43 protein-coding genes, 3 riboswitches and 1 other annotated feature are annotated in these 44477 nt (G+C 40.4%); of the genes, 37 read left to right on the top strand and 6 right to left on the bottom strand.

Annotated elements, in window-relative coordinates:
* Window positions 1-317 precede the first annotated feature (317 nt).
* Entirely contained in the window at window positions 318-851 is a 534-nt protein-coding gene (locus BUQ87_RS06960; RefSeq protein ID WP_242943799.1) for a 4Fe-4S binding protein, read from the top strand.
* 82 nt (window positions 852-933) lie between these two features.
* Here BUQ87_RS06960 and BUQ87_RS06955 read toward each other — a convergent pair whose 3' ends face one another.
* From BUQ87_RS06955 to BUQ87_RS06945, 3 genes are read right to left on the bottom strand one after another with little or no spacing between them, the layout of a single operon-like run.
* Window positions 934-1749 (bottom strand): lipoate--protein ligase family protein, encoded by an 816-nt coding sequence (locus BUQ87_RS06955; RefSeq protein WP_038263922.1) that lies wholly within the window; start codon window positions 1747-1749, stop codon window positions 934-936.
* A 52-nt stretch (window positions 1750-1801) separates the two neighbouring features.
* Window positions 1802-2758 (bottom strand): LipS2 family lipoyl synthase, encoded by a 957-nt coding sequence (locus tag BUQ87_RS06950; RefSeq protein ID WP_038263919.1) that lies wholly within the window; start codon window positions 2756-2758, stop codon window positions 1802-1804.
* A complete protein-coding gene (locus BUQ87_RS06945) occupies window positions 2755-3630 on the bottom strand; it encodes a LipS1 family lipoyl synthase (protein ID WP_038263917.1) in 876 nt (291 codons plus the stop codon). The genes BUQ87_RS06950 and BUQ87_RS06945 overlap by 4 nt, the downstream gene beginning before the upstream one ends.
* Before the next feature lie 139 nt (window positions 3631-3769).
* Window positions 3770-3878, bottom strand: a riboswitch (glycine riboswitch).
* A gap of 402 nt (window positions 3879-4280) precedes the next feature.
* Between BUQ87_RS06945 and BUQ87_RS06940 the strand changes: the two genes are divergently transcribed.
* From BUQ87_RS06940 to BUQ87_RS06930, 3 genes are all read left to right on the top strand, one after another.
* A complete protein-coding gene (locus BUQ87_RS06940) occupies window positions 4281-5513 on the top strand; it encodes a 6-phosphofructokinase (RefSeq protein WP_038263915.1) in 1233 nt (410 codons plus the stop codon).
* A 457-nt stretch (window positions 5514-5970) separates the two neighbouring features.
* Window positions 5971-7788, top strand: coding sequence for a methyl-accepting chemotaxis protein (locus tag BUQ87_RS06935; RefSeq protein ID WP_330391279.1), 1818 nt, complete (start codon window positions 5971-5973; stop codon window positions 7786-7788).
* Between the two features lie 42 nt (window positions 7789-7830).
* Window positions 7831-10083 carry an EAL domain-containing protein gene (locus tag BUQ87_RS06930; RefSeq protein ID WP_052636053.1) on the top strand — a complete coding sequence of 751 codons (2253 nt, stop codon included), beginning with the start codon at window positions 7831-7833 and terminating at the stop codon, window positions 10081-10083.
* Window positions 10084-10124: 41 nt separating this feature from the next.
* Here the strand turns inward: BUQ87_RS06930 and BUQ87_RS06925 are convergent, their stop codons facing one another.
* Window positions 10125-10643 (bottom strand): endolytic transglycosylase MltG, encoded by a 519-nt coding sequence (locus BUQ87_RS06925; RefSeq protein ID WP_052636052.1) that lies wholly within the window; start codon window positions 10641-10643, stop codon window positions 10125-10127.
* Window positions 10644-10794: 151 nt separating this feature from the next.
* Between BUQ87_RS06925 and BUQ87_RS06920 the strand changes: the two genes are divergently transcribed.
* The 26 genes from BUQ87_RS06920 to BUQ87_RS15660 all read left to right on the top strand — a co-directional run bounded on the left by BUQ87_RS06920 (window position 10795) and on the right by BUQ87_RS15660 (window position 36550).
* Complete coding sequence (locus BUQ87_RS06920) at window positions 10795-11622, top strand: hypothetical protein (RefSeq protein WP_038263910.1); 828 nt, start codon at window positions 10795-10797, stop codon at window positions 11620-11622.
* Window positions 11615-12142 carry a signal peptidase I gene (gene lepB, locus BUQ87_RS06915; RefSeq protein ID WP_038264561.1) on the top strand — a complete coding sequence of 176 codons (528 nt, stop codon included), beginning with the start codon at window positions 11615-11617 and terminating at the stop codon, window positions 12140-12142. Before BUQ87_RS06920 ends, lepB begins: the two co-directional genes overlap by 8 nt.
* 9 nt (window positions 12143-12151) lie before the next feature.
* The gene (locus tag BUQ87_RS06910; RefSeq protein WP_038263908.1) at window positions 12152-12901 is read left to right on the top strand and encodes a sugar phosphate isomerase/epimerase family protein; all 750 of its coding nucleotides are present in this window, start codon (window positions 12152-12154) and stop codon (window positions 12899-12901) included.
* A 161-nt stretch (window positions 12902-13062) separates the two neighbouring features.
* Complete coding sequence (locus tag BUQ87_RS06905; protein WP_038263905.1) at window positions 13063-14724, top strand: nucleoside kinase; 1662 nt, start codon at window positions 13063-13065, stop codon at window positions 14722-14724.
* Between the two features lie 158 nt (window positions 14725-14882).
* Window positions 14883-15476: an ArsR/SmtB family transcription factor gene (locus BUQ87_RS06900; protein ID WP_038263903.1), complete on the top strand. Its 594-nt coding sequence runs from the start codon at window positions 14883-14885 to the stop codon at window positions 15474-15476.
* Window positions 15477-15611: 135 nt separating this feature from the next.
* Entirely contained in the window at window positions 15612-16445 is an 834-nt protein-coding gene (locus BUQ87_RS06895) for a deoxyribonuclease IV (RefSeq protein WP_038263901.1), read from the top strand.
* 64 nt (window positions 16446-16509) lie between these two features.
* Window positions 16510-16615, top strand: a riboswitch (TPP riboswitch).
* Between the two features lie 57 nt (window positions 16616-16672).
* Window positions 16673-16963 (top strand): thiamine-binding protein, encoded by a 291-nt coding sequence (locus BUQ87_RS06890; RefSeq protein ID WP_038263899.1) that lies wholly within the window; start codon window positions 16673-16675, stop codon window positions 16961-16963.
* Window positions 16935-17690, top strand: coding sequence for an ABC transporter permease (locus tag BUQ87_RS06885; RefSeq protein WP_038263896.1), 756 nt, complete (start codon window positions 16935-16937; stop codon window positions 17688-17690). Before BUQ87_RS06890 ends, BUQ87_RS06885 begins: the two co-directional genes overlap by 29 nt.
* 16 nt (window positions 17691-17706) lie before the next feature.
* Window positions 17707-18717, top strand: coding sequence for an ABC transporter substrate-binding protein (locus BUQ87_RS06880; RefSeq protein WP_038263894.1), 1011 nt, complete (start codon window positions 17707-17709; stop codon window positions 18715-18717).
* A 2-nt stretch (window positions 18718-18719) separates the two neighbouring features.
* Window positions 18720-19472 (top strand): ABC transporter ATP-binding protein, encoded by a 753-nt coding sequence (locus tag BUQ87_RS06875; protein ID WP_330391278.1) that lies wholly within the window; start codon window positions 18720-18722, stop codon window positions 19470-19472.
* A gap of 64 nt (window positions 19473-19536) precedes the next feature.
* Window positions 19537-20289, top strand: coding sequence for a TatD family hydrolase (locus BUQ87_RS06870; RefSeq protein ID WP_038263892.1), 753 nt, complete (start codon window positions 19537-19539; stop codon window positions 20287-20289).
* A 64-nt stretch (window positions 20290-20353) separates the two neighbouring features.
* Window positions 20354-20938: a TetR/AcrR family transcriptional regulator gene (locus tag BUQ87_RS06865; protein ID WP_038263889.1), complete on the top strand. Its 585-nt coding sequence runs from the start codon at window positions 20354-20356 to the stop codon at window positions 20936-20938.
* Window positions 20939-21220: a DUF503 domain-containing protein gene (locus BUQ87_RS06860; RefSeq protein ID WP_038263887.1), complete on the top strand. Its 282-nt coding sequence runs from the start codon at window positions 20939-20941 to the stop codon at window positions 21218-21220.
* 5 nt (window positions 21221-21225) lie between these two features.
* On the top strand, window positions 21226-21861 hold the full coding sequence (nth, locus tag BUQ87_RS06855) for an endonuclease III (protein ID WP_074210062.1): 636 nt from the start codon (window positions 21226-21228) through the stop codon (window positions 21859-21861).
* Window positions 21861-23237 carry a VanW family protein gene (locus BUQ87_RS06850; RefSeq protein ID WP_038263881.1) on the top strand — a complete coding sequence of 459 codons (1377 nt, stop codon included), beginning with the start codon at window positions 21861-21863 and terminating at the stop codon, window positions 23235-23237. Before nth ends, BUQ87_RS06850 begins: the two co-directional genes overlap by 1 nt.
* A 35-nt stretch (window positions 23238-23272) precedes the next feature.
* Complete coding sequence (locus BUQ87_RS06845) at window positions 23273-23986, top strand: DUF2225 domain-containing protein (protein ID WP_052636051.1); 714 nt, start codon at window positions 23273-23275, stop codon at window positions 23984-23986.
* A gap of 52 nt (window positions 23987-24038) precedes the next feature.
* A complete protein-coding gene (gene trmL / locus BUQ87_RS06840; protein WP_038263879.1) occupies window positions 24039-24509 on the top strand; it encodes a tRNA (uridine(34)/cytosine(34)/5-carboxymethylaminomethyluridine(34)-2'-O)-methyltransferase TrmL in 471 nt (156 codons plus the stop codon).
* Window positions 24510-24522: 13 nt separating this feature from the next.
* The gene (locus BUQ87_RS06835) at window positions 24523-25362 is read left to right on the top strand and encodes a DegV family protein (RefSeq protein ID WP_038263876.1); all 840 of its coding nucleotides are present in this window, start codon (window positions 24523-24525) and stop codon (window positions 25360-25362) included.
* A 246-nt stretch (window positions 25363-25608) separates the two neighbouring features.
* Window positions 25609-25715: riboswitch (glycine riboswitch) on the top strand.
* A gap of 326 nt (window positions 25716-26041) precedes the next feature.
* Window positions 26042-27328 (top strand): glycine/sarcosine/betaine reductase component B subunit, encoded by a 1287-nt coding sequence (locus BUQ87_RS06830; protein ID WP_038263873.1) that lies wholly within the window; start codon window positions 26042-26044, stop codon window positions 27326-27328.
* Between the two features lie 45 nt (window positions 27329-27373).
* Window positions 27374-27850 carry a glycine/sarcosine/betaine reductase complex selenoprotein A gene (gene grdA, locus BUQ87_RS06820; RefSeq protein ID WP_077216508.1) on the top strand — a complete coding sequence of 159 codons (477 nt, stop codon included), beginning with the start codon at window positions 27374-27376 and terminating at the stop codon, window positions 27848-27850.
* 21 nt (window positions 27851-27871) lie between these two features.
* Window positions 27872-29182: a glycine reductase complex selenoprotein B gene (gene grdB, locus BUQ87_RS06815; protein WP_081823012.1), complete on the top strand. Its 1311-nt coding sequence runs from the start codon at window positions 27872-27874 to the stop codon at window positions 29180-29182.
* A gap of 102 nt (window positions 29183-29284) precedes the next feature.
* Window positions 29285-30031, top strand: a complete 747-nt coding sequence (locus tag BUQ87_RS06805) for a DUF6873 family GME fold protein (RefSeq protein WP_330391289.1) — start codon at window positions 29285-29287, stop codon at window positions 30029-30031.
* A gap of 218 nt (window positions 30032-30249) precedes the next feature.
* The gene (locus BUQ87_RS06800; protein WP_038263861.1) at window positions 30250-31971 is read left to right on the top strand and encodes a [Fe-Fe] hydrogenase large subunit C-terminal domain-containing protein; all 1722 of its coding nucleotides are present in this window, start codon (window positions 30250-30252) and stop codon (window positions 31969-31971) included.
* A 15-nt stretch (window positions 31972-31986) separates the two neighbouring features.
* Window positions 31987-33180 (top strand): SpoIIE family protein phosphatase, encoded by a 1194-nt coding sequence (locus BUQ87_RS06795; RefSeq protein WP_038263858.1) that lies wholly within the window; start codon window positions 31987-31989, stop codon window positions 33178-33180.
* Between the two features lie 79 nt (window positions 33181-33259).
* Window positions 33260-36121, top strand: coding sequence for a type I restriction endonuclease (locus tag BUQ87_RS06790; protein ID WP_143182425.1), 2862 nt, complete (start codon window positions 33260-33262; stop codon window positions 36119-36121).
* 300 nt (window positions 36122-36421) lie between these two features.
* Window positions 36422-36550, top strand: coding sequence for a hypothetical protein (locus BUQ87_RS15660; RefSeq protein ID WP_278309040.1), 129 nt, complete (start codon window positions 36422-36424; stop codon window positions 36548-36550).
* Between the two features lie 57 nt (window positions 36551-36607).
* Here BUQ87_RS15660 and BUQ87_RS06780 read toward each other — a convergent pair whose 3' ends face one another.
* The gene (locus tag BUQ87_RS06780; protein ID WP_052636049.1) at window positions 36608-37321 is read right to left on the bottom strand and encodes a RelA/SpoT domain-containing protein; all 714 of its coding nucleotides are present in this window, start codon (window positions 37319-37321) and stop codon (window positions 36608-36610) included.
* Between the two features lie 194 nt (window positions 37322-37515).
* Window positions 37516-37749, top strand: a binding site (T-box leader).
* Between the two features lie 73 nt (window positions 37750-37822).
* On the opposite strand from BUQ87_RS06780, the gene thrS reads away from it, so the two are divergent.
* From thrS to BUQ87_RS06745, 7 genes are all read left to right on the top strand, one after another.
* Window positions 37823-39742, top strand: coding sequence for a threonine--tRNA ligase (thrS, locus tag BUQ87_RS06775; protein WP_038263854.1), 1920 nt, complete (start codon window positions 37823-37825; stop codon window positions 39740-39742).
* Window positions 39743-39988: 246 nt separating this feature from the next.
* Window positions 39989-40507, top strand: coding sequence for a translation initiation factor IF-3 (gene infC, locus BUQ87_RS06770; protein WP_242943797.1), 519 nt, complete (start codon window positions 39989-39991; stop codon window positions 40505-40507).
* Window positions 40508-40532: 25 nt separating this feature from the next.
* Window positions 40533-40730 (top strand): 50S ribosomal protein L35, encoded by a 198-nt coding sequence (gene rpmI / locus BUQ87_RS06765; RefSeq protein WP_038263846.1) that lies wholly within the window; start codon window positions 40533-40535, stop codon window positions 40728-40730.
* A gap of 30 nt (window positions 40731-40760) precedes the next feature.
* Complete coding sequence (gene rplT / locus BUQ87_RS06760) at window positions 40761-41120, top strand: 50S ribosomal protein L20 (protein ID WP_038263845.1); 360 nt, start codon at window positions 40761-40763, stop codon at window positions 41118-41120.
* Window positions 41121-41292: 172 nt separating this feature from the next.
* On the top strand, window positions 41293-42639 hold the full coding sequence (locus BUQ87_RS06755) for a TrkH family potassium uptake protein (RefSeq protein WP_038263843.1): 1347 nt from the start codon (window positions 41293-41295) through the stop codon (window positions 42637-42639).
* 16 nt (window positions 42640-42655) lie between these two features.
* Window positions 42656-43309, top strand: coding sequence for a potassium channel family protein (locus tag BUQ87_RS06750; protein ID WP_038263840.1), 654 nt, complete (start codon window positions 42656-42658; stop codon window positions 43307-43309).
* 10 nt (window positions 43310-43319) lie between these two features.
* On the top strand, window positions 43320-44126 hold the full coding sequence (locus BUQ87_RS06745; protein ID WP_038264548.1) for a TrmH family RNA methyltransferase: 807 nt from the start codon (window positions 43320-43322) through the stop codon (window positions 44124-44126).
* A gap of 96 nt (window positions 44127-44222) precedes the next feature.
* Here the strand turns inward: BUQ87_RS06745 and BUQ87_RS06740 are convergent.
* On the bottom strand, window positions 44223-44477 hold a 255-nt coding region (locus BUQ87_RS06740; protein ID WP_143182424.1), incomplete at its 5' end, for an IS3 family transposase.

Here is a 44477-nt window from a genome sequence, read left to right as displayed (position 1 = left end):
GCAACAACTGCAACAACTGCAACAACTGCAACAAACGTAGTCTTCAAATCTTCAAAGAAAGAACACGAAGATTTGAAAAAAGAAATAAAGGCAAGGTGTTAAATGAACAAGGAAAGTGCAAGTAGCTGTCAGACCGATTCTTGAGAGCCTGATGATCGATGAAATGTTGATTATCAGGCTCTAATACTTTTTTGAAATTAAAAAGAGTTGACAAAAAATAAAAATACACTATAATAATACCTATAGGGGGTATATGAAACCCGATTTTAATTACTATATAAAACGATGTTGTGAAATATAAACAGGGGGGTATTGAAATGGGTATGAAAAATAAAAAGGTGAAATCGCATCAAGGATGGTCTTGGATTTTTCTCGTTGGATTTCTATTGTTATCTGTTGTAGATTTTAGATTTGGAATATTGGGACTTATATGTATGACAATGCCTATGTATCACGCTTTAAGGGGAAGGGGTAAGGTCCACTGTTCCCACTACTGCCCAAGGGGTTCGCTTCTCGGAAAGTTTTTGAAAAACATAAGCTTAAATCAGACCATGCCAAAGTGGATGAATACGAAATATTTCAAGAATTCTCTGCTTCTTCTTATGATGGCTATGTTTACGGTATCTCTCATCCATTCAGGTGGGGATTTTACAAAGATAAGCTTTGCAATATTCAGGCTAATGAGCGCGTCGCTTGCACTGGGCATTGCAATGGGAGTCATATTCAAGCCTAGAAGCTGGTGCCAGGTTTGTCCTATGGGGCATGCGACTGGAATAATAAAAAACTACAAGGATGCCTCTGACCAATCGAAGAGCTCTGCATTGGCACCGCAAGTGATTCAAAGTAAATAGACTTTTAAATATTGAATACTAAAACCCCTCGGCTTCAACACATATCCGAGGGGTTTTAGTATGGATTTATTGCCTGTTTATATTATCTTCTGAAGGTCCATTCATCTCTTGAATATTTGGTTTCGCAAAGAACTTTTGCCATTTCCATTTCTTCATCTGTAAGAGAACCAATTTCAATGTCAAGGTCAAGGGCATCTTTGAATCCGTTGAAAAATGAGTTGCAAAGGTCTTCCCATTTTGCACATTCCCCTTGCTCATGTTTTATACTTGTAGCCTTTTGCGTAAAAGAAGATTTTATTCTCTCCTTTGCCTTAGGACTGCTCATTTTTATTGTACTGAAAAGTTTTTCTACGTCCAGGTCATTAAGTACAGAACCGTGCTGAAGCACAACTCCAAGCTGGCGAACCTGAGAACTTCCAACTATCTTTTTACCGCCCACAGTAAGCTCATATGTCGAAGGGGCATCAAAGCATGCAGATGATGTAAACTCCTTGTTTTTAAGGCTGACAACAGGTGAAAGATCGGCTGATATTCCCATGTTGTCAAAGCCCTTCAAAAGTCCACCTGATATTATTTTATACGACTCGGTTATTGATTTTGGAAGCATAGGATAGTCTTCAGATACTATCAGGCTGTATGTGAGCTCACTGTCGTGAAGAACAGCCCTTCCTCCGCTGAGTCTTCTTACGACGTCTATTCCAGAAGCTTTACACTGGGCTATGTCGACCTCCTTGTCAGATTTTTGGAAATATCCAAGTGAAATTGTTGCAGGATCCCATCTGTAAAACCTTAGTGTAGGAGGAACAAGCCCCTTAGAATGATAGCTTAAAATGGCCTCGTCTATTGCCATGTTCATAGGGCCGCTGTTGAAATCAGTATTTATGAATCTCCACTTCATTGATGAAACATCTCCTTTTTAATTTTATGCCGTTATCCATAGTATGTCCAAATTATAAAAGGTTTAAACTTGATTCTCTCATGCAATCGGAAATCTCTTCAGGTGAAAGCGGTCTTGGATAATTGTACATCACGCCTCCTGGTCTTTCGTTGTAATAAGGTCTGTTGCATCCCTTGCATCCTGCGGTTTCAAAACACTTTCCACTTGAAATGGCATCTGAAAGAGAGGTTTTTTCAATGTCTATTTTTACAAGTCTGCCGTTTTCAAATTTGAAATCTTCAATTGAAGCAAAACCGTACTTTAGAAGATAATTGGCCATTTGAACCCTTCTGTAAGCGCCGATGTCCGGAGGAGACTGGTTTTCAAGCGCCGTGCCCTTAACAGGGGTGAATGCAAAGAGGCCTACAGAAACTCCAAGCTTGTACATCTGTGCTATTTCAGATATGGCTTCAAATTCTGTCTCTCCAAGCCCGATTATTACATGGGTGGATATTTTATCAGGGAAAAGCGTCGCACATTCCTCTATAAGAGCTTTCTTTTGGTGAAAGTCGCTTCCCTTTATGCTATTGTGAATTTCAGCAGTGGCGGCGTCAAGAGCTATGCTTATTCTGGAAGCGCCGGCTTCTATGAGTTCTCTTGCATTTTCAACACTTGGAACGTTTAGTGAAACACTAAATGGAATGTCAGATTCAGAGTATATTTTTTTTGAAAGCTCTTTTGCGGCATCAAAAGATCCGCTGCAAAGAGTGAATTGTATGCATGCTCTTTGAATATCTCCAGTTGAAGCAGATTTTTTAAGCGCGTCAATCACGGTATCTGTATCGTATTCAGGCCAAACAACCCTTGAAAGATGAGAACCGTCATCTTTGCTTTCCCTTGCCTGAGGGCAAAAACCGCAGTTGTTGTTGCATTTTTGTCCATTTAAAAGATATGCGGTTGTGGATTTTGCATCAGTTTTAATCCTTTTAAGTCCGAGCACGTTGGCAGTTCCTATAGAAACTCTTATCATAGTACACAGCACTCCCTTCCGTATTTTATTTCAAGGCCTAGTTCTTTTGCAAGTTTTATCGAAGGCCCTGTAGGGTTTACGATTTTATTCACTCCGCATTGTACTGCTGTAAAGTCAATTTGAGCCCTCAATTTTCCTTTCGGCCTCATGCATCCAAGGTGTATGGGTATGTCGGGAAAATCTATTCTGGCCGTAGCCAAAAGCTTTGCAATTTCATCTATTTCAGGTGGGGATTTTTTTGCATATCGCGTGCCGGGGGTTGGAATGAAAACTATGAATACAAGAGCCTCAGCTCCAAGTTCTTTCAGCTTTTTAAGGGCGTCATATTCACCGTGGACCTTTCCTCCGTGAAGGCCTATGCATATGTGTGGGATTACCCTGGTGTGCTTTTTAAGCTCTGTATAGGTCCTTACATAGTCGTCTGCCGATTTGTCCAGGCCATAAACGTCCATTATGGTATTTTTGTCTGTCACAAAGTCGAAAGAGACGCAGTCAGTAAGCGCGGACACCTTTTCTATCTGCTCCGTATCTACAAGGCCTAAATGGGTGTTCACCTTCATGTTTTTGTCTTTAGTACCTTTGATAAAAGAGATGTGCCCAGCCATGTCGACTTTTCCCATCTCGTCGCAGCCCCCGCTTATTAGAACGCTGCTGCAATTGTCAAAGTTTATGTCGCTTGATATGGGAGTCATGCCCTTCAAGTAGTGACCTCCGCAATGTGCGCAGTCGAGTATGCATTTGTTTCCTGTAACGCTTATAACCTTTGTCATGTCGGGGATATCGAATTCTATGGAATTGTCGAAATTGGCTTTTCTTGTTTCATAGGCTTTGCCCAATAGAGACTTTGTATCAAGGCTAAGAGAAATATCCATTTTGCAACCTCCAAACACAAAAGATTTTTGTAATATGATTTATTGCACATAAAAAAAGGAATATACCGGCATGTTAATAAAATCGCCCGATATATTCCTCTGTCAAATCATCAATCAGAATTGCGAATTTTCAGAGAACCATCAAAATGCGGTCTGAGGGCCTGAAAGTTTCTATGGACAGTTGGCTATGCCCATATTGCATCTTCGGCTATCCTGAGAGTATAAAGGATATTTCCCGCAAATTTCATCTGGAAATTATTGAATGTGAAGTTCAAATATGATTTGATATTCACATATATCTTATCTAAATGATATAATGCCTGTGTTTTTAATTCAAGTATAAATAAAAGTTTAACGGATTTGTTGAAATCAAGCCAAATAATAGAAATATATAGACCTATGCAAATATAGCGCTGGTTAGAAATGGCTGTTTTTAGGTAGATATTATATTGTACTGGAAAAATATATATGAGGTCATAAAGACATGAGTTTTTGTTATAAAAATCATATTAATTATAAAAACATTAAATGAGTAGAGTATGGCTATGAAAGAGATGAATTTGGAAGTAGGAAAAAGCTTCGTGTTCAAAATTCCCGTGGTGGGTATTTACAGGCAAAGGTTTTAAACAAATATGAGAGGATGTGATTTTTTGGCACTTTCAGGGAATGTTGTAGTTGCTCAAGGAGGAGGGCCTACGGCGGTTATAAACGAGTCGCTTGTAGGGGTTGTATTGGAGTCGAGGAAGTTTGCTCAGATAAAAAGGGTATACGGTGCAGTTGGAGGAGTGAGAGGGATAATCGGAGAAGAATTTTTAGACCTTACACAAGAGACTACTCATAACCTTGAAGAGGTTGCAAAAACACCTTCGTCGGCGCTTCTTTCCACAAGGGACAAACCCGATGAACAATACTGCAAGCATATATTTGAGGTTTTCAGGGCCCATGATGTCAGGTATTTCTTTTATATTGGGGGCAATGATTCAGTAGGAACTGTGGATATAGTAAACAATTACGCACGCCTTGAAGGTTATGATTTCAGGGCCATACACATACCAAAGACAATAGACAATGACATCGTTCACAATGACCACACTCCGGGATATGGGTCTGCGGCAAAATTTGTCGCCCAGTCTTTCATAGGACTAAATCTTGACAACAGGGCGCTTCCGGGAGTGCATATAGGGGTTGTGATGGGGAGACATTCAGGATTTTTGACGGCGTCATCAGTGCTTGCAAAAAAATACCCGGATGACGGGCCGCACCTTGTATATCTTCCAGAGAGAGCCTTTGAGCTGGATAAATTCGCATCAGATGTAAAAAAGGTATATGACAAGTATGGAAGATGCGTGGTGGCGGTATCGGAAGGGATAGCAGACAAAGATGGCATTCCAATAGCCCAAAAGCTGGGGAACGTGGAACGGGACGCATATGGCAATGTATTTCTTTCGAATGCGGAGCTTGGAGACCTTCTTGCAAACCATATAAAAAGACTCTTGAAAATAGAGCGGGTGAGGGCGGATACATTCGGATACCTTCAAAGATCCTTCGGGCTGTGCATATCGGAGGTAGACCAGCATGAGGCGAGAGAAGCCGGGGAAAAGGCGGCGCAGTTTGCCATATGGCACGACATAGACGGGTCAATAACGCTAAACAGGATAGGAGACTATGCCATAGACTACGGCATAAGAAAACTTGGCGAGGTTTCAAACCGCACCAGGACAATGGACGAAAAGTTCATAAACGGTGAAGGAAACCACGTTACAGAAAGCTTTAAAAACTATGTAAGGCCGCTCGTGGGTTCGAACCTAAAGCAGGGACAAAGGCTCATAGCTCCTCCTGTAAAAAAGATAATAGGCCAAAACATGAAAGCGCTACAGCTTTAAAATATAAATGAATACTGAACATTTAGGAAGAGAGAATATACTAGGCTTTTTGTATTCTCTTTTTTTATGGTCAAGTGAAATAACGTGACATTCCAGCAGCTAGATTACGATTGAAGCCATGAGAGAAAGAGCGCGGACTGTTTTAAATGGCAAATTATAAATTAATATATATAAATATAAATTAAGTGATTTTAAGGAAATGTTAATGGTATTTAAATTGAAAATTTGAAATTTTTGGAGTAATATGGGATAGTGTAGTATAAATACAGAGATTTTCCAAGGCGGATTAATGTAAAATGAAGCTGCGTGCGAATAATCAGGATATTTGTCGGAATTTGGAGTGCTATAAATGTTGAAAAAATTAAGCACATGGGTTATTATGCAAATTATGTGTATGACAGGCTGGGTTAACCGGTTCACATGAGTGAATCTGAAGGTTTTTGTGAATATATACTGTATGAGGCATAAAATATACGGGGGTGTTTTTGTGTTTGAAAATTTTAAAGCAAGGCGTAAAAAGCGGAAGTCAATGCCTTCTTGTAGAAAGATTTATATGTTTAAAAATCTGAAAACAAGTGCGAAAATGACAATACTTTCGGGGTTTATGATAATCATGTTGATTTTTGTGGGAGGAATGGGATTTTACTACAATATGAAGGCCAACAGCAGGCTTTCACAGATGTTTAACGACAACTTAAAGCCTATTGAGCATCTGGGCAGTGCAAAAGCATATACTACACAGCTTGAAAAAAACATAGTAGAGCTCATAGAGGCATCACGGGAAGGCGACGAGGATGCCATGAAGGCGTTCATGTCAGAAATAGGACAAAGCTCATCCGGGATAACAAGACAGATAAAGGATTATGAACAGGGGAGAATGGATGAATTCGAAACAGAGGCGCTTTTGGCATTCAAGGAAAACAGGAGGATTTTCATTGGGACACTGGAGGAAATAAAAACTCTTGCAAGGGAAGGGGATCCTGACGAAGCATACAGGGTTTTAAAGTCTTCGGAAGGAATCATATCCAGATATCATATCGAACTTGAAAAGCTAATACAGCACAATATACAGATGGCCGACACCATAAAAGACAAAAATGACAGGGAGTATGGCATTGTCTCAAAAGAATTATCTTTTATAATAACTGCAGCGGCTGCGGCGTCAATAGTGCTGAGCTTGTACATATCCAGGAGAATTGTAGAGACGGTAAATGAGACAAACAGTCGTCTTGCCATGATTTCAAAAGGGGATTTAAGCGGTGAAGTTCCAGAAAAATTCAAATCAGGTAAAGACGAACTTTCGCAAATGGCAAATTCAATATACATAATGCAAAATGGACTCAGGGATCTTTTGAAAAGAGTTAAAAACTCTTCTGACGTGGTGTTTTCATCCTCAGAGCAGCTGTCTAGAATAACCCAGGAAGCCAATATTGCCGCAACTGAGGTTGCAAGTGCAATACAGCAGGTGGCACAAGGGGCGACAGAGCAGGCGGCGGATTCTGACAATGTCTTAAATGAAACTCTTCTTCTTGGAAATGAGATTGAAGAGGCTGGCATTGTAGTGGAGCATATGGACAGGCTTTCAGACGAAACGGCCAGTCTGAGCAAAAAAGGCACAGAGTCTATAAACATGCTAAATGAAAAGGTTATTGAAAGCGGCAATATGTCTAAAATGGTTGATTCTGAGATACAAGGGGTATATGAATATTCGAAAAGCATAGAGAACATAGTTGCAATGATAGATAAAATTGCAAAACAGACAAACCTTCTTGCGCTGAATGCATCCATAGAAGCGGCAAGGGCAGGAGAGGCTGGAAGTGGATTTGCTGTTGTAGCGCAGGAGATAAGGCTTCTTTCAGAAGAGACCGAGGGGGCAACTGGCAAAATAAAGGAGCTTGTTTCAAATATCCAAAGCAAGTCTTACAGCGCTGTAAACACAATGAATGAGTCTCAAAAGGCTATGGACGAGCAAAACAGGTCAATAGAAGATGCCAGGCATATATTTGAAGAGACGCTTGAAATGATTGGAAAACTCAATGTGAAAATATCAGAAGTAAGCGAGAGGGTTATGGCTGTAGACAAGCACAAGGATGGAATAATAGCTGCGGTTCAGAACATATCTGCACTTACCGAGGAGTCTTGTGCAGCGACAGAAGAAACTTCCGCAAGCACTCAGGAGCAACTTGCATCAATGCTTCAGATTGAAAACCATGCAAATGAGTTAAGGCGCATATCAGGAGAACTTGAGATTGATATTTCGAAGTTTAAAATCTAGAGGCTGACAGTTGAAGCGGGAATTTAAAAAGGGGTCTGGAAGATGAAAATGAAAACAGTAAGAGTTTTTATAGCAATATTGTTTTCGATATTTGCTTTAAGCATGACTTCATATGGTGAGACAGTTTTAAGGGTTGGAGTAGAAGAAGACAAGCCGCTTTCATTCAGGGCACAAGGTTCAAAAGCAGATGGATTTGCAATAGATATACTGGAGGAGATATGCAGCCAAAACGGAATAGAGGTTGAATATGTATACTCGGATCTCAGCGGTGAGATAAGTATGCTTGAAAATGGGGAGATCGACGTGCTCACCCTGGGATATTCGGATGAGAGAGCCGAAAAATTCAAATACATAGAAGAACCAATAATAGAAAACTGGGGAACTGTTGTAAGCCTGAAGCCATCGCAGCAGATTAGTGATATTTCGGGCAAAACTGTTGCGGTGGTCATGGACGATTTGTACGCCCAAAATTTCAAAAAAGTGATAACGGGAATGGATAAGGAGCCATCGTACATATATGCATCCAGCTATGAAGACGTATTTAGGCTTGTTGGCGATAAAGCTGCAGACTATGGAGTTGTAAGCAGGTTTTCAATGGCGGCAAGCAATGAAGGCCATGAGTATTATGAGACGCCCGTGCTTATAAACCCGGTTGAGCTTAGATATGCCTTTAGAAAAGACATTCCAGATGAAATATACAATATATTTGACAGCGGAGTCAAATATATGAAATCGGACAGGGATTCGAAATATTATGAGGCTATAGAAAAATGGTTTTTCATACAAGGCAGGGGAGTAATACCTGAAAAGGCAGTGTGGTTTGTTTCCGGGCTCATAGTGGCAGTGTTTATCCTTTGTATTGTAAACCTGTTTTACAAAGACAAGATAAGAAAAAATGAGATTCAGCTTATGGCGAAAAACAAGCTTCTCAGCGAAAAAAGTGAAAGCATATACAAGATGAATGAAAAACTCAGCCAGGATATGGATGATTTAAGGAAGAGCAAGGAAACCATATATAAAATGGCCTATTATGACCAGCTTACGGGACTTTTCAATAAAAATTCCCTCAATATGGACATTAGGAATATGTGCAGGCAAAAAGAAGTCTTTTCAATCGCATTTTTCGATTTGGACAATTTCAAGATTATAAATGACACAATGGGATTTTTGCAGGGAGACGAGCTTTTAAAGAAAGTGAGTTCAATACTTGTCAGAGAATCTGATGAAAATAAGAGCCTGTACAGGTGGAGCGGGGACGAATTCGTATTCCTGTGCAAAGGGATGGCTTCGGAGGATGAGATTGCAAAGTTTTGCAGTAGTATACTCAAAAATTTTGAAGAACCCATAACCCTTAAAGACATGAACTTCTTTCCGTCGGCAAGCATAGGGGTAAGCATATTCCCAGCAAATGCCCAAAGTCACGAAGAACTTATAAAAAAGGCCAATGCGGCGCTTCACTATGTCAAAAGCAAGGAAAAATGTGGATATAAGATATACAGTGAGGATATAATGGATGAAGCCATCAAGAAATTAGAGCTGGATGCAAAGCTAAGGAGCGCTGTGGAAAATGACGAGATACAGGCGTATTTCCAGCCGAGAGTAAATGCCAAAACCGGCGATATAGTAGGCATGGAGGCATTGGCAAGATGGATAGACTCTGATGGGAACTTCATATCACCTGCAAATTTCATACCACTTGCAGAAGAAAACGGCCTCGTGAAAAAAATAGGCAGGATAATGCTTCAAAAATCATGCATTCAGGCTAAGGCCTGGCTGGATATGGGATATAAGCTCAGCGTATCGGTGAATCTTTCCTCTAGGCAGCTTGAAGATGAGCAGATACTGGAGTATATAGATGAAACCTTAAAGACTAGCGGGCTTGGAAGTGAACATCTTGAAATGGAGATAACGGAAAGCTCAATAATAGAGAATATGGACAGTGCTCTTTCTATAATAGAGAAAATACGAAGCAGGGGGATAAAAGTGCTTTTGGATGATTTTGGAACTGGATATTCTTCACTAAACTATCTCAGAAGAATGCCCATAGATACTATAAAAATTGACAAGAGTTTTATGGATATGATATTTGAAGGCCACAAAGAGAAGGCCATAACATCATATATAATAAGCCTTGCGCACAGGATGGGTCTTACAGTGGTTGCTGAAGGAGTTGAGAAAAAAGAACAGGTGGAATTCCTGAGAGAAAAGGGATGCGATGAAATCCAAGGGTTCTTTTTCAGCAGGCCTCTTACTGCTGAAAAGTTTGAAAAACTGCTAAAAGAAAAGGCCTCATAAAAAATGAGGCCTTAATTTTATTATTCTATGTAAAAACCGTATTAGTCAGTTAGCGTTTTTATTATATTGTCTACGGAATCACCCTTTTTCATACTGTATGATCCGCTTTTCAATTTATTTTCAAGACCAAGAGAAGTTATTTTGCCGACAAATTCATCACTAGAGGATATAAGGCCCATTGATTCAAGGTCATTTGCTATGTTTATGCAAGCCGAGCCCCTTTTTATTTGGAAAATCACTATTTCGGCAACTATCTGGGTTTCGGCGGCCTGGCTTTGGCTGGAATCCACTTCAGGAGATGAAGCTTCTCCTTGTGAGATTGTTGATATGTCTGGATTTTTTTGCACGGCTGGTTCTTTGTTTGAATTGTCACCAGAATTGGTGTTTTCTGATAATGAGGCCTTTGTTGAAGCAGGACTGTCAGATGCTAAAATATAACCCGAAGACGGTTCAAACCAGCTATAAAGCTGCCAACCCATTATGCATACCATCGAGGCCAATATGAAAAAGCCCAAAAAGACATCACTGTATTCATAAACCATATTTTTAATTTTATCCATTGCTAAAACCTCCCTGATGGTATAATTATATCATAATATCATTGGGCAATGGGTATCAATAAAGCAGGCTTTGAGCAAAAAAATACTTCAGATACCATCTATGTATCGATTTTAATACTTCAATACAGTAATTTAAGCAGGAGGGATGAGTTTGGGGAGCATAGACGTTAAGAATGAATTTGTCATATCAAAATTTCTTGACAGGTATGACTATGACGGGGTTGAAGAAATATTAAAAGAGCGCGGGATTGGAGAAGGAGACCTTTACAAGGTTGTAAGCGCATGCAAATATCTCATAAATTTTGACTTTAAGACGGCTCTTAAAAGGATTGAATCCATAGAGTCTCCCAAAATAAAAAACAGGAGGAAGATAAAGGAGCTGAGACAGCATCTTTTGAATCTTATAGAAGGGTATCCAGAAGCAATATTTTCGGAACTTATAGAAAGCCTTAAGATGCAGTGTGTAAGCGAGCAGTACATAGACTATCTGGGAAGGGTGTACAGGCTTAAAGAGGCTCTTTTGAAATATATATTTATAAGCGGCCAGGACGGGGTCAAGAAAAAGCAAATATCCATGATAGGATATATGGTGTCAAAAAACAATATATTGAAGATACTGAGAAAAAGGTATAAAATATATAGCGGTAGCCTAAGTTACGGTTTGACTGAATACATTAAGAAGATGAATGGAAGAAATAAGACTTTTAAAGAGATCATATCGATACTAAACTCTAAAGAGATGGAAGAGCTTATAAAGCTCAGGCATGAGTGTCCAGTGGGGCACGGGTTTAAAGGGGTGAGCAGACAGGACATCCAGTCGATATACGGGGAGCCTCCGGAGGTAATGAAGGATTTTGTAAGGGTTTGTATACTCATGGATCTGAAAGTCAAAATAGACAGGCATGACGATATGAACAGGCTTATAGAGGAATTGGTGGAAAGATATGTGGGAAAAAGAGGAGATGGAGAAAATGAGTAATGTTACTAAGGAAATACTTGACTGGGTAAAGACGATAGTTGTTTCGCTTGTCATAGCCCTTGTAATAACTACGTTTATAAGACCGACACTTGTAAAAGGGTCTTCAATGTATCCGACGTTGGAAGAAAATGACTACCTTATAATAAACAAGATTGCTTATAAGTCAGGAGTACCTGAAAAAGGCGACATAGTGGTGTTCAAGTCTGACCTTATGCAGGAAAACGGCAAGAAAAAAGACCTTGTAAAGAGGATTGTGGCCGTTGAGGGAGACCAAATACAGGTTACAGAGGGAGAAGTTTATGTAAACGGAGAGATGCTTGACGAGGATTATATAAACGGGGATTATACAGACGGATATGTAGACATTGAGGTTCCAAAGGGCTATGTGTTTGCAATGGGTGACAACAGACCGAACAGCCTTGACAGCAGGGACTCAAGGGTAGGAATAGTGCCTGTTGACCATATAGTTGGCAAAGTGGGAATAAGACTTTTTCCTTTTGACAAGATAACAAAATTTTAGGGTAGTGCAATGCGTATTGGATTGAGCGCCACTGCAAAAGATCTGTTCATGGCTGTAGAAAAATGCAATGAATACGGCTGTAATCACATTGAAATAGGCGTAGACAATATATCGGACTGGGAATATATAAAAAGACAAAGTGAAAGCTTAAGGAGCCACGATGTTTCAATAGGTGTGCACATGCCGCTTGAAATGAATCCATGCGAAAGGGTTGAATTCATAAGGACAAGCTGGCTGGATTTTCTAAGAAAGAGCATTGACGTTGGAAGCAAACTTGGCGTCAAATACTACAATATACATTTGGGATATGGAATATCAAGTTTTGTAGAACAAGACAGATCCGCATATCTTGAAAACGGGGTTCGATTTTTGAAAAAGGCTGCAAAGTTATCAACGGGATCGCTGCTGTGCATAGAAAACATGTATGACAAGGGCGGATATATTCAAAACCTGGGGACCTGCAGCGAAGATTTCGAATATATATTTGAAAATATAAAAGATATCGGGTTTTGTTTCGACCTAGGCCACAGCCTTATATCCCAAGGAGACTATATAAGTAGGTTTGGAGAGAATGCAAAACTTGCACATATAAGCAGCAATGACGGCAGAGAAGACCTTCATATGGGCATTTATGGAAGTCGAGACAATGACATTGCAATAAGAAATATACTCGGCCTTAAGAATCTTGAATACGTAGTGTTGGAGATGAAAGCAGAATATGTGGCCAAAAGCTGCGAAAAGATAATGAATTTAATATAACTGTAAAATCCGAAGCAAGCGCGTAGTCTGCCTCGGATTTTTATTTTAAAGCATTTTTCAGCGGGTAAAAAATATATAAGTAGACAGAATATAAATCGGGTCATTATAATTTTGCACTAAAGCATTGAACAAATACTACATAAAAATAAGGGGAGTTTAAAATGGATAATATAACTGTCGAAATAATGGATGAAAAAAGAGTATACAAAAAAGGGACTACGCTTCTTGAAATACTTGACATGGAAAATTTGAAAGAAAGGGAGTTTATAGTAGTTGCGGCTGTTGATAACGAAATAGAGGAGCTTACATATCCCCTTGAAAATGACTGCAGGGTTGAATTTTTAAAAATAGACGACCCGGATGGAATGAGAACATATATGAGAAGCCTTTCGTACATATTCATAATGGCATGCAACGAGGTAATTCCGGAGTGCAGGGTTACACTGGAACATACCATAGGAAAAGGCCTTTACTGCGAGGTACATGAATGCGAACATGTAAGCGGCGATACAGTAAAAAAAATAGATGATCGTATGAGGCAGATAGTCCAAAGGGATATGCCTCTTGAAAAGATTAGAGTTTCAAATGAAGATGCAATAGAGATATTTAAAAGATTTGGACATTGGTACAAGGTAAGGCTTATGGAATACAGAGAGTCAGACAGTGTGAGCATATACAAGTGCGGCAATTTCAGCAGCTATTTTTACGGGTATATGGTGCCGTCGACAGGCTATTTGAAAACATTCAGATTAAAGGGCTGCAATGGAGGAATAGTCATAATAGGGCCAAATGAAAACAAGCCAACAATGGTAAATGACTATACATACCTTCCGAAGCTTGCCGAGGTATTTAGGGAGACTGAAGAATGGGCCAAAATAATGGATATAAACAGGGTTGCATCTCTTAACGATACAATAAAAAAAGGAGAGTATCCAAATCTCATAAGAACAGTTGAAGCCCTTCATGAAAAGAAGATTTCAAATATAGCCGACATGATAAATCATTCAGGAGAGGGGAAAAGGCTAGTTCTAATATCAGGGCCGTCATCTTCGGGAAAGACGAGCTTTGCCCAAAGGCTTATGATACAGCTTAGGGTGAACAAGATGAATCCCGTGTCCATATCACTTGACAACTATTTTGTAAACAGGGAAGACACGCCTCGTGATGAGAATGGAAATTACGACTTTGAGTCCATAAATTCCATAGACATAGATCTGTTCAATGAACATTTGGAAAAATTGATTGCCGGGCATGAGGTTGAAATTCCATATTTCAACTTTAAGACGGGCAAAAGGGAATACAGGGGAGATATACTAAAAATATCGAAAAAACAGCCTGTACTTGTAGAAGGAATACACGGGCTAAATGAAGCACTTAGCCAGTCTGTACACTCAAATGACAAATTTAAGATATATGTAAGTGCGCTTACGCAGCTGAACCTGGACGAGCATAATAGGATTCCAACCACTGATCTTCGCCTTATAAGAAGAATTGTAAGGGATCACAATCACAGGGGAAATAATGCTCTTAAGACACTCAACCTCTGGAGCTCGGTAAGGGCGGGTGAAGAAAAAAACATATTCCCATTCCAGGAAGAAGCAGATGTAATGTTCAATTCAGCTCTTGTATACGAACTGGCAGTTCTTAAAAAGTACGCAAGCCCGCTTTTGAAGAGCATAGAAAGGTCTGAAAGCGAATACAGGGAAGCCAGAAGGCTTTTAAGCTTTTTGCAGTATTTTGCGACAATAGAAGAAGAGGCTGATATTCCTCCTACCTCAATACTAAGAGAGTTCATAGGGGGAAGCAGGCTTGTCAGCCACTAATAAATTTTTCTCTATATTTTGACAACATTATGTTAGAATAGTATAATATATAAAAAAAGTTGGACGTAGGAATTTAAAAGTTTGACTGCACTACTTTAGCGTTGTATAGTATTAAAGTATAACTAGTTTTAAAAAAGAATAAAGGGTGGTGAATTTATTTGAAGGACATATTGGTTCTTAGGGACATAGATGAGATAAAGGCGGTATCCCATCCATATAGACTTGAGATAATGGAGGCTTTTGACGAAGAACCTCTTTCGGCAAAACAGCTTTCGGAGATATTAGGAGAGCCCCATGCGAAGGTGAATTACCATATAAAAACCCTTCTTGCAGCCGGAATATTAGAGCTTGTTGAAGAAAGGGTCAAGTCGGGAATAATTGAAAAATATTATCTGCCAAAGGCCAAAATGGTAGTGATAGACAAGAGTATACTCAACAAGAGTATGGAAGACGGCGACAGCGAAGTTACTCGTACGCTCAATCAGGCTTCGATAGCACATTTTGAAAAGGTGAGCGGAGACTTCTACAGAGCGGCTGAAAACATGGAGATACATTCAAAGCATATAAGAATGCATAATGAATACTACCTGACAGAAGACGAGGCTAAAGAGCTCATAACGACTTTCGGAGAAAAACTAAAAGAAATAATGGACGGCAGGAAAAAAGAAGACGACAAAAAGCGCAGGCCTTACAATATAGTATTCATGGCAATACCTGATATAAGAAGAGAGAAGAAAATATCAAAAGAGTAATTAGGTGTCAATATTATTGATGCCTTTCTTTTTGCCTGTGTATATAATGCGCACAAGAAAGATTTGAAAAGGAAAAATGCTGTTTTGGATGGCGATATTGACAAAGTTTAAAAGGATAATGCAAAGGAGGACAAAATGCTTGTTATAGGACCTCATATTTCAATAGCAAAAGGATTTGCAAGGGCTGCAAGAGATGCAGTGTCAATAGGGGCAAATACGTTCCAGTTTTTCACAAGAAACCCGAGGGGGGCATCGGTAAAGGCCTTTGTCCAAAAGGACATAGATGGGTTCCAAAACATGAGAGCGGAAAATGGCATGGGGCCTTTTCTGGCACATTGCCCGTACACGATGAATCTCGCAAGTGCGAAGGAAGACATAGTGGAACTTGGGAAGAGGATGCTCAGCGAGGACATAGCCAGAATGGAGAGCATAGGAGTGGAATACATATGCTTTCACCCGGGCAGCCATACTGGCATGGGCGAGGAAAAGGGAATAAGCCAGATAGTGGATGCACTGAGCGAAGTGATCAAAGAGGACGGAAGCGTATGGGTTCTTCTTGAAACCATGTCTGGAAAGGGAACAGAAATAGGATATAAATTTGAGCACTTGAATGAAATAATAGACAGAGTGGATAAAAATGACAGGCTGGGAGTGTGCCTTGACACATGCCACGTTTTTGCTGCGGGATATGACATAGTAAACGACATAGACGGTGTATTGGAGGAGTTCGACAGGGTTATAGGCCTTGAAAGGCTAAAGGCCATACATTTCAACGACAGCATGAAGGAATTTTCATCCAAAAAGGACAGGCATTCAAACATAGGGGAGGGCCTTATAGGGCTTGAAGCCCTTGTTAGGATAATGAACCATGAGCTTTTGAGGGAAAAGCCTTTTTTCATGGAGACGCCAGGGGAGCTGGATGTTCATGAGAAGGAGATAGAGCTTTTGAGGAGCAGGTATGAGGAATAAGATGCTGCAGACTTGATTTTAATGCATTGTGTAGTATAATGTAATTGTCAACCAGCGAAAAATTCAATATGTTATTGGGAGCCCGAATCTGAGGCTGAGAGGGAATGATGTATTCCGACCATTGACCTGATCTGGGTAATTCCAGCGTAGGGATTTTGCTGAATATACTGTTGCTCATGGGGTAACAGTTTTTGTTTTCAAAAAATAAATGTAAGGGGAGAGAGCTAATGCCAGTTGTAAACTTAAGCCTTCAGGTACTGCCTGTGGTAGATGAAAAGGACATATATCCGGTTGTAGACAGTGTCATTGAAATGATAAGGGAGACGGGGCTTAAATTTGAAGTTGGAGCCATGGAAACCACTATAGAAGGCGAGCTTGACGAGCTTTTGGAAATCGTAAAAAAGGCCCAGACAATATGCGTTGAAAAAGGTGCCAGTAGAGTAGTTTCAATGGTGAAGATAGACTATAAGCCAGAAGGTGTGACCATGGATGAAAAGACTTACAAGTACAGAAAATAATCTGCTCCCGGTAGCATTCATATTTGCATTGACTATGCTTTGGGAATTTGTAGTCAGGATATTCAGTATTCCCAAATACGTGCTTCCCGCTCCATCGGGGATATTAAAGGCTCTCTACAGGTCGAGGGATGTACTTCTTCTTCACACGAGGACCACTATTATTGAGGCGGTGATAGGGTTTGCAGCTGCAATAATATTGGCGCTGCTTCTTGCGGGAGTCATGAACCGGTGGAAGAAAGTCAAAAAGATGTTTTACCCCGTGATTGTCATATCACAGACGGTTCCAATAATAGTACTTGCACCTCTAATAATGATATGGCTGGGCTTTGGCATAATGCCCAAAATATCAATAGTAGTGCTTACGTGCTTTTTTCCGATAGTCATAAGCATAACCGAAGGGCTTGAAACTGTTGATGAAGACATAATAAGCATGATGAAGGTGATGAGGGCCAGCTCGTGGCAGATATTCACCAAGGTCAAGCTTCCCGCTGTGCTGCCGGCATTTTTTTCGGGACTGAAAATAGCGGCTACATATAGCATAATGGGCGCGGTGATCGCCGAGTGGATAGGCGCCCAGAGCGGACTAGGGGTTTATATGACAAGGGCCATGCATTCGTTTCATACTGAGGAGCTGTTTGCAGACATACTGATAGTTGTGGCGCTTAGCATATGCATGTTTGAAATTATAAACTATACGGGTAAAAAGATAATGCCGTGGAACAAATAATTGAGGAGGAATAAACATGAAAAAAAGACTAATTAGCTTTATTTTGACTGTTGCAGCCATTTCGACTATGGTATTTTCGGGATGTGCGGGCAAGGAAGAAGTTGTAGAAAAGCAGGAACAAGAACTTCAAAAAGTCGTGGTGACGCTCGACTGGACGCCAAATACAAACCACACGGGACTTTACGTTGCAAAGGACAAGGGATATTACAAGGAGGCAGGTCTTGACGTTGAGATAGTTCAGCCTGCAGGTGGAACAGCAGACCAGCTTGTGGCTTCAAACAAGGCTCAGTTCGGCATAAGTTACCAGGAATCAGTAACACTTGCAAGAATTGAAGACATACCTGTGGTTTCAATAGCTGCAGTTATACAGCACAATACTTCTGGATTTGCATCGCTTAAGGACAAGGGGATAGAAACTCCTAAGGATTTTGAAGGTAAGAGATACGGAGGATGGGGCTCTCCTATAGAAAAGGCCACTTTAAAGGCTCTTATGGAAAAATACGATGCGGATGTTGAAAAGGTTGAAATACTTACAACAGGGGCTGCAGACTTCTTTGCGTCAAGCGAGACTGACATGGACTTTGCATGGATATTTGAAGGCTGGACAGGAGTGGAGGCCGAGCTAAAGGGAATAGAGCTAAACTATATAGACCTTGGAAAGGAAAATGAAGCGCTTGACTACTACACGCCTGTAATAATAACTAATGAAAAGAACATAAGTGAAAACCCGAAGCTTGTGAAAGCATTCATGGAAGCGACTTCAAAAGGATATGAAAGCGCAATAGAAAACCCTCAGGAGGCGGCTCAAATACTAATAGACAACGCTCCCGAGCTTAACCCTGAGCTTGTCAAGAAAAGCCAGGAATTCCTCAGCTCGAAGTATCAGGACGATGCGGACAAGTGGGGCATTCAAAAGAAAGAGGTATGGGAAAACTATACAAACTGGCTTTATGAAAACGAGCTGATAGAAGAAAAGATAGAAGTTGACAAGGCGTATACAAATGAATTCCTGCCTGAAGGGCAGTAAGAATGGAAATGCACAGGATACACATGGAAAATGTCCACAAAGATTTTTATTCTGAAAGGGACAGCTTGCGTGTTCTTGATGATATCAACATATATGCGGATGAAGGTGAATTCATATCTATAATAGGACCCAGCGGCTGCGGGAAAAGCACGATATTCCACATATTGACAGGGCTTGTAAATGAGTATGAAGGAAGTGTACAAATAGATGGAATCCCGCTTTCGGAGTATGACAAACGTGTTGGATACATGCACCAAAAGGACCTTTTGATGCCGTGGAGAAACCTTATAGACAATGTGATAATCCCCCTTGAGATACAGGGAGAAAAAAAATCAGACGCAAAAAAGAAGGTAATGGAGCTTCTTCCTGTATTTGGACTTGAAGGGTTCGAGAAATCATATCCAAGTGAGCTTTCAGGAGGAATGAGGCAAAGGGCTGCGCTTCTTCGGACGGTGCTTGTAGAAAGTGACATAATGCTTCTCGACGAGCCATTTGGAGCGCTTGACGCCATAAGCAGGAGCAAAATGCAAAAATGGTTGCTTGAAATATGGAGCAGGTTTAAAAGGACAGTCATGTTTATAACCCATGACATAGAGGAGGCCATATTTCTTTCGGACAGGGTATATGTGCTTACAAACAGGCCTGCAACTGTATTGAAGGAAGTTAAAATAGACTTTGAAAGGCCGAGAAACAAGGAGATACTAGTAAGCCAAAAATTTTTAGACTACAAGAAAATTCTAATGGATGCGCTTTAATAAAAAGAAAAAGGCCGCAAAGACAACTGTTTTTGCGGTTTTTTCATGAAAAGGGGGATATTGTATGTTTGTAGATGTCCACTGTCATATAGACCAGTACGGGGACTATGAAATGGTGAATATGAAAAATGTAAAGGTGGTGGTAGGAGCGGCGATGGACTATCATTCCGGGGAGAAACTACTCTCAATGGCGCAAGAGAACAAGAGCATATATGCATGCCTTGGCATCCATCCTGAATACAGGGAGCATTACAGGCAAATGGACATGGTGAAAAGGCAGATATACGAAAACCGGGAAAATATAATTGCTGTGGGAGAGGTGGGCCTTGCACACTATTCTATTGATGAATTAGACGAAACTTGCAAAAGGAAGGCCTACGAGGAGTCGCTTTATATTCTTGAAGAATTCGTACGCATTGCAAAGGACATAAAAAAGCCCATAGTGCTCCATGCAATTGAGGATAGTGCATATGACGCCATAAGGCTTCTTGACCAGTATGGAGTTGAATCTGCCCTTTTCCACTGGTTTGAGGGAGATGAAAAGGCTCTTGGCATGATAGTTGAAAGAGGATATTATGTGTCGGTAAGCCCAGATGTGATGTATAATAGAAGATATGATGATTTTGTGAATATGATTCCAATTGGAAATATTGTATTTGAAAGCGATGGTCCTTGGGAATATGAGGGCAGGCGGGGAATGCCGGATATGATAGTGGAAATTGCAAAACACTTGAGCATAAGGCGAGGCATTTCTCTTGAAGAAATAGAAAAGGCCGCATATGAAAATTCTTGTTCACTGTTTGGGGTCATATTTTAGAGCCAAAGCGTGGATTTTGACAAGCAATCATATAGTATAACCCGTAAGAAATAGGGAGGTTTTTATGCAGGAGAGCAACACAAGACAAAAAATTCTTTTGGCAAGCCGAATGCTATTTGCAGAAAAAGGATTTCACAAGGCAAAAATGGAGGAAATAGCGGAAGCCGCAGGAGTTGGCAAGGGGACAATATACGATTATTTCAAGAGTAAAAAAGAGCTGTTTGAAACCATGATAAAGGACATTGCAAATGAATTCAAATCTGTATTTATCGAAAAAATAGGGGAAGAAAGAGATTTTGAAAGTAAGCTCAAAAAGCTTGCAGAGCTCAAGTTTGAGATAAACAAAAGCCATATATATATTGAAAGCCTTGTGTTCAAGAACCTCTCGAGCTTTGACGAAGAACTTTTGGAATGGCTTAAGGACTTCAGGGAGAAAATGATAGGCTTTATAGCAGATATAATGTGCGAGGGTATAAAAGGTGGCCATATAAAGGATGTGAATCCCAAACTGGCAGCGCTCATATATCTTGGAGGCGCGCACCTTTTGAGCCACTACATATGTGAACAGGAAAAAGATGAGTATGAAAGCATGAAAAATGAAGGGCTTGAGCTTCTTCACGAAATTACTTTTAGGGGGCTTGGAAAATAAATGTTTGTAGGGGTATGCACTCTTGAACTGTATATATTTTCGACAAATTCACTCAAGCAAAAAAGGCATGTAATAAAGAGCATAATAGAAAGGCTTAAATCAAGGTACAATATTTCAATTGCAGAAGTGGAAGACAATGACAAATGGCAAAAGAGCACTATTGGTTTTTCGTGTGTTTCGAATTCAAAAAAAATAGTCAATGACACGATAAACAAGGTCATAGGCTTTATAGACAATGATGAGAGAGTGGAAATAACTAATATTGATATGGAAATTTGGTGATTAATTTGAATGTTAACCGTGTAATTGAGATGCTTCAAAAAAGATATCCTGACGCCAAGTGTGAGCTGCAATACAGCACTCCATTTGAACTAATGGTGGCGACAATACTTTCAGCACAGTGCACAGATGTCAGGGTGAACATTATAACATCGGACCTATTTAAAACATACAGCGAGCCTTGTGACTTTACGGCAATGGAACAGGAAAAGCTCGAGGGGCTTATAAAGAGCTGTGGCTTTTATAAGAACAAGGCAAAGAACATAATAGGAGCTGCAAATATGATAGTCCACACGTATGGGGGAAAGGTTCCCGATACAATGAAAGAGCTCTTGAAACTGCCGGGCGTCGGAAGGAAAACTGCAAACGTAATCCTGAGCAACGCTTTTTTTAAGGACGCCATTGCCGTCGACACCCATGTATTCAGGGTTTCGAAGAGGATAGGGCTGGCAGATGCGGATAATCCTGACGGTGTTGAAAGGCAGCTTATGGAGATTATTCCAAAGGAAAAATGGTCGCTTGCCCACCATCTGCTTATTTTCCATGGAAGAAGGACGTGTAAGGCCAGAAAGCCTTTGTGCGATGAATGTACAATACAGGGAGAATGCAAATACTACAACAGCGTTTATGGGGGGAAATCGTAGTGACGAAGAAAAAAATAGCTTTGATATCTGTCTTGATAGTGTTTTTGGCAGCAGCGGGAGGACTTATATTTTCATACAACGTGTTTTCAAGCTCAGATATCATTGCAAAAGGGATATATGTAAGGGACAGCTACATAGGAGAACTAACAAAAGAAGAAGCAAAAAATATGCTTGCACAAAAGTATAGTGTGAAGACAATAGACATGGCATATGATGGAAACACATTTGAAATAAATCCCGAAGACATAGGCTTTGAATCAGATATAGAAAATACTGTTGAAGACGCATTTGGAGTCGGGCGGGAAGGAATTGCGGACTTTATAGGTACAATGGCGCTCGGAGAAGAAAAAGTTCTCGACATGGAGCCTGTATATGACGAATCAAAGCTGGACAGTATCATTGAAGATATAGCTGCAAGCATAGATAAAGCTCCAAATGACGCAAGGGTTTCAATGGCTGGGGGAGGCATAAATATAAAGCCGGACACTCAAGGAGTGAGGGTTGAAAGGGATGTTCTCAGGGAAAGCATTGGAGATATTCTTGAATACAAGTCTGTGGAGGCCAATATAGAAATACCTGTTGAAACAGTAAATGCAAAAATAAGATATGAAGATGTAAAGGGCATAAGAACTCTTCTTGGGAGCTATTCTACAAAATATAGCGCTTCAAACTTGAGCAGGAGTGAAAACCTAAAGGTTGCGTCAAATAGCATAAGCGGGAAAATACTAATGCCGGGGCAGGTGTTTTCCATGAATGAGACAACAGGAAAAAGAAGCGTACAAAACGGATACAAAATGGCCAAGGTGATAGTAAAAGGAAAGCTGGAAGAGGGGCTTGGAGGAGGCGTGTGCCAAGTATCTTCAACGCTGTACAATGCAGTAATAAGATCAGGTCTTGAAGTTGTGGCAAGGAGAAATCATTCAATACCTTCATCATACGTAGGACTTGGGCTTGACGCAACGGTATCATATGGAAGCATAGACTTCAAGTTCAAGAACAATTTCAAAAACCCGATATATCTTCAGATAAAGCCTCAAGGAGGACATATAAGCGCACAGATATACGGGTATGATGAAGACAAGCACAATGTGAGCATAGAGACTCAAATCGTCGGCGAAATACCTAGAACGGTTGAAAACAAAGAGGATGCAAATCTTGAAGAGGGAAAACAGATTGTTGAAGAACAGGGAAGAGACGGATACAAGGTTAAGTCCTATAGGGTATTCATGGATTCAAATGGAAATGTAGTTGACAAACAGACTCTTTCAAATGACTACTATCCGCCTATGAAAAAGGTTGTGGTAAGCGGAACAAAGAAAATACAACCAGAACAGTCGATACAACCGGAAATGATCCAAAGTCCGCAAGACATGTAGACTTTTAATGAAAAATTAAGGAGGCAATTAGAAAATTGAACAGAGAACTGGAAGAGTTTTATGATAAGGAAATGACATGTCCCGTATGTACATTTATATTTAAAACAAAAAAGCTTAGAAGATCTGCAATAAGGGTCGAGAAAAATGATACTGACTTTTGCTCTTACTACAAGTCTGAAAACCCATATTTCTATGCGCTTGCAGTATGCCCGCAATGTGGATATGTTGAATTTGAAAATATATTCGAAAAAATATCTAAGATTAGTATAGAAAAAATACTAAGGAATATAACCATGAAGTGGACTCCAAGGGAATACGGAGGAAAAAGAAATCTTGCGCAGGCCATTCAGATATACAAGCTTTCTCTTTATCAAAGTGAGGTTTTGGGAAAGGAAGACTCATACAAGGCCAATGTATGCCTTAAGCTGGCCTGGTTTTATAGGTATATTGGGAATATGCAAAGTGAGATGAAATTTTTGGAATATGCATGCAACCTCTATTCAAGCGCATATTCAGGTGAGAACTTCCCCATAAGTGGAATGGACTCGGCAAGGCTTGCATATCTTATAGGGGAACTTTGCCGAAAGCTTGGAAAGTACGAGGAGGCAATCAAGTGGTTCAATAAGGCTGTAAACGATCCAAACATGAAAAAGGCCCTACATATTAAAAAGATGGCAAGGGACCAGTGGCATTTGGCAGCTGAAGAATATAAAATCCAAAAAAGCAATCAGGCAGGATACTCGGAGTAGAATCACCATTTCAAGTGGGAGATAAAAAATAATAGATTAGGAGAAAATTAAAATGTCTTTAAATATAGTTCTTGTGGAGCCAGAAATTCCGCAAAATACTGGAAATATAATAAGAACATGCGCTGTTACAGGATGTAGGCTCCATATGGTAAGACCATTTGGCTTTGTTATGGATGACAAGCATTTGAAAAGGGCGGGGCTTGACTACTGGGATATAGTCAGCATAGACTATTATGACAGTTTTGAAGAACTCAAGGAGAAGAACAATGAGGCTAAGTTTTACTATGCCACCACAAAGGCTCAAAAATTCCACAGCGATGTGGAGTATGAAGAGAACTGTTTTATAGTATTTGGAAAGGAGACAAAGGGTCTTCCTGAAGATATGATAGGAGAAAACATTGAAAGCTGCATAAGGGTGCCTATGAGAAAGGTTGACAAGGCAAGATCATTAAATCTGTCAAATACAGTGGCTATAGTAGTTTACGAGGCTTTAAGACAGATTGGATATCCTGGACTAAGGTAAATGGAGGATGAATATGAATATAAAGATTATAGCAGACAGCCTTTCTGATATACCGGTGGATATTGCAGCAAGATTTGACATAGAAGTTATACCCCTTGTTATAATATTTGATGATGAGCAGTATCTGGACGGGGTTGAACTTACACAGGCTCAAATGTATGAAAAAATAGAAAGCTGTGGAAAGCTTCCGAAGTCCTCGCAAGTCACGCCTCAAAGGTTCGAAGATGTGTTTAGGAAGTATTTGGACATGGGCAAGGATATAATATACATAGGATCATCTTCAAATGCAACGGGGACATTTCGTTCGGCGCAGCTTGCCAAAAACAATATGGAATCGGACAAAATACATATTCTAGACACAATGCTGTTAAGCTATGCATGTGGAATGATAGTTGTAGAGGCGGCAAAGATGTCTGAAAACGGCAAGGCGGTCGGTGAGATACTGGAAATGGCAGAAGAGATGAAAACTAAAGTGGGATGCATATTTACAGTTGATACGCTGGAGTACCTTAAAAGGGGAGGAAGGCTTTCGGCTACAAAGGCTGTAATAGGGACAATACTAAATGTCAAACCGCTGCTTACACTTGAAGACGGCATAGTAAAGCATATGAAAAATGTAAGGGGAACTAAAAAAGCAATAGATGAAATTATAGACACAGTGATCAAGGAGGCAGGCGAACTTCCTAAGGGTCTTGTGATTTCACATGGAAGCAATTCAAAGATATTTGAAAAATTAAAAGCGGCAATATCAAAAAAAATGGGTTTGGAAAATGTAATTGAAACCGATATTGGAGCCGTAACAGGAATACACACCGGACCAACTGTTGCGGCTGTTTTTTATTTGAAAAAGTAGCAGCATGTATTTGAAAGTTCAAAAGCTGCAAAATCAGGGAACCTGATTTTGCAGCTTTTATTTTTGAAGGAACAGGCATATTGAGTATAAGCCTTGAATGAGGTGGAATGATATGAAAATCAAGCTTGAAATACAACTAAGTTTGTTAAAAAAATAATAATATTTAACAAAAGCGGGCGTTTTTGTTTAATATTTATTTATGGAGGTATGTATAGCTATAGGTTAATTTTATAAAAAATAAACTGTATGAAGAGTGCGGGAGAGAGTCTTGTAAAAGGCCGCCGAAGGGACAAACCGGTGCATGAGCCTAGTGTAGTGGTGAAATTTTCAGGCAAAAGAGCTGCATTTGGACAGCCTCTGGATAAAAACAGAGAAGACAGGCGTTAGTTTGTTTTTTCTGTTTTTTGTGTTTTAGTAAACAAATTTAAAGGGCTGAACTTGTGGCTATAACGAGCAAACGCCTAATGCATCGGATTTTCAATATTGACTATAATTTAATTTGATAATTGGTTTATTTCAAGGATGAGCTAAGCTGGGTATGAATGCACTATAAATATAGGCAAAACAGATTTACCAGTTAGCATAATGAGGGGATGTGATATTGAGCAAGAGCATGGGGGCGAAGAAGTTAGAAGTTTAAACACTGAAAACAACCAAATTTGTGAGGAGGTATTTGTAAATGCGATTGGAACTAGGAAATATTTTCATAAAGGATGTTCAGTTTGCAAAACAGACAAAGATTGAAGGCGGAGTGCTGTATATAAACAAGCAGGAGATGATAGAGCAGCTTTCGGGTATTGAGCACATAAAATCAATAGATATAGACATAGCAAGGCCAGGAGACAGCGTGAGAATCACCCCGGTTAAAGATGTTATTGAGCCTCGTGTAAAGGTTGACGGCCCAGGGGGGATATTCCCGGGAGTCATAGGCAAGGTTGACACAGTGGGAAGCGGAAGAACCCACGTGCTTAAGGGGGCTGCCGTAGTTACAACAGGTGCAATAGTTGGATTCCAGGAAGGGATAGTCGATATGACAGGTCCGGGAGCTGATTATACTCCGTTTTCAAAGACGCTCAATGTCGTAGTTGTAGCTGAGGCTGAAGAAGGCATAGAGCAGCACAGGCATGAAGAGGCTGTAAGGATTGTAGGCCTGAAGGCAGGAGTTTACCTTGGAGAAGCGGGAAGAAATATAGAGCCTGATGAAGTCAATGTATATGAAACTGATACCCTGTTTGAAGGGGCTGCAAAATATCCGGAACTTCCAAAGGTGGGGTATGTATATATGCTTCAGACCCAGGGGCTTCTTCACGACACTTACGTATACGGCGTAGACGCCAAGAAGATAGTTCCAACAATACTTTATCCGACAGAAATAATGGATGGGGCAGTGCTGAGTGGAAACTGCGTTTCTTCTTGTGACAAAAACCCGACATACGTGCACTGCAACAACCCAATGGTTGAAGAGCTTTATGCACTACACGGAAAGGAAATTAACTTTATAGGTGTAATAATAACAAACGAGAACGTATACCTTGCAGACAAGGAAAGGTCTTCAAACTGGACGGCCAAGCTTTGCAAGTATATGGGACTTGACGGGGCCATAGTTTCCCAGGAAGGATTTGGAAATCCTGATACGGATCTCATAATGAACTGCAAGAAGATAGAAATGCAAGACGTCAAGACTGTAATATCCACAGATGAGTACGCAGGAAGGGACGGGGCTTCACAGTCACTTGCAGATGCGGACGTAAGGGCTGACGCAGTCATAAGCAACGGAAATGCCAACCAGACTATAGTTCTTCCACCTATGGAAAAAGTCATAGGCCACATAAATTATGTTGATACAATAGCTGGAGGATTTGACGGATCACTCAAAGAAGATGGAAGCATAGAAGTCGAAATACAAGCGATAACAGGAGCAACAAATGAGCTTGGATTTGGATATCTGTCAGCTAAGGGCTACTAAAAATGATATGCAGTGCAAAAGAACACCGAAAGAGGAGGTAGTGAAATGTCTGTATTTGATGGAAAGAAAATCGTCATAATAGGCGATAGAGACGGAATACCAGGCCCTGCAATAGCGGAGTGCCTTAAAAACACTCAGGCGGAAGTGGTTTATTCTGCTACTGAATGCTTTGTCTGAACCGCCGCAGGAGCAATGGACCTGGAAAACCAAAACAGGGTTAAGAATTTTGCTGAGCAATATGGCGATGAGAACCTGATTGTTATAGTTGGAGCGGCAGAAGCCGAATCTGCAGGACTAGCTGCAGAGACTGTAACGGCAGGAGACCCTACGTTTGCAGGCCCGCTTGCGGGAGTCCAGTTAGGACTAAGAGTGTATCATGCAGTTGAACCTACTTTCAAGGAAGCTGTAGATGCTGAGGTTTACGACGAGCAAATCGGAATGATGGAAATGGTTCTTGATGTTGACTCTATAGTTGAAGAGATGAAATCCATAAGGGAGCAGTTTTGCAAATTTAAAGATTAAACAAGGAGGTAAAGGCATATCATGAGTAAGATAAAAGTAGTCCATTATGTAAACCAGTTCTTTGCAGGAATAGGAGGGGAAGAAAAGGCTGATACAAAGCCGTTTATAGCTGAAACACTTCCGCCTATAAGCCAGAATCTTGACAAACTTCTCGGCGAAGAGGCGGAGGTAGTTGCAGCTATAGTGTGTGGAGACTCTTACTTCGGGGAAAACCTTGAAGAGGCCAAGAATAAAGTTTTGGAAATGGTAAAAGAGGCAAATCCGGATCTTTTCATAGCGGGGCCTGCATTTAATGCAGGAAGATACGGGGTTGCGGCAGGAACCATGACAAAGGAAGTTCAGGATGTACTTGGAATACCTGCAGTGACGGGGATGTATATTGAAAACCCTGGAGCCGACATGTTCAAAAAGCATGTATATGTGATATCAACTGCAGATTCTGCTGCGGGAATGAGAACGGCCCTTCCGGCGATTTCAAAATTTGCGCTTAAGCTTGCAAGAGGCGAAGAAATAGGATCTCCAGAGCAGGAAGGATATATAGAAAGAGGAATAAGGGTCAATGGATTCAAAGAAGACAGAGGAGCCAAAAGGGCTGTGGCAATGCTCATCAAGAAGCTCAAAGGTGAAGACTACGTAACTGAGTATCCGATGCCGTCTTTCGACAATGTTGAACCTGGAAAGGCAATAGCAGACCTTTCTAAAGCCAAAATAGCAATAGTGACATCGGGTGGCATAGTTCCAAAGGGAAATCCGGACAGGATAGAATCATCTTCGGCCTCTAAATATGGAAAGTACGACATAGAGGGGATAGACGACCTTACTTCAGAAAACTTTGAAACGGCGCACGGTGGACACGACCCTGTATATGCCAATGAGGATGCGGACAGAGTCATCCCGGTTGACGTTCTAAGGGATATGGAAAAAGAAGGCGTGATAGGAAAGCTTCACAGATACTTCTATTCTACGGTTGGAAATGGTACTGCAGTTGCAAGTTCTAAGAAGTTTGCCGCGGAGTTTACTAAAGAACTCCTTGCAGACGGAGTGGACGCAGTTATACTTACTTCAACCTGAGGCACTTGTACACGTTGCGGTGCAACTATGGTAAAAGAAATAGAAAGATCGGGGATACCTGTGGTTCACATATGCACAGTTACTCCTATAGCACTAACAGTTGGAGCCAACAGAATAGTTCCAGCTATAGCAATACCTCACCCGCTTGGAGACCCGGCTCTTACACATGAAGAGGAAAAGGCTCTGAGAAGGAGAATAGTTGAAAAGGCACTCAAGGCTCTTCAAACTGAAATAAGTGAGCAGACTGTATTTGAAGATTAATTTTGAATTTTAATATCATTAGTAATATAATTAAAGCTGCAGGACATGTATGTCCTGCAGTTTTAATTATGTTGACATTTGGAGGAAATGAAATTGAAATTTGTGGAAAAACCATTTGTACCGGACAAAAAAGTGAAGCTTGCACTTGTCGATCCCAGAATGCCACATGAAATGAAATGCTTTCTCAATGACAGGGGAATAGAAACTATAGACGGATTTAATTCGAAAATGACATATGAAGCCATATCGGGGCATCCTGACATATCGTTTTGCCATGTTGGAGGCTCAAAGGCGGTAGCCTCTCCGGAATCATTTGAATATTATAAAAAAGAGCTTTCAAGACATGGGTTTGAAGTGGTAAGAGGACAAAAAAGCCCGGGCATCAAATATCCCGGGAACATATGCTATAATGCTGCAATAATTGGAAGTTTAGTCATACACAAGCTCAGTCATACCGATACAGTTCTTTTGGATGAACTGGAATGCAATGGCATAAAAAAAATAAATGTAAAACAGGGGTACAGCAAGTGCTCCATATGCATAGTCGGAGAAAATGCAATAATAACGGCAGATTCAAATATACATGAAGTGGCCCTCCAAAATGGAGTGGGCAGTCTTTTGATAAGAGCCGGAGGAGTCGTTTTGGATGGATTTGAATACGGATTTATAGGCGGCAGCAGCGGGCTCATATCTGAAAATGAGATTTTTTTTGCAGGCGACATAGCAAATCATCCGAATTATGCTTCCATAATGGAATTTTTACATAAAAATGGAAAAGATGCAGTCTGTATGAATGGCCGAGAGCTTTTGGATGTCGGCTCGATTATACCGTTGAAGGAATGGATGTAAATTATAATTATGCATTATTAGTAATTTGTGTGAATAAAAAATATATGATATGGTATATTATAATATATAAAAATGTTGAGATTTAAATGTTTTTACAAGTAGAAAGAGGCAAATGCCAAAACAGTATTAAAATAAATACATTTTGATAAAAAATTGACAAAAAAACACTTAAGGGTATAATATAGTATATAATAAGAATTTTGTATGGAGATGGTCTTATGGAGAATTTTCTTGAAGTGGTAGATTTAAAATGCAAGGGCTGCTACAGATGTGTGAGCAGCTGTCCGGTGAAAGCTATAAAGATAGAAAACAATAAGGCGAAAATAGTGGAGGACCTTTGCATATCCTGTGGCAACTGCTACAGGGAATGCCCCCACGATGCCATAGTGGTAAGATCTGACCTAGGACAGGTTAGAGAGTATATAAGGCTCAACTACAATGTTGTTGCGTCTTTGGACCCTTTTATATTTTCGGATTTAAGCGGAATGAACAAGGGTCAGTTTGTAACGGCTCTAAAGCAGCTTGGATTTTACAAGGTTGAAGACATGAGCATGGCCTCAAAAGCGGTTAAGGAGTTCTACAAGGGAAGTGTGAATAAAAACGGAAATCCCCCTAAGAAGAAGCTCCTGATGTCGACGTACTGCAATTGTGCAAATCAAATGATAAAAAAATATCATGAAGATATCGTGCCGTATCTCATGCCTTCTGAATCGCCTATGGTAATACATGCAAAATATATAAAGGAAAAGTATGGAATGGACACCAAGGTCATTCACATAGGTCCTTGCATATCAAGGAAAGTTGAGGCGCTTGAGCCCCAAAACAGGGATTATATAGACAAGGTGCTAACGTTCAGCCAGCTTTTAAGCTGGGTATATTCATCGATAGACAATATTTCAAGCCTAGATGAAAGCGAGCTTGACAATGCTGTGCATACTGAAGGATGCGTGTTCCTGGATTCGCCGTGTACGGGATCTCCTATTGGAGAAATGACAAAGGTAGACATACTTGGAATACAAGAATGTGACAATTTTATAAATGCTGTATACAGCGGCGAGATAGAAAATGTGTTCGCGAACGTAAGGACATGCGTTGGAGGATGTGCCGGCGGGCCGGACTACAAGACGAAAAGGGGGATAGTGACAAGGGAGCAAAAAGTCAGGGAGTATGCCAAAGAAGGCAGATTCGACGGAAAGAGCAAGGAACTGGACTCCATATACAGCAACATGCAAATAGAAAACCCCCTTAAAAAGATAGATGTTCCAATAAAAAAGGCTACTGAAGATGAAATAAAAAATGCGCTCGCAAAAATGGGCAAAGTCACAAAGGAGCTTGAGCTAGACTGCGGGGCATGCGGGTACAAGACCTGCAGGGAAAAGGCAATAGCCATATGCAAGGGAATGTCTGAGCCCAAAAACTGCAGGATATACATGCATGATATGCTAAACCGGCTCAGCAACTCCATATTCGATATAAGCCCCAACTATATTGTAATAGTGGGCGAGGACTTTAAAATAATAGACGTGAATGACGCAATGCAGAATATAATGGGAGAGCCCAAGGAAAAACTCATAGGAACATATATAGGCAACTATATGGACATAAGGGATTTCGTAGAGGTTTCGTACAGCAAGCAGGACATACTTGGCAAAAAGGTGAGATGGGAAAACTACGGCAAGGACCTTATGGAAAACATACTCTATGTCGAAGAAAAAAATGCCCTGGTTGCAATAATGAATGACAACACTAAAGATGAAAGCCAGAAAAGGATGATACAGGAGATGAAGCTTAGGACTATAGATATAAGCCAAAACCTTATCGAAAAGCAAATGCGTGTGGCTCAGGAGATAGCTTCACTTCTTGGCGAGAGTACGGCTGAAACAAAGATAATACTTACAAGTCTTAAGGAACTTGCTATAAAAGAAAAAGAATATTATTAGTAGAGGCTGATGGCTATGAATAAAAAAGACAATAATGAAGTGAACTTTATAGATTATGCATATTTGAACATAAGCAAAAGCGGAGAGGAGCTCTGCGGCGACAGTGTTGAAATAGCCAGGTACGACGGGGGAGTCATGGCTGTGCTTTCTGACGGGCTGGGCTCGGGCGTAAAGGCAAACATACTTTCAACACTAACGTCAAAAATAGCAATAACCATGCTAAAGAGCGGCTCGTCTATAGAAGAAGTCGTAAACATAATAATAAACACTCTTCCGGTTTGCAAGGTTAGGAATCTTGCGTATTCGACATTCACAATAATACACATGCTTGACAGCGGAAAGGTATATGTGGCCAATTTTGACAACCCGGAGGTAATACTCAGGGACAGGACCGGATCAAGGCTTATACGCGGAAATGAGGTAATAATATCAAACAGGAAGGTAAGGGAAGAAGAATTCGAGGTTGAAGACGGGGATACTCTGCTTGCGATAAGCGACGGGGTTGCCCATGCAGGCATAGGAGCAGCGCTTAACTATGCCTGGGAGACTGAGAACATATCCAAATACCTTGAGAAGATTCCTAAAAGCATAAGTGCGCTAAACACCGCAAAGAGGATAATATCGACATGCAACCACCTCTATCAGGAAAAACCTTACGATGATGCCACTGTCATAGTTCTCAAATATGTAAGGCAAAAATTTGTGACTCTTTTTTCAGGGCCGCCTCTTGAAATTGAAGATGACAAAAAGGTTGTCAAAAAGCTAATGTCCACTTACGGAAAGAAAGTGGTATGCGGCGGAACGGCCGCACAGATTGTGGCAAGGGAGACGGAGCACGAGGTTGAAGTCGACATGGACAATATTAATGCCGACGTACCGCCTATAGCCTATATAAAGGGAGTTGACCTTGTCACTGAAGGTGTGCTCACACTAAAGAAGGCTCTTGACATATTGAGGCTCTACAATAAGGATATAAGGCATCTCGATGAATTTTTTAAGGGTGACAAGCACAAGAATGGGGTATATTTACTCTTAAAGGTGCTGCTTGACGATGCTACACATATAAGATTTATGGTGGGTAGGAGAATAAACCCTGCTCATGAAAATTTCGACTTCCCCGAAGAGCTCGCGTCCAAAATTGACATAATAAAGGGGATAAAAGACGAGCTTAAAAAGCTTGGAAAAGAAGTTTCAACAGAATACTATTAGATTTTGAAGTTTAAGCCGCCCTTTAGGGTGGCTTTTTTTGACGCTTGGATATGTTAAAAGCAATGACAGGAGGGCTGGTATGAAAAGGGGAGAGTCAGAATATGCATTAGCGCTTGAAATAATGGACAGATGCGGATATGAATACAGGCTTGGAAAAGAGCTGACTCCAGAGTTGGGGGAGAGAGCGGCCATGGACGATTTTATACTTCAAAAAAGGCTCATTTCGTCGCTTGAAAGGTTGAATCCGTGGATGAGTGATAAGGACATTGAAACTGCTGTTAAAAAGGTAAAGTTTCCGGGCAGAAAAGAAGGGGATATATTGATTTCAGTAAACGAAAACCTTTATGAAATTTTGACAAGGGATATATTAAAGCTGGAGTCCGTGGGTGAAAACGGAAAAAAGGAATATAAGAGGGTAAGATTCATAGATTTTGAAGACTGCTTTAATAATGAATTTTTGATTACTAAGGGTTTTGAAGTCTTAAATGAAAACGGAAGGACGGAGTTAGACATAGTGGCATTTGTAAACGGCATACCCCTTGTTATATGCGAAAGAAGGCAGCAGTCGAAAAACATGGTGTTTGACGAGGAGCTCTTGAAAAAAGACATTATTTCAAACTTAGTTAAAAAATCATATGAATCGGGAATCTCAGGAAGTTGCATGATCAACATAATATACACTGAAAGCAAGGGCTATATGGGAAGCCTTACTGATCATGTACACCAGTACAGGGGATTTGGGGAGTGGATTTCAAAAGACTGGCAAATCGAGCCGTTTGTTAGGGAAAATCTGCTGGCACTTATAAAAAATGGGATATGGTTTGAAAACAGCCAGGATACAGGCGAACGCATAAAAAGCATTACGAGCCTTAGCACAATACTTGGAGCTAGAAGGCTTGTACAGAGCTTTGAAAACGGGCTTTCAGGGCATTTCAATATGTTTTACGGGACAGATTCCGACAGGGCCGTAGAGTCGTTTACGAAGCATATACTTGAAAGCTCAAAAAGTGAAGGGTATAAAATTGCATTTATAACGAAAAGGCCGTCTGTTAAAAAGTCGGTGGAAAGGATGGTGTCGGCCTCTAAAAAGCATATTAGGATCTTCAAAAGGATAGCTGACTTTCTATTTGAAAAGGCGGATATGGAAGGAATGGGCATGATTTTTGCGGACGAAGACATGCTGGGAAGACTAATTGACTTTTGCACCGCAGGATTTGAAAATGAGGAGTTTGAAAAAATAATATTCGCAGTTGACGGATTTGAACACAGAGGAGACGACATAGAAAAGCTCAAGAAAATACTCCCGGGCTGCATATTTTTTGAATTCAAATGGAATCATAAGCTCTTGGAACATGAAAAGAAATATGCGTATCAAAAGGGGCTTTGCAAAGACCCGGATATAGCAATAAGAGAAGGACATATAGTAAAAGCCATAGTGAAGAACAAAAAAACGGGGTTTGACACTGAGGATTCCAAACATAAAAATATTGAAAAAAAGGCAATCGATATTTTGGCACGTTATGTAGACTCGACGCACAGGCAGGGGTTTAAAGGAGTTCTGCTGTGCCGGGATGAATATGATGCTAAGCTCTATTATGAAATGCTTATGGAAAACATTGATTCGGTAGGCGGTGAAAATATAAAAATGGAATTATACCTTAAAGCAGATCTGGGGGATGAAACCGGCAGGCTTTTAAAGGCGTTTAAGGACCCGCTGCACAAGGAGAATACTGCTATTATGATAACTGATCACATACCCGATTCAAGTTTTGAAATGCCTCATGTAAAAGCTGTATACTGTGACTGCCATGCGAAGTCACTGCAAGAGGCCATAAGGGCGGTGTCTATTGGATGCATCAACGTACAGAACAAGGGCTTTTCGGTGTTTGTAGATTATGCTGGGGTGAATCTGGATTATTTCATAGAAGAAGAGACGATAGGAGAAAATGCAGACCTTAGGGGATTTGTGCTGTCCAACGAGAATGCAAAAAGAAGGCTGGAAGAGCTTCGGGGAGCAATAAAAGAGCTTATTGAAAATGAAAATGTAATTGAAAGGGTAGTAAGAATAATGGGTAATAAGCATAAAAGAGCGCAGTATGAAGCTTTTTACAGGGAGTTTTCAAAAATTATGGAAGAGCTAATGAGTGAAAGCCATGTGGCCAAGCATCTGGATGATTTCAAGTGGTTTTCCCATATACAGGCTGTGCTAACAGCAGCATATGCTCCAGAAAAGGGATTTGACATGCATTATATGGGCAAGCGGGGGAAGCGATTTTTGAATGAATACTTTTCTGAAATAGGAATTCAAAATATCATCGTGCCCATAAGCGCATTCGACGGAGATTTTGGCAGGAAGATAAGCTGCATAGGAAGCAGCTCTGCAAGGGCACATGCAATTGAAAATGCCATAAGAAGGGCCATAGAGGTCAACCTGGACAAGAACCCCGAATTTTATGAAAATCTGCTTTCAAAGCTGGAAACAATACTGATAGATACCCAAGATGATTTTTTTAAGAGGGAGGAGAGCCTAAAAGGTCTTTGGGAAGAAGAAATAGAGGAAGATATTGTAAAGGCGAGAAAACTTGGAATTTCAATTGACGCATACAGGGTCATGCACATAATAGACGAGTATGCCATGGAGGATGTTAAAAGCAATGAGCTGCTTGATATGGCAGTGGAAATATCTGAAGAAATAATGGGAATAGTTGAAAGCAACTTTGTTAAGGGCTGGAACATTAAAAAGGAAAAGCTCAAAGCCGTTGAAGCGGACGTATTGAATATGATTATTAGGGAATATGCGGATGTGTTTAAGCTGGAAGATGTAAAAAATGTTTCAAAAGAGCTTTTGCATTTTGCTGTATGCAGCTATGAGACATTAGAGTTTAAAAAGAGAGCGAAGGAAGTCACTGTGGACGATTTCATGAGAGAAATACTGGAATAAACTATAAGGAAATGATATTCAATATAGATGGACTATAAAAATTTGACATAATGAGGCCTAAATGATATATTCGTAATGAGAGTAAATATCATGTCATTAAGGATGGTGAATATATTGAAGATAACGATAGATGAAGCTGCTGTAAGCAGCATAACTGAGGTTATGGAGCAAAATGCAGACCAGCCTAAAAACGTAAGAATATATGTTGCAGGAATGGGCTGAGGCGGTCCAGTATTTGGACTTGCTCTGGATGAGCAAAAGGAAAATGATGAAGTAGACAACTCTGGAAAGGTTGCATTTGTGGTTGACAAGGACCTTGTAGCGCAGTACGGAGGATTTGCAGTTGAGACTTTCGGACAGGGATTCCGTGTAACTCCTGAAGTAGCACCTGCATCGGGATGCAGTTCTTGCGGAGGAAGCTGCGGCTAAACTCAACATTAAAAAATCGATATAAAATACTGATGACCCGGCGGTTTGCCGGGTTTTTTATTTTTTGAGGTCTTTTTCAAAAACCTTTAGGAAAGATGCCATATCGTCGGCTGTGGACGAGAGCTGGTTGAGTATTTTAAGATAGTTTGAAATTATAGGATTTTCGGTATTGTAGGGGTACCTGATGTGATGGTCTATTTCGCTCCAGGCCTCCTCGAATATTGTCCGAAGCTGTATTTCGGCAATAAGCGGTATGCCGCCGGTTTCGATCTTTACGAGATAGTGTATGGACCTGTATCCAAATTCACGGTATCTTATGTCAAAACCCTTCGATATGAAATTTTCAAAAGGAACTCCCATATCGCCTTTTTTGAAGTTTGCCTGAGGTTTTTCGGCAAGGTGCCACCTGCTTCTTATGAACTTGTCTATAGCTTCCCAGTCCTCCTTGAAAAGATGTATTACACGTGTTCCTATGAGGTCCGTCATGAGGTTGGGGTAGTTGGACGCATCTATTGACATGTGGGGTCTTTTTATCTTTTTTCTTATTATTTTTTCTATGAGATGCTCGGGGTCTTTAACCCTGAATTTCACGGAGTGGATATTAGGGACTTTTCTCAGTATTGATGCCAGGTATTCCGCAGTGTATTCAAGCTCGCTTATTTTGCATATATAATCCTTGTATATCGACATGAGCTCTTCCCATGAAAGGCCGCATTGGAGAAATGTTTCATCTGTTATATTGTATTTTTTTAAAAACAAATTCATATCCATTGTATGATCTCCTTGTATTTTTATTTCAAAACGAAGCGTGGAGTTTGCCTAATTTAAGGATTATCCATATGTATTGTGCATATAAATAATGCTATTCTATTAATATACCCAGATTACAAGAAAATAGAGAAACAGTATTGACAAATTTTCTATTAAGGTATATATTTACTTTAATCAAAATTAGAATGTATACTGCAAATGCACAGAAGAGGAAGAGTAGATTGGACCCGGCTTGAAGAGAGAAAGCGCCATCGGCTGAAAGCGCTTTTAGGCATGGACAGTTGAAAACTACCTTGGAGCAAGGGCCTCAGTAGCTTATGTGAAATGGTCTGCGTTTTGCCGGCGTTAACGGCTTTTTGAGTGGATCTGCTGCTTGTTTGCGGCGATCAATTTAGGTGGAACCGCGATTTCAAGCTCTCGTCCTATTTTTTAGGATGGGAGTTTTTTTATTGCAAATATGCATTTGAACTGTTGAAAAACCAATTAGGGGAGGAATATATAATGAGCAGCATAAAGATAACTTTAAAAGACGGCTCTGTAAAGGAGTTTGAAAGCGGAGTAGTGCTTCTGGACGTTGCAAAATCAATAAGTGATGGATTTGCAAGAAGCGTAGTGGCAGGAGAAGTCGATGGAGATAAAGTCGGACTTGGATACAAGCTTGAAAAGGATGCGCAGGTTAATTTCCTGAGATTCAGCGATGAAGAGGGAAAAGACGTATTCAGGCACACAAGCGCCCACATACTTGCACAGGCTATAAAAAGGGTTTACCCAGATGCGAAGCTTGCGATAGGACCGGCTATAGAGAGCGGCTTTTATTACGATGTAGACCTTGAAGAGAAGATAACTCCTGAAGATCTTGAAAAGATAGAAGCTGAAATGAAGAAGATAACAAAGGAAGACCATGCTATAGAGAGATTTGAGCTTCCGAGAAATGAAGCTATAGAGCTTATGAAGAAAATTGGAGAGGACTACAAGGTGGAGCTTATAGAAGATCTTCCTGAAGACTCTATAATATCTTTCTACAAGCAGGGCGATTTTGTAGACCTTTGCAAGGGACCTCACCTAGAATCGACGAAAAAGGTGAAAGCGTTCAAACTTTTAAGCCTTGCAGGAGCTTACTGGAGAGGTGACGAGAAGAACAAAATGCTTCAAAGGATATATGGAACTTCATTTGAAAAGAAAAAAGACCTTGACGAATATCTTAACATGCTTGAAGAGGCTAAAAAGAGAGACCACAGAAAGCTTGGAAAAGAGCTTGGGCTTTTCATGATGTCTGACATGGGACCGGGATTCCCGTTCTTCCTTCCAAGAGGAACAGAGCTTAAAAACAAGCTTCTTCAGTACTGGAGAGAGGTTCACAGAAGATGGGGATATGTTGAAATTGAAACTCCTATGATACTAAACAAGGAGCTTTGGGAGACTTCGGGCCACTGGTACCACTACAAGGAGAACATGTACACTCTTGAAATAGACAATGAGGACTATGCTATAAAGCCTATGAACTGTCCTGGCGGAATGCTTGAGTACAAGTCTAAAATGCACTCGTACAGAGACTTCCCTATAAGAGTCGGAGAAATAGGAAGGGTTCACAGACACGAGCTTTCAGGAGCGCTTCACGGACTTATGAGGGTTAGGGCCTTCACTCAGGACGACGCCCACATATTCATGCTTCCGGAGCAGATAAAGGACGAAATAAAAGGCGTTGCAACTCTTATAGATGAAATATACAAGACATTTGGATTCAAGTACCACGTGGAGCTTTCTACAAGACCTGAAGACTCAATGGGATCTGACGAAGAGTGGGAAATGGCTGAAAACGGCCTTAGAGAAGCACTTGAGGAAATGGGACTTGAGTACAAGCTAAACGCTGGAGACGGAGCTTTCTACGGACCTAAGATAGACTTCCACCTTCAGGACTGCATAGGAAGAACTTGGCAGTGCGGTACTATACAACTTGACATGCAGCTTCCTCAAAGATTCGACCTTACTTATATAGGAAAGGACGGAGAAAAGCACAGACCTATAATGATACACAGGGTTGCATTTGGAAGTATAGAGAGATTCATAGGAATACTTATAGAGCATTTCGCAGGCAAATTCCCTACTTGGATAGCGCCTGTCCAGGTTAAGGTACTTCCTATATCGGACAAGTTCATGGGCTATGCAAAAGATGTCAAGGACAAGCTGTTCAACATGGGAATGAGAGTAGAACTTGACAACAGGGCTGAAAAGATAGGATACAAGATAAGAGAAGCCCAGCTTGAGAAGGTTCCATACATGCTTATAATAGGGGAAAAAGAGGTTGAAGCTGGCAATATTTCAGTTCGTTCAAGAGACAAGGGAGAACTTGGATCAATGGCCATGGAGGACTTTATAAGTGTAATAAGAGAAGAAGAAAAAAATAGAACAATGAATATCTAAAAATGTCATTGACAATTATATTTTTGGATGATATACTTTATTGAGTGTTGAAAAACGAAGAAGAAGCTGTCCGCTTCTCACCCCAGCGAGCGTATTGTACGGGTTAATACAGTATAGATTTACTTACATGCCGGTTTGTGTCGGCGCGTTTGGATTGCTGTGTATTTTATTAGCGGATGGTTGTTGCCATCCGCTTTTTATGTTATATATTTGTTGTAGCTAATTCGGATTGCTAAAAAAACGGAGGTGTTAATCATTAAAGAATTACAAATTAATGAGCAGATAAGGGACAGAGAAGTAAGACTCGTATCTGATACAGGGGAACAGCTTGGAATAGTGCCGCTTAAAGAGGCGCTGCAAATGGCAAGAGAAAAGGAACTGGATCTTGTAAAAGTTGCTCCTGAAGCAAAACCGCCCGTATGTAAATTTTTAGACTATGGAAAATACAAGTATGAAATCTCTAAGAAGGAAAAAGAGTCCAAGAAAAAGCAGAAGATAATAACTGTAAAAGAGATAAGACTCAGACCGAGAATAGAAGAAAATGACCTTATGACTAAATCGAAGATGGCTTCGAAGTTCCTTGAAAAGGGAGACAAGGTAAAGGTTGTTGTAAGATTTAGAGGAAGAGAACTTGGACATAAGGAAATAGGTTTTGAAGTTATAAACAACTTCATAGCAAAGCTATCTGATTTTGGCAAGCCAGAGGCTAGGCCGAAATTTGAAGGTAATAGCCTGGTTGTAATGCTTGAACCAGTAGAGAAGTAAGATATATTGAGAGGAGGAAACTAGCATGCCAAAGATGAAAACTCATAGAGGAGCAGCTAAGAGATTCAAGAAAACAGGAAGTGGAAAACTTAAGAGAAGCAAAGCGTTCAGAAGACATATACTTACTAAGAAGTCAGCTAAGACTAAGAGAAACCTTAGACAGGCAACTGTAGTTAGCGACGGCGACATGAAGAGAATAGCTACATTATTACCATACCTATAATATTAGGTTCAGATAAGGAGTGAAAAAGAAATGGCAAGAGTAAAAAAGGGCGTTACCGCTCGTAGAAGACATAAAAAAGTACTAAAGCTTGCGAAAGGTTTCAAGGGAGCTAGAAGCAAACTTTTCAGACCAGCAAACCAATTCGTTATGAAGGCGCTTAGAAACGCATACGTTGGTAGAAAGCTTAAGAAGAGAGATTTCAGAAAGCTTTGGATAACAAGAATAAACGCTGGAACTAGAATGCACGGACTTTCTTATTCTAAATTCATAAGCGGACTTAAGCTTGCGGACATAAACATAAACAGAAAAATGCTTTCAGAAATGGCTATACATGATCCAGAAGGATTCAAGCAGCTTGTAGATGTTGCTAAGCAAAAGCTTGGCGCTTAATTTTCATCTAAAATTTAAATAAATGGGCAAGTCTCTTTTGAGACTTGCCTTTTGTTTAGAATGAAATTTGAAATGGGAGACGTCTGTGATTCTTAAACGTAACTGGAATATTATGCGTACTTTATAAATATATTTCATGGCGTTTAAGTCTCTTCTAAAAGAGGTGTAATTTATGATAAGAAGTAGAGAAAAAAAGGAAAGATCGCTTTCTCCCGCCCAGATAATAGTTGTAGGCTTTGCGGTTACGATACTAATAGGTGCATTGCTTTTGAACCTGCCAGCTGCAAGCAAAGACGGGCAGAGCGTAGGTTTTATAAATGCACTTTTTACGTCCACATCTGCCGTATGTGTTACGGGGCTTGTGGTTGTTGATACGGGTACATACTGGACTGATTTTGGCAAGATAGTGATACTTTGTCTGATTCAAATAGGCGGAGTAGGATTCATGTCCATGGCGACAATGTTTTCTATGCTTATTGGAAAGAGGATATCACTTAGAGAGAGAATGATAATACAAGAGGCCCTCAATCAAAACGACCTTTCGGGGCTTGTAAGACTTACAAGGCACATACTTATAGGAACATTTCTTATAGAGGCCATAGGAGCAATCCTCCTTTCAATTGTATTCATACCTGAAAAGGGTTTTGTAAAGGGCGTGGCATATGGGGTGTTCCATTCGGTTTCAGCATTTTGTAATGCAGGTTTTGACATAGTGGGAAATGGAAGATCGCTCACCCCTTATGTTGACAATATAATAGTCAATTTCACAGTAATGGGGCTCATAATACTTGGTGGAATAGGTTTTACAGTAATAATAGACATACTCAAAAAAGGAAGTATAAAAAGGCTTTCACTTCATTCGAAAATGGTGATTTCTATGACAACCGGTCTTATAGTCACGGGATTTGCATTGTTTTTTGCACTTGAATTCAACAATCCTGCCACTCTTGGAACTCTTTCGATAAAGGGAAAAGTGCTTGGAGCCCTTTTCCAGTCGGTGACTCCGAGGACAGCGGGTTTTAATACTATAGACATGGACTCCATGAGAGACAGTTCTAAATTTTTGACAATAGTATTCATGTTCATAGGAGGCTCGCCAGGATCCACGGCGGGAGGAATAAAGACATCCACTCTGGCAGTGCTTATACTTACTGTGCTTACACTTGTCAAAGGAAAAGAACACGTGGAGGCTTTCAAAAGAAGGATATCGTATTCAGTGGTAAACAAGGCTCTTGCCGTAGTGGGAATTGGAATATCTCTTGTGATATTCATGACCATGGCGCTTACGCTTACGGAAAGCTTCGAATTTTTAAAGATATTCTTTGAAACTGTATCTGCATTTGGAACGGTCGGCCTTAGCCTTGGAATGACATCCAGCCTTTCCATGACTGGGAAAATACTCATTTCAATACTTATGTTTTCGGGAAGAGTTGGTGCCCTTACAGTGCTTCTTGCGCTTGCGGGAAGGGAAAAGAAGACACTTACTAAATATCCTGAAGGAAGAGTTATTGTAGGATAGAAAGGAGCATTGCTTTATGAAGAGGCAATTTGCTGTGATAGGCTGTGGAAGATTTGGAACATCCCTTGCAAAAACCCTTTATGCACTTGGGCACGAGGTCATGGCTGTAGACAAGAGCGAGGAGAGGGTTCAAAGCATTTCGGATTTTGTGACGTATGCTGTCCAGGCTGACGCTACTGATGAAAAGACTCTGAAATCACTTGGGATAAGAAATTTTGATACTGCTGTAATAAGCATAGGGTCGGACATACAATCGTCAATAATGACTACGCTTATGGCGAAGGAGCTTGGAGTCAAATATGTGCTTTGCAAGGCCCAAAACGAGCTTCAGGCGAAAGTGCTTTACAAGATAGGAGCGGACAAGGTCGTATTCCCTGAAAGGGATATGGGCGTTAGGGTCGCCCACAACCTGGTATCACAAAACGTGCTTGAATATATAGAACTCTCGCCGGACTATTCAATAGTCGAGATAGTAGCTCCTAAAAACTGGGTGGGCAAGTCCATAAAGGACCTTGACCTTAGGGCGGCATTTGGAATAAACGTAATGGCTATAAAATATCCTCAGGGAATCAACATATCACCTTCTGCAGACAAGGTGCTTGAAAAGAATGACATACTCGTGGTGATAGGCAAGAACGACGTCATCAATAAGATTGAAGAAAAGGGTTAATATCATGTATATGGACATAAAAAGCAGGGACAATGAGAAGTTCAAGTATCTTAAATCCCTTTTGAAAAAGAAAAACAGAATGCGCGAAGAGAAATACATGGTTGAAGGATACAGGATAATAAAGCAGGCGATAGAGACTGGTGAAAAGCTCCACATGGCCGTCTTTTCAGAAAGCTTTGAAAAAAACGAATTCTGCGAATCTGTGCTAAGTGAGCTTGAAAACCAGGGAACCAAGGTGTATAGGCTTGACCAGAAGCTATTTGATGAAATATCGGATACCCAAAATTCACAGGGCATAATAGCAGTAGCCCATATGAAGAGCCTTGATCTGAAAGAGCAGGTAGGAAAGGGAACGAGATTTGTTCTTGTACTCGACAGGATACAAGACCCTGGCAATATGGGAACCATAATAAGAACGGCTGATGCGGCGGGAGTAGAGGCGGTAGTGCTTCTCAAGGGCTGCGTGGACGTATACAATCCAAAGGTCTTGAGGTCTACAATGGGTTCTGTATTCACAATGCCTATTTTGAGCGCAGACGATTCGGAAAGCGCGCTGGACATTCTAAAGGAAGAAGGGTTTGCCGTGGCATCGAGCATACTCGAGACTGACTCCTATTATGACGAGATATCGTATCCGCAGAAAATAGCTCTTGTCATAGGGAATGAGGCAAATGGAATAGACCAGTCAATAATTGAAAGGTCTGACATAAAGGTTAAGATTCCAATATACGGCAATGCCGAATCGCTGAACGCAGGCATAGCCGCAGGAATACTCATGTACAAGATAGCGGGAGTTTTATATTGTATTAAAAAATAAGGGCATGTTTAAAACAATGTTGATATAATAGAAGTTTTTAAGGGAACCTCGGAATGAACTGACCCTTGTCAAGTAGACAGATAATTAAATAAAAATTTATGCTATAAGTGCTTTGTTCCGATATTCTATCGGAGCTAAGCACTTTAGTCTTTTTTGAAATCGTCTTTCATTGTAAAATACTATGTATTCCTTGATTTTATCAACTAAATCATCAAGCGATTTAAAGATTTTCCCATAGAACATTTCAGACTTTAGAATGCCAAAGAATCCTTCCATAGGACCATTGTCGATGCATTTGCCAACACGTGACATACTTTGGATCATTCCTGCGTTTTTAATCTTGCTTTTAAA

It is taken from the genome of Peptoclostridium litorale DSM 5388, assembly GCF_900141635.1.
Lineage (GTDB): Bacteria > Bacillota > Clostridia > Peptostreptococcales > Peptostreptococcaceae > Peptoclostridium > Peptoclostridium litorale.
The sequence above is the reverse complement of the archived record's forward strand: the minus strand, read 5'-3'. Positions and strand labels throughout refer to the sequence as shown.

Coding starts and splice junctions, on each gene's coding strand:
- BUQ87_RS06885 (WP_038263896.1), top strand. CDS start 16,935: ATGAAAAGACTTACAAGTACAGAAAATAATCTGCTCCCGGTAGCATTC.
- BUQ87_RS06880 (WP_038263894.1), top strand. CDS start 17,707: ATGAAAAAAAGACTAATTAGCTTTATTTTGACTGTTGCAGCCATTTCG.
- BUQ87_RS06930 (WP_052636053.1), top strand. CDS start 7,831: ATGAAAATGAAAACAGTAAGAGTTTTTATAGCAATATTGTTTTCGATA.
- rpmI (WP_038263846.1), top strand. CDS start 40,533: ATGCCAAAGATGAAAACTCATAGAGGAGCAGCTAAGAGATTCAAGAAA.
- BUQ87_RS06960 (WP_242943799.1), top strand. CDS start 318: ATGGGTATGAAAAATAAAAAGGTGAAATCGCATCAAGGATGGTCTTGG.
- rplT (WP_038263845.1), top strand. CDS start 40,761: ATGGCAAGAGTAAAAAAGGGCGTTACCGCTCGTAGAAGACATAAAAAA.
- BUQ87_RS06875 (WP_330391278.1), top strand. CDS start 18,720: ATGGAAATGCACAGGATACACATGGAAAATGTCCACAAAGATTTTTAT.
- thrS (WP_038263854.1), top strand. CDS start 37,823: ATGAGCAGCATAAAGATAACTTTAAAAGACGGCTCTGTAAAGGAGTTT.
- BUQ87_RS06865 (WP_038263889.1), top strand. CDS start 20,354: ATGCAGGAGAGCAACACAAGACAAAAAATTCTTTTGGCAAGCCGAATG.
- BUQ87_RS06790 (WP_143182425.1), top strand. CDS start 33,260: ATGAAAAGGGGAGAGTCAGAATATGCATTAGCGCTTGAAATAATGGAC.
- BUQ87_RS06795 (WP_038263858.1), top strand. CDS start 31,987: ATGAATAAAAAAGACAATAATGAAGTGAACTTTATAGATTATGCATAT.
- BUQ87_RS06890 (WP_038263899.1), top strand. CDS start 16,673: ATGCCAGTTGTAAACTTAAGCCTTCAGGTACTGCCTGTGGTAGATGAA.
- BUQ87_RS06750 (WP_038263840.1), top strand. CDS start 42,656: ATGAAGAGGCAATTTGCTGTGATAGGCTGTGGAAGATTTGGAACATCC.
- BUQ87_RS06745 (WP_038264548.1), top strand. CDS start 43,320: ATGGACATAAAAAGCAGGGACAATGAGAAGTTCAAGTATCTTAAATCC.
- trmL (WP_038263879.1), top strand. CDS start 24,039: ATGTCTTTAAATATAGTTCTTGTGGAGCCAGAAATTCCGCAAAATACT.
- BUQ87_RS06860 (WP_038263887.1), top strand. CDS start 20,939: ATGTTTGTAGGGGTATGCACTCTTGAACTGTATATATTTTCGACAAAT.
- BUQ87_RS06780 (WP_052636049.1), bottom strand. CDS start 37,321: ATGGATATGAATTTGTTTTTAAAAAAATACAATATAACAGATGAAACA.
- BUQ87_RS06895 (WP_038263901.1), top strand. CDS start 15,612: ATGCTTGTTATAGGACCTCATATTTCAATAGCAAAAGGATTTGCAAGG.
- BUQ87_RS06945 (WP_038263917.1), bottom strand. CDS start 3,630: ATGGATATTTCTCTTAGCCTTGATACAAAGTCTCTATTGGGCAAAGCC.
- BUQ87_RS06800 (WP_038263861.1), top strand. CDS start 30,250: ATGGAGAATTTTCTTGAAGTGGTAGATTTAAAATGCAAGGGCTGCTAC.
- BUQ87_RS06905 (WP_038263905.1), top strand. CDS start 13,063: ATGGATAATATAACTGTCGAAATAATGGATGAAAAAAGAGTATACAAA.
- BUQ87_RS06835 (WP_038263876.1), top strand. CDS start 24,523: ATGAATATAAAGATTATAGCAGACAGCCTTTCTGATATACCGGTGGAT.
- BUQ87_RS06870 (WP_038263892.1), top strand. CDS start 19,537: ATGTTTGTAGATGTCCACTGTCATATAGACCAGTACGGGGACTATGAA.
- BUQ87_RS06755 (WP_038263843.1), top strand. CDS start 41,293: ATGATAAGAAGTAGAGAAAAAAAGGAAAGATCGCTTTCTCCCGCCCAG.
- BUQ87_RS06935 (WP_330391279.1), top strand. CDS start 5,971: ATGAGGCATAAAATATACGGGGGTGTTTTTGTGTTTGAAAATTTTAAA.
- BUQ87_RS06955 (WP_038263922.1), bottom strand. CDS start 1,749: ATGAAGTGGAGATTCATAAATACTGATTTCAACAGCGGCCCTATGAAC.
- BUQ87_RS06950 (WP_038263919.1), bottom strand. CDS start 2,758: ATGATAAGAGTTTCTATAGGAACTGCCAACGTGCTCGGACTTAAAAGG.
- BUQ87_RS06925 (WP_052636052.1), bottom strand. CDS start 10,643: ATGGATAAAATTAAAAATATGGTTTATGAATACAGTGATGTCTTTTTG.
- BUQ87_RS06910 (WP_038263908.1), top strand. CDS start 12,152: ATGCGTATTGGATTGAGCGCCACTGCAAAAGATCTGTTCATGGCTGTA.
- lepB (WP_038264561.1), top strand. CDS start 11,615: ATGAGTAATGTTACTAAGGAAATACTTGACTGGGTAAAGACGATAGTT.
- BUQ87_RS06830 (WP_038263873.1), top strand. CDS start 26,042: ATGCGATTGGAACTAGGAAATATTTTCATAAAGGATGTTCAGTTTGCA.